Below are 47,525 nucleotides of genomic sequence, written 5' to 3' on the forward strand. Positions count from 1 at the left end.
TCGGTGGCGCGGTTCTCGTCGCCACTGCTGCTGCCGCTCATCAGCTGCAGGTAGTCGACCACGATCAGGCCGAGCTGGCCGTACTGGCGCGCCAGGCGCCGCGCGTTGGCGCGCAGCTCGGCCGGCGTCAGGCCCGGCGTCTCGTCGATGTGCAGGCTGATGCCGCGCAGGCGCTCGATTGCCTCGGTCAGGCGCGGCCACTCCTCGTCGGTCAGCTTGCCGGTGCGCAGATGCCCCTGGTCGATGCGGCCGATCGAGCCGACGATCCGCACCGCCAGTTGCGCCGCGCCCATTTCCATCGAGAACACCGCCACCGGCAGCTGTTCGGCCAGCGCCACGTGCTCGGCGATGTTGATGGCCAGCGCCGTCTTGCCCATCGAGGGGCGCGCCGCCAGCACCACCAGGTCGCCCTTCTGCAGGCCGGCGGTCATGCGGTCGAGGTCGTGGAAGCCGGTCGGCACCCCGGTGATGTCGTTCGGGTTGTCGGCCATCTCCTGCACGCGATCGAGCAGCTGCACGACCAGGCCGTCCATGGCCTGGAAGCCCTGCTTCATGCGCGAGCTCTGCTCGCCGATCTTGAAGATCTTGCCCTCGGCATCGTCCAGGATGCGCGCCACCGGCTTGCCCTGGGGATTGAAGGCGCTGGTCGCGATCTCGTCGCTGGCGCTGACGAGCTGGCGCAGGATCGAGCGCTCGCGCACGATCTCGGCGTAGCGCCGGATGTTGCTGGCGCTCGGCACGTACTGCGCCAGCGCGTTCAGGTAGGCCAGGCCGCCCACCTCCTCGTCCTTGCCCTGGCGCCGGAGTTCCTCGTGCACCGTGATCACGTCGGCCGGCTTGCTCTCGCCCACCAGCTTGCCGAGGGCGGCATACACCAGCCGGTGCTCGTAGCGATAGAAGTCGACCTCGGTCAGCACGTCGCCGACCCGGTCCCAGGCGCTGTTGTCCAGCAGCAAGCCGCCCAGCACGCTGGATTCCGCCTCGATCGAGTGCGGCGGGATGCGCAGCTGGTCGACCTGGTGGTCGCGGGGCAGTTCGGCGTCGTAGCCGGCGTAGTCGGGATCAAGAACAGTGGACATGGGCAATCGGTCAGGCAACAGCGGAATGCTACGACGCCCGCGCTCCCCTGTCACCGGACAAGCCTGTGGACAAGCTGTCTGCAAGCGGTGCAGGGCCGAGGCGAGACTGTGGACAGCCGAGCATGGTCACGCCCCGGGCCCTGCGCGCCGGTCGCGTGCTGCCCGGGCGTGCGCTCGCTGGTGCGCAGCAAAAGGCAAGCCGCCCGCAGGCGGCTTGCCAAGAGACGCGTGAAAGCCCTTCAGGCCGTCTCGCCGTACACCGAAACCGAGATCTCGGCCATGACATCGGTGTGCAGCGACACCGTAACCGTGGAATCGCCGACGGTCTTGATCGGACCGCCCGGCATGCGCACCTGTCCCTTGTGCACGTCGAAGCCCTGCTTCCTGAGCTCGTCGGCTATGTCGTGGTTGGTGACCGAGCCGAACAGGCGACCGTCGACGCCGGCCTTCTGCGTCAGCTTGATGGCGTGGCCGCTGAGCTGCTCGCCCAGCGCCTGCGCGGCCGCCAGCTTGTCGGCGGCGTGCTTCTCCAGCTCGGCGCGGCGCGCCTCGAACTCGGCCTTGGCGGCGGCGGTGGCGCGGCGCGCCTGCCCGGTGGGGATCAGGAAGTTGCGCGCGTAGCCGTCTTTGACCTTGACCACGTCGCCCAGGCTGCCCAGGTTGACGACCTTGTCCAGAAGAATGACTTGCATGGTGTCGACCTCCTCAGACCTTGTGCTGGTCGGTGTAGGGCAACAGCGCCAGGAAGCGCGCGCGCTTGATGGCGGTGTTGAGCTGGCGCTGGTAGATCGCGCGCGTGCCCGTCAGGCGCGCCGGCACGATCTTGCCGTTCTCGCCGATGAAGTCGCGCAGGGTGTCGATGTCCTTGTAGTCGATCTCCTCGACGCCCGCGACGGTGAAGCGGCAGAAGCGCTTGCGCTTGAACAGCAGCGACTGGCTGCTGCGCTTGGGGCGCCGATCCTTGCTGAATTTCTTGAACGTGGCCATTGAAAAGCCTCCTTGCTACTGATCCTGTTGAAAGTCCTGGATGTGGAGCACCACCTGCCGACCGCGGCGCGGCGCTGCCAGAAAACCGCTGTAACACCCGTTCGAGCCGATCGCCTGCGTCGCCAGCCGCTCGGCCAGCGTGCCCAGCGCGAGCGCCCTGAGCACCAGCCGCACCTGCCGCGCCTGGCCCAGTTGCTCGATCGTGGACTCGTGCTCCAGCTCGAGGTCGAGGGCCGGCAGACCGGCCGGGGTATGGCGCAGGGTGCCGGCTTGCGCGATGCGGGCACTCAGGCGAACCTGGTTCACCGCGCGCGCGCCCGGCCCGAACCCGGCGTCAGTTGGCGGCCTCCGCCTGCTGCGCCTTGCGCGCCTCCTCGCGCTCGACGCTCTTCATCATGAGCGACGGCGCGGTGTCGGCCTTCTTGCGCTGCACCGTGAGGTGGCGCAGCACGGCGTCGTTGAAGCGGAACGCATGCTCCAGCTCGCCCAGCACGGCCTGGTCGGCCTCGATGTTCAGGCACAGGTAGTGCGCCTTGGCCAGCTTGTTGATCTGGTAGGCCAGCTGACGGCGGCCCCAGTCCTCGACGCGGTGCACCTTGCCGTTGCCGGCGGTCACCATGCCCTTGTAGCGCTCGAGCATGGCGGGTACCTGCTCGCTCTGATCCGGGTGGATCAGCAAGATGATCTCGTAGTGACGCATGCAGACTCCTTGTGGATCGCGGCCCCCCGCTCGATGCGCGCGGCCGCCGGGTTGAAGCCGCCCCCGGCGTCGAACGGGGTGCGGCAAGGAAACCGAGAATTATAACGAATCCCAGCGCGTGGGCCAGCGCCACGAGCGATCGTCCGTCGCAGCCCGACCCGGTCCGGCCCGACGTGCACGCCGGCAGCCGCGAAGCGGGCCAGGCGCGGGCACCCGTGGCCTGGGTCTTCCGGGCCACTGGGTGCGTCCCTCAAGAGGGAAGCCACGCAGCGGCACAGGGGGGATCACTTCAGCTTCGCCAGCCGCTCGCGTCCGGCCTGGGCCGCCTCGGACTGCGGGTAGGTCTTGGCCAGCGATTCGAGCGTGGCGCGCGCCGCGTTCGTCTCCTTCAGCTCGATCTGGCAATTGGCGATCGACAGCAGGGCCTCGGGCGCCTTCGCGTGGTTGGGGGCCGCCGCGAGCAGGGAGCGGAAGTTGGTGATCGCTTCCTTGTAGTTGCGGGTCGCATACTGCGCGTTGCCGAGCCAGAACAGCGCTGCCGGAGCCAGGCTGCTGCTGGGATAGCGCTTGACGTAGTCGGCGAACTTGACCTGCGCCGCCGCATAGTCGCCGCTGCGAAACACCGCCAGCGCCGCCTCGTAATCGCGCTTTTCGTCGGGGCTCGACGCCGCGCCACCGGCCTCGCCCGCCGCGGGCGCGCCGCCGGTCTCCAGCCGCTGGAGGCGCTCGTCGAGCGAATCCAGCGCCTCGACGCGGTTGCGCAGCTCGGAGACGTCGCGCGTGAGCTGTTCGTCCTGGCCGCGTGCCTGTGCCAGCTCGCCGCGCAGCAGTTCGAGCTGCTGCTGCAACTCGAGCATGCTGCGGCGCAGCTGCGTGTTCTCCTCGACCAGCCGGTTTTGCGCCGTCACGGCCTGGTCGAAGCGCTGGCGCAGGTCGAGGATGGCCTGGCGCGCCTGGTCATCGCCACCGAAGATCTGGGCCTGGGCCGCTCCCGCCAGCACCAGGGCCAGGGCACCCAGCCCGCTGCGTGCGAGCATCGCGCCGCCCGTCATCGGTAGCGCAGCTCAACGCGCCGGTTCTGCGCGTAAGCCTCTTCGTCGCTGCCCTGCACAGCCGGCTTTTCCTCGCCGAAGCTGACGGCCTCGATCTGGTTGTCGCTGGCACCGACCAGGGTCAGCGCGCGACGCACCGCCTCGGCGCGCTTTTGCCCCAGCGCCAGGTTGTACTCGCGGCTGCCACGCTCGTCGGTATGCCCTTCGAGCACCACGTTGCGGCTGCGATTCGCCTGCAGGAAGCGCGCGTGCTGGTCGACCAGCGGCTGATAGTCCGGCTTGACGACGAAGCTGTCGAAGTCGAAATAGATGATGCGGCCGACCCCGACCGGACCCGCGACGTCACCCTGTGCGCTGCCGGCCTCGACCTGGGCGACCGAGCTCTGGCCGGCCGCGCCGTTGGCACCGCCGGTCGCGCTGGCGCCGCCCGCGATCTCCGGATCGAGCTTGACGTTGGAGCCGCAGCCGGCCAACGCCAGGGCCAGGATGGCCAGCATGATGGGACGTTTGATCATTCAAGTTTCTCCTGCAATGGAAGGGTTCGGGAAATTCGGCGGTGGCAGGCGTCAGCGCTGGAACGGCCCCCAGGACGGTTCGCGGATTTCGCCGCCCTGGCCGGCCAGACGCGCCTTGATCTTGCCGTCCAGCGTGGTGGTCATGAGCGCTTCGCGTCCGCCGTCGCGCGTCGCGTAGACGATCAGGCGGCTGTTGGGCGCGAAGCTCGGGTTCTCATCCTGCGCGGTGTCGGTGAGCGCGGTGACGTTGCCGCTGGCCAGTTCCATCAGGTGCAGGCGGAAGGCACCCCCCTGGCGCGAGACGTAGGCCATCCAGCGGCCGTCGGGGCTGATCGTCGGCGAGACGTTGTAGCTGCCGTTGAAGGTGACGCGCTGCGGCGCGCCGCCACTGACCGCCATGCGGTAGATCTGGGGCGCGCCGCCGCGGTCGCTGACGAAATACAGGGTGCGCCCGTCCGGCGCGAAGGCCGGCTCGGTGTCGATGCTTTGCGACTGCGTGAGCCGCCGGGGCTCGCCGCCGGCGGCATTGATCAGGTAGAGCTGCGAGCCGCCATCGCGCGACAGCGTGACGGCCAGGCTGCTGCCGTCGGGCGACCAGGCCGGCGCGCTGTTGGAGCCCTTGAAGTTGGCCAGCAAGCGACGTCGCCCGCTCGCCACCTCGTGCACATAGATGACCGGCTTGCGCGCCTCGAACGACACGTAGGCCAGTTGCCGACCGTCAGGCGACCAGGTCGGCGAGATGATGGATTCGGGGCTGGACAGCGCGGCCTGTGCGTTCTCGCCGTCGGCATCGGCGACCCACAGGGTGTAGCGGCCGCGGCCCCGCGTGACATAGGCCAGCCGGGTCGAGAACACGCCCTTCTCGCCGGTCAGCTTCTCGTAGATGTAGTCGGCGATCTTGTGCGCCGCGAGGCGCAGGTCGGCCTGCGGCACGACATAGCCGAGGCCGCCCAGGTCGCGGTCGCCGACCACGTCCCAGAGCCGGAAGCGCGTATCCCAGCGGCCGTCCGGCAGGCGCGCGACACTGCCGCCGGCCAGCGCGTCGGCGCCGCGCTGGCGCCAGGCCGACATGTCCGGGCGGGTGGTCTCGTCCATCGCCTCGCCGCCGGTGTCGACGCCGCGGAACTGGCCGCTGCGCTCGAGGTCGGCGCGCACGATGGCGCTGATCTTCTGCGGTGACGCCGCCTCGCCGCGAAACGGCACCAGCGCGATCGGCATCTGGGTCAGGCCGATGCCCGAGACCTCGACCCGAAACTGTGCCAGCGCCGGCAGCGTCGGCGTGGCGAGCAGCGCCGCCAGCAGCAGGTGGCGCCGGGTGGCGTCGGGGAGTTCGGAACAGGTGTGTTGAATCAGGCTCATGCTTGGGATCGTGAAACCGCTGCGGCGGCCCCTTGCGGCCACCGATGTTACCTATTTGGAACCGGGGCACGTCACAAACTGTAGCGCCGCGCCCCGGCACCCGTCTGTGAGGCGGCGCCCGGGAAATGGTTCCGGCACCGCGGCGACCCCCCACGCCGCCTAGAATCGAACGTTTGCCCGCCCGCGCGCCCATGCCCCCCAGAGCCGATCCAGCCGACCAACGCTCGTTGCTGCAACGCATGCGGCGCCTGTTGCCCTACTTTCGCCAGTACCGCGTCGGCTGGGTGATGGCGGTGATCTCGACCCTGATCGGCGCGCTCACGGAACCGGCCATCCCGGCACTGCTCAAGCCGCTGCTGGACGACGGCTTCAACCAGGGCCGGCTGCAGCTGTGGATGGTGCCCACGGCGATCATCGGCCTGTTCGCGATCCGCGGCGTGGCGCAGTTCGCTGGGCGCTACGCGCTCTCGCGCATTGCCGCCGACGGCATGGTGGTGCTGCGGCGCCAGCTGTTCGACCGCCTGCTGCACGCCGACCTGGCGCTGTTCGCCCGCCAGTCGGCCAGCCAGCTCGCCAACACCATCGTGTACGAGGTGCAGACCGGCTCCACCCTGCTGGTGCAGGCACTGCTCAACCTGGCACGCGACGGCTTCACCGTGGTCGCCCTGCTGGGCTACCTGATCTACCTGAACTGGCAGCTCACGCTGATCGTGCTGGTGCTGGTGCCCTGCGTCGCCTTCATCCTCAAGACCCTGTCGCGGCGCCTGTACAAGGTCACGCGCCAGAGCCAGAGCGCCACCGACGAACTGGCCTACGTGGTGGAGGAAAACGTGCTGGCGCACCGCATGGTGCGGCTGCACCAGGCACAGGACGGCCAGGCGCGCCGCTTCGACGCGCTCAGCCACCACCTGCGCAACCTGGCACTGAAGGCCACGCGCGCCTCGGCCGCCAGCATGCCGCTGGCGCAGCTGGTGTCGGCAATCGCCCTGTCCAGCGTGATCGCGATCGCGCTGTCGCAGGGCCAGTCCGGCGATGGGCCCGGGGTGACCGTCGGCGGCTTCGTGGCCTTCATCGGTGCCATGCTGATGCTGGTTGCGCCGACGCGCCGGCTGGCCGACATCATCAACCCGATCACGCGCGGCCTGGCCGCGCTCGAGCGCGGCCTGGAACTGATGGACTCGGTGCAGGCGGAGCTGGATTCGCCGCGGGCGAGCGCCGGGCAGGTGCCGCCGCGCGCACGCGGCGAGATCGAGCTGCTCGGGGCCAGCGTGCGCTACCGCGACGACGCCGAGCCGGCGCTCGACGGCGTCAGCCTGTGCATCCCGGCCGGGCAGACCGTTGCCCTGGTCGGCCCCTCGGGCGCCGGCAAGACCACGCTCGTGAACCTGCTGCCGCGCTTCGTCGAGCCGACGGCCGGGCAGGTGCGCCTGGACGGCATCGACCTGGCCCACTGGCCGCTGGCGGCGCTGCGCGCGCAGTTCGCGCTGGTGAGCCAGGACGTCACCATGCTCAACGACAGCATCGCCGCCAACGTCGCGCTCGGCGCCGGCACCATCGATCGCGCCCGGGTGGAACGCTGCCTCGCGCAGGCCAACCTCGCCGAGCACGTCGCCAGCCTGCCGCAGGGCATCGACACCGTGGTCGGCCACAACGCCACCGAACTGTCGGGCGGCCAGCGCCAACGCCTGGCGATCGCGCGCGCCCTGTACAAGGACGCGCCGGTGCTGCTGCTGGACGAGGCCACCTCGGCGCTGGACACGCAAAGCGAACGCCTGGTGCAGCAGGCGCTGGCCACCGCCATGCGGGGCCGCACCACGCTGGTGATCGCGCACCGGCTGTCCACCATCGAGCACGCCGACCGCATCGTGGTGATGGAGCGCGGCACCATCATGGAGCAGGGCACGCACGCCGAGCTGATCGCCGCGGGCAACCTGTACGCGCGCCTGCACGGCCTGGCTGCCGAGTCCGCGCCCGGCTGATGCAGGACCACGGGGTGTCGCGCTCCCGGCACGCCCGAATCACCTTGCCGCGCACGGGACTTTGCGCGACACTGGCCACGGCGCTGCCGCTGCACTAAGATTCGCGCCTGCGTCTTGACGCAATGGGGGACGGTCAGCCACAAGCTGGCCGGCCGTCCAGTGCTTGACCATGCCGCGCGACAAAATCGGGCGGACGGAGACCATGGATGACATCGCATCAGCCGTTGCGGCTGCACGTGCCCGAGCCGACCGGCCGCCCGGGCGGAAAAACCGATTTTTCCTATCTGGTGGTGACGCCGGCAGGCGCTGTGCGCCGACCATCACCCGACACCACGGCGGCCAACACCGCGGACCTGGCCACCAGCCTGATCCGGGTCCTCGATGACGATGGCCAGGCGGTCGGTCCCTGGGCCCCGAGCATCCACCCCGAGCGCCTGCGCCGCGGTCTGCGCGCGATGCTGAAGACGCGCATCTTCGACGCCCGCATGCTGACGGCGCAGCGCCAGAAGAAGCTGTCCTTCTACATGCAGTGCCTGGGCGAGGAAGCCATCGCCGTGGCGCACGCACAAGCGCTCGAAGAGGGCGACATGTGCTTCCCCACCTATCGCCAGCAGGGCCTGCTGCTCTCGCGCGACGACATCTCGATGGTCGAGATGATCTGCCAGCTCATGAGCAACGAACGCGACCCGATCAAGGGACGCCAGCTGCCCGTGATGTATTCGTACAAGCGCGCCGGCTTCTTCTCGATTTCGGGCAACCTGGCGACGCAGGTGCCGCAGGCCGTGGGCTGGGCCATGGCCTCGGCGATCAAGGGCGACACCAAGATCGCCTCGGCCTGGATCGGCGACGGCTCCACCGCCGAGGCCGACTTCCACACCGCGCTCACCTTTGCCCACGTCTACCAGGCGCCGGTGATCATCAACGTGGTGAACAACCAGTGGGCGATCTCGACCTTCCAGGCCATCGCCGGTGGCGAGGGCACGACCTTCGCGCAGCGCGGCGTCGGCGTGGGCATCGCCTCGCTGCGCGTCGACGGCAATGACTTCCTGGCGGTGTACGCCGCCTCCAGGTGGGCCGCCGAGCGCGCGCGCACCAACCACGGGCCGACCCTGATCGAATGGGAAACCTACCGGGCCGGCCCGCACTCGACCTCGGACGACCCGTCCAAGTACCGCCCCGCCGACGACTGGAAGCGCTTCCCGCTGGGCGACCCGATCGAGCGCCTGAAGCAGCACCTGATCGCCATCGGCGAATGGAGCGAGGCGCAGCATGCGCAGGCGCAGAAGGACCTGGAGGCCGAGGTGATCGCGGCGCAGAAGGAGGCCGAAAGCTACGGCACCCTGCTCGACGGCCGCGTGCCCAGCGCCGCCACGATCTTCGAGGACGTGTACAAGGACATGCCGGAGCACCTGCGCCGGCAACGCCAGCAGATGGGAGTGTGAGCGATGGCCGAATCAGCACAGGACACAGCGCTCGCCGGCGAGCCCGTGCCCATGACCATGATCCAGGCGCTGCGCTCGGCGCTGGACATCACCATGGGGCGCGACGACAACGTCATCGTCTACGGCGAGGACGTGGGTTTCTTTGGCGGCGTGTTCCGCGTCACGGAAGGCCTGCAGGCCAAGTATGGCAAGACCCGTTGCTTCGACGCACCGATCTCCGAATCCGGCATCGTCGGCACGGCCATCGGCATGGCGGCCTATGGGCTGCGCCCCGCGGTGGAGATCCAGTTCGCCGACTACGTCTACCCGGCCTATGACCAGATCGTCTCCGAGCTGGCGCGCCTGCGGCACCGCTCGGCGGGCGACTTCTTCGCTCCCATCACCATCCGCATGCCCTGCGGCGGCGGCATCTACGGCGGCCAGACGCACAGCCAGAGCCCGGAGGCGGTGTTCACCCACGTCAGCGGTCTGCGCACCGTGATGCCGAGCAATCCGGTGGATGCCAAGGGCCTGCTGATCGCGTCACTGGAATGTGACGACCCGGTCATCTTCCTGGAGCCCAAGCGCCTCTACAACGGCCCGTTCGACGGCCACCACGACAAGCCGGTCGTGCCCTGGTCCAAGCACGAGCTGGGCAAGGTGCCACCCGGCTACTACACGGTGCCGCTCGACAGCGCAGCCATCTTCCGTCCGGGCAAGGCCGTCACCGTGCTGACCTACGGCACCATGGTGTGGGTGAGCGAATGCGCTGCGCGCGAGACCGGCATCGACGCCGAGATCATCGACCTGCGCTCGATCTGGCCGCTCGACCTGGAGACCATCGTGAATTCGGTGCGCAAGACCGGGCGCTGCGTGGTGGTGCACGAGGCCACGCGCACCAGCGGCTTTGGCGCCGAACTGGTGGCGCTGGTGCAGGAACACTGCTTCTACGAACTGGAGGCGCCGATCGAGCGCGTGACGGGCTTCGACACGCCCTATCCGCACGCACAGGAATGGGCCTACTTCCCGGGGCCGGCGCGCGTGGGCGCGGCCCTCAAGCGCGCGGTGGAGGGCAACTGACATGGGTATCTACGTCATCCGCGTGCCCGACATCGGCGAGGGCATTGCCGAGGTCGAGCTGGTGGCCTGGCACGTGCAGCCGGGCAGCGCCGTGACCGAGGACCAGCTCGTCGCCGACGTCATGACCGACAAGGCCACGGTCGAGGTACCCTCGCCCGTGCATGGCAAGGTGCTGGCGCTGGGCGGTGCCGTGGGCGAGGTGCTGGCCGTCGGCGCCGAGCTGATCCGCCTGGAAGTCGAGGGGCCGGGCAACCTGAAGGGCGACGAGACGGCAGCGCCGGCTCCGGCTCCGGCGCCAGCGGCGGCGCCGGCACCCACCGCCCCGGCCCAGGCAGCACCCGCCGCAGCACCGGCGGCGGCCGCGGCACCGGGCAAGGGCGTCTACGTGATCCGCGTGCCGGACATCGGCGAAGGCATTGCCGAGGTCGAGCTGGTGGCCTGGCACGTGCAGCCCGGCGAGAGCATCACCGAGGACCAGCTCGTCGCCGACGTGATGACCGACAAGGCCACGGTCGAGGTGCCCTCGCCCGTGCACGGCAAGGTGCTGTCGCAGGGCGGCGCCGTGGGTGCCGTGCTGGCGGTCGGCTCCGAGCTGGTGCGGCTGGAGGTCGACGGCCCGGGCAACCTCAAGGACGACGAGGCCGCGGCACCGGCACCGGCACCGGCGCCCGCTGCGGCCGCTCCGGCGCCGGCACCGGCCGCACCGAAGCCGGCACCGGCACCCGCCGCCGCTGCGAAGCCGGCCGCGGCAAGGCCGGCCGTGCGCGCGCCCGTCACGCCACGCAAGGAAGGCGAACGCCCGCTGGCCTCGCCCGCGGTGCGCCGGCGCGCACTCGACATGGGCATCGACCTGCGCCTGGTGCACGGCAGCGGGCCGGCCGGCCGCATCCAGCACGAGGACCTCGACGCCTGGGCCGCCGGCGGCGGCCAGATGGCGGCGGTCGGCGCCTCGCCCTACGTCGAGCGCCACGGCGAGGAGGCGATCCCGGTGATCGGCCTGCGCCGCCGCATCGCGCAGAAGATGCAGGACTCCAAGCGGCGCATCCCCCACTTCAGCTACGTCGAGGAGATCGACGTGACCGAGCTGGAGGCCCTGCGCACGCGACTGAACGCGCGTCACGGCGCCACGCGCGGCAAGCTCACCGTGCTGCCCTTCCTGGTGCGTGCGATGGTGGTGGCCCTGCGCGACTTTCCGCAGGTCAACGCGCGCTACGACGACGACGCCGGCGTCGTCACGCGTTACGAGCCGGTGCACCTGGGGGTGGCGACGCAGACGCCGGGCGGCCTGATGGTGCCGGTGCTGCGCCACGCCGAGAGCCTGGACCTGTGGCAGTGCGCCGCGGGCATCGCACGCGTGGCCGAGGGCGCGCGCAGCGGCAAGGCGCCGCGCGAGGAGCTGTCGGGCTCGACCATCACCCTGACCAGCCTCGGGGCGCTGGGCGGCATCGTCTCGACGCCCGTCATCAACCACCCGGAGGTCGCCATCGTCGGCGTCAACCGCATGATCGAACGGCCGATGCTGCGGGAGGGCCAGGTGGTGGCGCGCCTGCTGATGAACCTCTCGTCCTCGTTCGACCACCGCGTGGTCGACGGCATGGACGCGGCCTTGTTCATCCAGGCCATGCGCGCCCTGCTCGAAGCGCCCGCCCTGCTGTTCGTCGAGTGAAGCGGGAGGACCCAACATGAAAGAAATCACCACCAAGCTCCTCGTCATCGGCGGCGGCCCGGGCGGCTACGTCGCCGCCATCCGCGCCGGCCAGCTGGGCGTGTCCACGGTGCTGGTCGAGGGCGCGCGCCTGGGCGGCACCTGCCTGACCATCGGCTGCATCCCGTCCAAGGCGCTGATCCACGCGGCGCAGGCCTTCGAGCACGCGCGCCACCAGGCCGGCGGCAGCTCGGCCCTCGGCATCCACGTCAAGGAACCGGCGATCGACATCGCGCAGACGGTGAAGTGGAAGGACGGCATCGTGCAGCGCCTGTCCGGCGGCGTCGGCGGCCTGCTGCGCAAGGCCGGCGTGCAGGTGCTGGCCGGCTGGGCACACATCGAGGACGGCAAGACCGTCACCGTCAAGCCGGCCGAGGGCGAACCGGTGCGCGTGCGCTGCGAGCACCTGCTGCTGGCGACCGGCTCGGAGCCGGTCGAGTTGCCGTCGATGCCCTTTGGCGGCGCCATCTGGTCATCCACCGACGCGCTCTCGCCGGGCGCCCTGCCCAGGCGGCTGGTGGTGGTCGGCGCCGGCTACATCGGGCTCGAACTCGGCATTGCCTACCGCAAGCTGGGGGTCGAGGTCACCGTGGTCGAAGCGCTGCAGCGCGTCCTGCCGACCTACGACGAGGAGCTGACCAAGCCGGTGCTGGACGCGCTCAGGAAGAGCGGCGTGGTGCTGCACCTGGGCTGCAGCGTGCTGGGCCACGACGACAAGCAGGGCGTGCACGTGCGCAACGCCCAGGCCGACGAATTCGCCCTGCCGGCCGATCGCGTGCTGGTGGCGGTCGGGCGGCGGCCGCGCACCCAGGGCTTCGGCCTGGAGTCGCTGCAACTCGACATGGCGGGGCGCCACGTCGCGATCGATGCGCACTGCCGCACGTCGATGCGGGGTGTCTGGGCCATCGGCGACGTGACCGGCGAACCCATGCTGGCGCACCGCGCCATGGCGCAGGGCGAATGCGTGGCCGAGCAGATCGCGGGCCGCAACCGGCGCTTCGAGCCGATGGCGATTCCGGCCGTGTGCTTCACCGACCCCGAAGTGGTCGTCGCCGGTCGCACGCCAGCCGAAGCGCGTGCCGCCGGCATCGATTGCCTCGAGGCCGCCTTCCCGTTTTCCGCCAACGGCCGTGCCATGACACTGGAGGCCAGCGCCGGCTTCGTGCGGGTGGTCGCGCGCAAGGACAACCACCTGATCCTGGGCTGGCAGGCGGTCGGCCAGGGCGTGGCCGAACTGGCCGCTGCCTTCACCCAGTCGATCGAGATGGGTGCACGCCTCGAGGACATCGCCGGCACCATCCACGCGCACCCGACACTGGGCGAAGCGGTGCAGGAAGCAGCGCTGCGCGCGCTGGGGCACGCGCTGCACATCTGACGCGCAGCGGTCGACTACAGGCCGTCCAGCACGCTGCGGCCTGTGCTCCCCAGCACGGACTCGCGCAACGCCCGCGGCGAACAGCCAACGCGGGCGCGAAACGCACGGCTGAAATGGGCTGAGTCGTTGAAGCCGCTGCCAAAGGCGATCCCGCTCACGCTGCGTGCGCGCAGCGCCGGATCGCACAGGTCACGACGCGCCCCATCCAGGCGGCGCGCCCAGATGCAGTCTGCAATCGATGTGGCCTCGCCGCGCCAGGCGCGATGCAGGGTGCTTGGCGACACGCGCAGCCGCTGGGCGATCGTCGCCACGCCAAAGCCCGGGTCGCGCCAATGCTCATCAATCAGGGCCCGGATGGCAGCCCGATGGTACGCCGCCAGCTGCGATACCGGCTCGCGCTGCGCAGCGGGCAGCGTCGACAAGCCCGCCACCAGGATTTGCGTCACGCTGTCGGCAACCGCCACCGCCGATTCTGGCGCCAGCGAACCGATCTCGGCGGCCAGCGTGCGAATCATGCCAATCATCAGATGCCCCGCGCCGCGATCGCCACGCACGGTGCTCGCCGTGAGCCGTTCGGTGTCCCGCAAGGCGCTGCGCAGCGTAGCCCCCGGCAACATCAGCACATACTGTTGAAAGGCGCCATCAAAGCGCAGCTCGTAGGGCCGAGTACTGTCGTAGAGTGCGAAATCACCGGGGACGAGACGCGCCGTCCGCCCATCCTGGATCACGAAACCCTCTCCCGCGGACTGGATGCTGACCAGGAAGTAGTCCTCGCTGGCCCGAGCGATCTTGACGGGCGTGCGGCACACCCGCTGCGCGGTTGCACTGACCCGCGTGAAATCCAGCGTGGCCAGGCGTCGCGCCGAAATCTCGCCTTCGATCGCGCGAGCATCGCCCAGCGGGACGCATTCCAGCTGGACATAGGTATCGCAGACCATGTCGGTCCAGTACGCCAGACGATGGCGCGGCTCGACGTCAGCCGTGGACGCGTTGCGGGACATGCGCGCAGGATAAGCAGCAGCGCCCGTTTCGACAAGCAGTGCAACACCCGATCAAGACATGCGCGCTCCAGAATCAAGCGCCAGCGGCAGGCCTTGCCTACGATGAAGCGCGTCACAACCACCACCCACACAGGAGACCAGCCATGGCAACCACCCACCCCAAGTTCCGCGCAGCAGCCGTCCAGGCCGCACCGGTGTTCCTGAACCTCGACGCCTCGATCGACAAGGCGATCGGACTGATCGAGGAAGCCGCCAAGCATGATGCGCAGCTGATCGCCTTTCCGGAAACCTGGCTGCCGGGTTACCCGTGGGTCATCTGGCTGGATTCGCCGGCCTGGGGCATGCAGTTCATCCAGCGTTACCACGACAACTCGCTCGTCTATGGCAGCCCCGAAGCGGCACGTCTGACCGCCGCAGCACGCAAGAACAAGATCACGGTTGTCATGGGCCATGCCGAGAAGGCCGGCGGCAGCCTGTACATGGGCCAGTGGATCATCGGCCCCGACGGCGAGACGATCGCCCGGCGCCGCAAGCTCAAGCCCACCCATGTGGAGCGCACGGTGTTCGGCGAAGGCGACGGCAGCGACCTTGCGGTGTGGAACACCCCGCAAGGCCGCATGGGTGCACTGTGCTGCTGGGAACACCTGCAACCCCTGTCCAAGTACGCGATGTACGCCCAGAACGAGCAGATCCACATCGCGGCGTGGCCCAGTTTCTCGGTCTATCGCGGCGGTGCCCACGCGCTGGGCGCCGAGGTGAACAACGCCGCCAGCCAGATCTACGCCGTCGAAGGGCAGTGCTTCGTCATCGCACCGTGTGCCACGGTGTCCAAGGAAATGGTCGAGATGCTGTGCACCGACGACACGAAGAAGCAGTTGCTGCTGGAAGGCGGTGGCTTTGCCCGCATCTACGCGCCGGACGGGCAGCTGATGCACACCCCGCTGGCCGAAACCGAGGAAGGCCTCGTCTACGCGGACATCGACCTGGGCATGATCTCCCTGGCCAAGGCGGCAGCCGACCCGGCCGGGCACTATTCGCGCCCCGACGTCACCCGCCTGCTGCTCAACAAGACGCCCCGCGACCGCGTGGTCGTGGTGCAGCCCGACGCCCCCCAGGACATGGCGCGTCACGGCGACGATGAAGCCCAGTTGGTGTCCGCCCGCACCGACATGCTGACCGCGGTGGCAGCCAGCACGCGCGCCGACTGACGCTTTCACAGCCACTTCGCGAAAGCGGTCCGCGCAATCCATGCGAGCCGCCTTGCCATCGCCCCTTACCCGCAGCCCGGTCCCGGGCCCGAGGCTCGGTCAGGGCAATCGGGTGGACGCCTCGGTCGAGGCGGGCCACCCGACCCCATGCTCCGGCCGAGCCGCGCGCCAATCCTGGGGCGTGCAGCCGGTCCAGCGCCTGAAGGCCCGCCAGAACACCGCCGGTTCCGCATAGCCCAGCGCCAGACCGATGTCGGCCAGCGGGCGCGTGGTGTGCGCCACGGCCTGCAGCGCGGTGTCGCGCCGCACGCCGTCCAGCAGTTCGGTGAAGCTCAGGCCTTGCGCCTGCATGCGCCGCGCCAGCGTGCGCTCGCTCACGCCCAGGGCGCGCGCTGCCTCGGCGCGGGTGGGCACCCGGCTGGCCAGCGTGGCGACCATCCAGGCACGCAGCTCCTGCGCCAGCGCCCCGCCCTGCGTCAGGTCGGCCAGCCGTTCGGCCGCCGCGCGCTGGTGCTCGCGCGCGCGCCGCTGGTCGGCCCGCAGCAGCGGCGCATCCAGCAGCGCGTTGTCCAGCAGCAGGCCGCTGAAGGCCTGCTCGAACGCCACCGGGCAGGCAAATACCTCACGGTAGCCCGCCGCCAGGCCGATGCGCGGCTGACTGAACTGCACCTGCTGCGGCCGTACCGTGCCGCCGCCGCTGCTGCGCACCGCACCGCGAATGAAGGTCAGCGTCGCCGCCAGCACCGCTTCGACCTGGTGCGGGCTGAAAGCCAGCGCGCCCTGGCGCGGGTGGTAGATCAGCCAGCTGGCGCGCGCGCCCACCACCATCTGGAAGCGCCCGCCATCGCTGATCAGGCGCTGGTACTTCTGCACCGCCGCGATCGCCTCGCGCAGCGTGGCGCTGGTCTGCAGCAGCCCGCCCACCACGTTGAAGTTGGCCGGCCCGACCTGGCTGCCGGCCTTCAGGCCAAAGCTCGCGTCCTGCGTCAGCTGCACCGCCGCGCGCCACAGCCGGGTGATGTGGTCGATCGGCCAGCGCTCCTGCCGCAGCTCCTCGGACGCTATGCCAGCCTGCGCCAGCAGCGCCTCTCGCGCCACGCCCTGGCGCGCGGCGGCATCCAGCACGGTGTTCACCCAGCTCATGGAGACGGTGGCCTGCAGCGTCATGGCGGCTTCCTCAGCGCGGCGGAGCGACGTCGTCCCCACGGATGCGCCGGGCCAGCCAGGTCAGGGCCGGCCCGATCGGCGCCACTCCGCCCACCGACTGCGCCACCGGCAGCGCCTGGAAGGGCGAGCCCCGCCGGGCCACGGCAAAGGCGAAGCTGTAGTGCGGCTCCTGCCCCATGCGCAGGTCGGTGATCACCAGTCGGCCGGCTGCGCTTTCGTGCAGCTTGTAGAAACCGTGGCTGAAGCGGCGAATGCGCTGGGCGCCGTCGATGTTCGCCACTGCCGCCTCGTGGCGCGCGCCGCGGTCGTGACGGACGAAGTGCATGGGGCCCGGTGCATCCAGCAGGCCATGAAATCCCTCGTGGTAAGCGTCGCCCTGCACCGCCACCACGCGCCACAGCAGCATCGACAGCGGCGCCGGGGTCACCAGCACACGCTCGGGCACCACGCCCTGCTGCGCCAGGCTGGTGCGCGCCAGCCCATCCACCCGCGCCTGCAGGCCCACGCCCACCAGCAGCACCGCCGTGCCCACGGCCAGCCCCCACAGGTTGGCACGCTGCCCGCGCGCGTCTCCCCGGCACACCAGCGCCACCGCAAGGCCGACCAGCCACGGCAGCGTCACTGCCGGGTCGATGATGAACACGCTGCCCAGCGCCACCGGATGGTTCGAAAACGGCAGCAGCAACTGCGTGCCGTAGACCGTGAACGCATCCAGCAGCGGATGCGTGATGAGCGCCAGCCACATCGCCAGCCACCACCAGCGCAGCAGAGCCATCTGACCCTGCACCCGCGCCACCAGCCAGCCAAAAGGCACGGAAAACAGGGTCAGCCAGAACAGCGCATGGCTCTCCGCCCGGTGCAGCACCATGTTCAGGATGGGATCGCCGTGCGACACCAGCACGTCCAGATCCGGCAGTGTGCCCGCCACCCCGCCCCACAGCGCCGCCTTCCACACGGCGGTGCGCCGGCGCATCACCGCCACGCTGACGGCCGCGCCCAGCACCAGCTGCGTCAAGGAATCCATGCGGTCGATTGTGCCGCCAGTGCCGGTGAATGGCCCGATCGATCAATCTTGCTGTCCTCTAAAGTCAATCACTATCGGCTGCAAGCAGCTATCTTCATGCTCCAGGAGGCGAACGGCATGACTGCGAAGGCAAGCGACACCCTGGTGATCGGCGGCGGATTGGCGGGCATCGTCACCGCGCTCGAACTGCTGCGTGCGGGCCAGAGCGTCACGCTGGTGGACCGCGACACGCCGGAGCGCTTCGGCGGGCTGGCGCTGTGGGCCTTTGGCGGCATGGCGCTGGTGGGCACGCCGCTGCAGGCGAAGATGAAAATCGCCGACACGCCGGAGCGCGCGCTGGCGGACTGGATCCGCTTCGGCGAACTGGCGCCCGATGACCACTGGCCGCTGGCCTGGGCGCGTCATTACGTCGAGCAGTCGCGCCCGCTGGTCCATGACTGGCTGGTGAACGAGGGCATCCGGTTCATGCCGGCCGTGAACCTGGTCGAGCGCGGCATGAATGGCGACGGCAACAGCGTGGCGCGCTACCACATCGTCTGGGGCACGTCCCGCTTCATGGCGCTGCGGCTGATCGAGCAGCTGCGCGCCGCCGATTCGGGCGGTCGCCTCACCGTGCTGCACCGGCATCGCGTCACGGCGCTGGAGCACACAGGCGGCAGGCTCGCCGGCGCCGTGGCAATCGACGAGGCCAGCGGACGCGAGGTGCGGCTCGCCGCGCCCACCGTGGTGCTGGCCATGGGCGGCATCAATGGCAGTCACGAGGAAGCGCGCCGCAACTGGCCGAGCGATCGGCCCCTGCCCGCCACCATGCTCAACGGCGCGCATCCCTTTGCCGACGGCCGCATGCACCACTGGGCCGCCGAACACCTGGACGCACAGATCACCCACGCCGGCGAGATGTGGAACTACGCCGCCGGCATTCCGCACCCGTTGCCGCACTTCCCCGGCCACGGCCTGTCGCTGATTCCGTGCAAGTCGGCGCTGTGGCTGAACCACCGCGGCGAGCGCATCGGCCCCGAGCCGCTGGTGACGGGCTTCGACACCCACTGGCTGTGCCAGCAGGTGGCGGCGCAGGAAAAGCCCTGGACCTGGCAGGTGATGAACCGCCGCATCGCGCTGAAGGAATTCGCCATCTCCGGCGCCGAGCACAACCCGCGCATCCGCGACCGGCAGTTCCTGCTCTTTCTCAAGGACACGCTGCTGGGCAACCAGCGACTGGTCGACCAGATGGCGCGGCAGAGCCCGCACTTCATCGTCGCCGACACGCTGGCCGAGCTGGCCCGGAAAATGAACGCCCTCACCGCCTCGCTCGACATCCGGCCCGAGGTGCTGCAGACGACCGTGAACGCCTGGGACGCGCTGTTCGCCCCGGACGGCCGGCCCGAGGACGACATCCAGGTGCGCCGCATCCTGACCGCCCGCGAATGGAAGCCGGATCGCCTGCGCACCTGCAAGCCCGCGCCGCTGCAGCAGTCCGGGGCCGGCCCCTTCATCGCCATCCAGACCCAGCTCATCACGCGCAAGAGCCTGGGCGGGCTGCAGACCGATCTGCACAGCCGCGTGCTCGACGGCGGGGGCGAGCCGGTGGACGGCCTTTACTGCGTCGGCGAGGCGGCGGGCTTCGGCGGCGGCGGCGCGAGTGGCAAGCGCTCGCTGGAGGGCACCTTCCTGCCCGGCTGCATCCTCACCGCCAAGGCCGCGGCGCGCCACATCGCTGCAGGCGCCTGACCCCGATGCCGGCCGAGCACGACTTCATCGTCATCGGCGCCGGCCCGGCCGGCTGTGCCGTGGCCTCGCGCCTGTCGGAGGACGCGCGCCACGACGTGCTGCTGCTCGAAGCCGGACCCGGCCAGCGCAAAGGCCTCCTGGCGACCAACGCGGCGCTGGCCTCGCTCGTCTACGGGCTCAGGCGCAGCGCCTGCAACTGGGGCCTCACCAGCGGCCCCGAGCAGGGCCTGCACGGCAAGCGCGCCTACCACCCGCTGGGCCGCGGCCTGGGCGGCGGCACCCGCATCAACATGCTGATGTACATGCGCGGCAACCCGCTGGACTACGACGGCTGGGCAGCGGCCGGCAACCCCGGCTGGGGCTGGAGCGACGTGCTGCCCTACTTCCGCAAGAGCGAGAACAACCAGACCTTCAACGCCGACGACGATCCCTGGCACGGCAACAAGGGACCGGTCTGGGTCGAGGAACTGCGCACCGACAACCCCTGGCACGAAACGCTGAACCAGGCCTTCCGCGAGCTGGGCTGGCCGCTCAACCCGGACCTGAACGGCGTCACGCAGGACGGCTTTCGCCCCACGCAGGTGATGATGAAGGGCGGCGAGCGCCACCACGCCGGGCAGGCCTGGATCCTGCCGCACCTGGGCAAGCGTCCCAACCTGCACCTGCAATGCGACAGCCCGGTCACGCGCGTGCTGTTCGAGGGCACGCGCGCCGTCGGCGTGGAGGTGGTGCAGGACGGCCAGCAGCGCCAGATCCGCGCGCGCAAGGAAGTCATCGTCAGCAGCGGCGGCATCCTGTCGGCCAAGCTGCTGCAGCTCTCGGGGGTGGGCGACGGTGCGCTGCTGCAGCGCTTCGGGCTCCCCGTGGTCGCGCACCTGCCGGCGGTGGGCCAGAACCTGCAGGACCATCTGGACGTGATCCTGGGCCACCACATCCCGGGCGACCCGGATCTCGTGGGCATCTCGCCCACCGGCACGCGCAGCTTCTGGCGCGCCATGCAGCGCTGGCGCCGGGAGCGCCGCGGCATGTGCACCACCAACTTCGCCGAGGTCACGGGCTTCATGCGGCTTGCGCCGGATTCACCCATGCCGGAGGTGCAGTACGAGTTCGTCGTCGTGCTGGCGATGGACCATGGCCGCAAGATGTATGCACGCCACGGCATGTCGACCCACGTGCTGTTGCTGCGCCCCAAAAGCCGCGGCACGGTACAGCTCGCCAGCCCGCGCTGGCAGGACGACCCGGCGATCGACTTCCGCTACTTCTCGCACCCCGATGACATCGCCACCATGGTCAAGGGCGTGCGCCAGGTGCTCAAGGTCTACGACACGCCCACCATGAAGGCGCGCGTGAAGGCCGACCTGCGCACCGCGCACTGCCGCACCGATGACGACTACGCCGACTACTGCCGCCGCGTCGCCGGCACCAACTACCACCCCACCAACACCTGCCGCATGGGGCCGGATGCGGCGGACAGCGTGGTCGACGCGCGCCTGCGCGTGCACGGCGTGCAGGGCCTGCGCGTGATCGACAGCTCGATCTTCCCGACGATCCCCGGCGGCAACACCACCGCGCCCAGCTACATGGTGGGCGAAAAGGGCGCTGCCATGCTGCGCGAGGACTGGCGATGAGCTCCTATCCCTGGAAGCACGGCGCGCCGCGCACGGTGTTCATCACCGGCGCCAGCAGCGGCATCGGCCGCGACATGGCGCGGCGCCTGGCGGCCGAGGGGGCCAGCATCGCCCTCTTCAACCGCTCGGCCGCCGAAGACGTGCTGGCCGAGCTGCGCGCAGCGGCAAAAGGCCCGGAGCAGCGCTTTGCCTGCTACCCATCCGACGTGTCGCAGGCCGAAGCCATCGAAGCTGCCGTGGCGCAGGCGGTGCGGGAGCTGGGCGCGCCCGATCTGGCCATCAACAGCGCCGGCGTGCTGCACAACGGGCCGTTGGTGGACACGCCCGCGGCCGAGTTCGAGCGCGTGGTCGACGTCAACCTGAAGGGCTCGCGCCACTTCGCCGCCGCCGTGCTGCCGCACATGCAGGTCGGCAGCCAGATCGCCTTCATCGCCTCGCTCGCGGCGCTGACCGGCAACTTCGGCTACACCGCCTACTGCGCCTCCAAGTTCGGCGTGCGCGGCCTGGCCGAGGCGCTGCGCTACGAACTCAGGCTGCGGGGCATGGACGTCAGCCTGTGCTGCCCGGGCGAGATCATGACGCCCATGGTCGAGCAGGAGCGGCGCGCCATGCACCCGGTCTCGGCCGCCATGAAGGACTTTGCCGGCAGCAGCACGCTGGACGTGTCCGTGCCCAGGCTGCTGCGCGGCATCGCGCGGCGCGAGTTCGAGATCACCGACACGCCCAAAGCCGCATTGACCGCCTTCCTCTCCCGCCACTTGCCGCGCCTGGCGCGCGCCGTGGGCGACGGCATCGCCCGCCATGCCCAGGCCCGTTCGTCGAAAGGATCGCCATGACGACCAACCCACCCCGCGCGGCCTGGCAGGCCGTGCACATCCCCCCGCACCTGCCCGCCATCCTGCGCGACTGCTTCGCGCAGCAGCAGGCCGCCTTCGCCCGCAACCGCTACCCCAGCCTGGAAGAGCGCCGCGCCGACCTGCGCGCGCTGCACCGCCTGCTGGTGGAAAACCGCGACGCACTGGTCGAGGCCGTGAACCGGGACTTCGGCTGCCGCAGCCGCTTCGAGACCCTGGCCACCGAGCTGCTGCAGGGACAGGAAGGCGCGCTCGACGCCATCCGCCAGCTGCCACGCTGGATGGAGCGCCAGCGCCGCCCGCTCGACATCACGCAGCACCCGCTGGCCAGCGCCTTCGTGCAGCCGCAGCCGGTGGGGGTGGTCGGCATCGTGGCACCCTGGAACTTCCCCATCGCCATGGTGGTGCAGCCGCTGATCGGCGCGCTCGCCGCCGGCAACCGCGCGATGGTGAAGATGTCGGAGAACTCCGCCCACACCGCGCGCCTGCTGCAGAAGCTCCTGCCCGGCTACTTCGCGGCCGACAAGGTGAGCCTGTTTGCCGACGACGACGCCGGGCCGGACCAGCCGCTCGGGCCGCTGTTCACCCAGTTGCCGTTCAACCACCTGTTCTTCACCGGCTCGCCGCAAACGGGCCGCGCTGTGATGGCCAATGCCGCGGCGAATCTGACGCCGGTGACGCTGGAGCTGGGCGGCAAGTCGCCTGCCGTCGTCGCCGCCGACTACCCGCTGCAAAAGGCCGCCGAGCGCATCCTGTGGGTGAAGATGCTCAACGCCGGCCAGATCTGCACCAACGTCGACTACCTGTTCCTGCCCGCGGGCCAGGAGCAGGCCTTCATCGAGCACGCGCAGCAGATCCTGGCGCAACGCTACCCCGACCTGCTCAGCGGCGACTACACCGCCATCATCGACAAGCACCAGCACGAGCGCCTGCAGGCCATGCTGCAGGACGCCGTTCAACAGGGCGCGCAGGCCGTGCCCCTGTTGCCGGGCCAGCCCGGCGACGCGGCACGGCGCATCATGCCGCCGGTGGCCCTGCTGAACGTGCACGACGGCATGCAGGTCATGCAGCGCGAGATCTTCGGCCCGCTGCTGCCCATCCTGCCCTACCGGCGCCGCGAGGATGTGGTCCAGTACATCAACGAGCGCCCGCACCCGCTGGCGCTCTACCTGTTCAGCAACGACTGCCAGGAGCAGGACTTCTACCTGCAGCAGACGCTGTCGGGCGGCGTCACGCTGAACGACACCCTGCTGCACGCCGGGCAGCATGCCCTGCCCTTCGGCGGCGTCGGCAACAGCGGCATGGGCCACTACCACGGGCGCGAGGGCTTCCTGACCTTCTCCAAGCTGCGCCCGGTGTTCCGCCAGGGGCCGCTGCGCACGGTGGACTTCCTGATGCCGCCGTATCGCGGCCTGGCGCGCCGGATGCTGGACTTCATGCTCTGGCGCAACCGCTGAACGCAATCCGATGATTCGAGGAGCCTGCCCATGAACGGCGCCCAAGCCCTGCTCAAGACCCTGGCCGATGCCGGCGTCGAGGTCTGCTTTTCCAACCCCGGCACCAGCGAGATGCACTTCGTCGCCGCGCTCGATGGGGAAACTCGGATGCGCGCCGTGCTCTGCCTGTTCGAGGGCGTCGCCACCGGCGCCGCCGACGGCTACGCGCGCATGGCCGGCAAGCCCGCCGCCGTGCTGCTGCACCTGGGCTGCGGCCTGGGCAATGGCCTGGCCAACCTGCACAACGCGCGCAAGGGCAAGGTGCCGGTGCTCAACATCGTGGGCGACCATGCGACCTGGCACGTCCAGTACGACGCCCAGCTCCAGTCCGACATCGAGACCGTGGCGCGCAACGTCTCGCCCGGCTTCGTGCGCACCTCGCAGAGCACCGCCGCCCTGTGCCAGGACGCGGTCGACGCGCTCGTCGCCGCGCGCGGCCTGCCCGGCCAGGTGGCCACGCTGATCCTGCCGGCCGACGTCTCCTGGGGCGAAGGCGGCCAGCCCTGCCCGCCGCCGCCCGCGCCCACGCCGCCGCCGGCTCATGAGGCGACCGTGCAGGCCATTGCCCAGGCCATCCGGGGCAGCGAAAAGACCGTGCTGCTGCTGGGCGGCCAGGCGCTGCGCGAGGCGGCGCTGCTCGATGCCGCCCGCATCGCCGCCCATGCCCCGCAAGGAAGCGTGCAGCTGCTGGCCGAGGTCTTCCCCACGCGCATGGAGCGCGGCGCCGGCCTGCCCTTCGTCGAGCGCGTGGCCTATCTGGCCGAGATGGCCGGCGTGCAGCTCGCCGGCGTGCGCCACCTCGTGCTGGTGGACAGCAAGTCGCCCGTGTCCTTCTTTGCCTACCCCGGCAAGGCGAGCGACCTCGTGCCCGCAGGCTGCACCGTGCACACCCTGGCCGCGCCCGAGCAGGACGCCGCCGCCAGCCTCGCGCGGCTGGCCCAAGCGCTGGGCGCCAGCGGCGTGCAGCCACCGCTGCAGCCGGCGCAGCGGCCCGATCGTCCGCGCGGGCTTCTGACCGCCCCCAAGGTCTGCAAGGCCGTGGGCCACCTGTTGCCCGAGAACGCCATCCTCATCGACGAGGCCATCACCAGCGGCCTGATGCTGAACGTGATGACCGCGGGCTGCCCGCGTCACGACCTGCTGACGCTGACCGGCGGCGCCATCGGCCAGGGCCTGCCCAATGCCGTGGGCGCGGCCATCGCCTGCCCGGATCGGCCCGTGATCGCCCTGATCGGCGACGGCACCGCGATGTACACCATCCAGGCCCTGTGGAGCATGGCGCGCGAGCAGCTCAACGTCACCGCCATCGTCTTCAACAACGCCAGCTACTCGGTGCTGAACGTCGAGCTGGATCGCGTCGGCGCCGAGGAAGGCGGCGCCAAGGCGCGCGCCCAGCTCGACCTGCACGGCCCCGTGCTGAACTTCGCCCAGCTCGCCCAGGGCATGGGCGTGCACGCCGTGCGCGCCAGTACCGCCGAAGACTTCTGCACCGCGCTGGAATACGCCCTGGCCCAGCCCGGGCCGCACCTGATCGAGGCCCTGGTGCCCGAATCCCTCTCCGGCGCCAAGCGCAAGGTCCTGCCCTGGCTGCTCAGGTCCCTGCCCAGCCTGCCACCGGCCGTGGCGCGCGCGCTGAAGAAGAAGGTCGCGCCCTGAGGCGCGGGCCAGGCCCGGGCAGCCGCCAGCGCCGGCGCCTTACCATCGGCGCCAGCGGCCCGCACGCCCGGGCCGGGGAGAACACGCTTGCAATGGATTGCCCCTGCTGAAAAAGACGACGGCGCCGCCTCGCTGGAAAAAAGCCTCTGGGACGCCGCCGACCAGTTCCGCGCCAACTCCGGTCTCAAGGCGCAAGAATACTCCGGCCCCATCCTGGGCCTGATCTTCCTGCGCTTTGCCGAGGCGCGCTTTGCCGCGCTGCGCCAAAGACTGCAGGCCGCCGGCGCCACCTCGCGCCGCGGCCCGCGCGTGGACGAGCCCGCCGCCTACCACGCCGAGGGCGTGCTCTATCTCGCGCCCGAGGCGCGCTTCGAGCACCTGCTCACCCTGCCCGAGGCCGCCGACGTCGGCGGCCAGGTCAACGCCGCCATGCGCGCCGTGGAGCGCGACAACCCCCAGCTTGCCGGCGTGCTGCCGCGCAGCTACAACCTCTTCACCGCCACGCTGCTCAAGGCGCTGCTGAAGAAGATCTCCGAAATCCCCGTCACGCTTGACTTCGACGCCTTCGGCCGCATCTACGAATACTTCCTCGGCAAGTTCGCCATGAGCGAAGGCCAGGGCGGCGGCGAGTTCTACACTCCGGCCAGCATCGTGCAGCTGCTGGTGCAGGTCATCGAGCCGTACCACGGCCGCATCCTCGACCCGGCCTGCGGGTCGGGCGGCATGTTCGTGCAGTCGGCGCGCTTCGTCGCCGAGCACCAGCGCAACCCCGCCGCGGAGCTGGCCCTGTACGGCATCGAGAAGACCGACGAGACCGGGCGCCTGTGCCGCCTCAACCTCGCCGTGCACGGGCTGGAGGGCGACATCCGCCACGGCGGCAACGTCAACAGCTACTACGACGACCCGCACGACGCCGTCGGCGCCTTCGATTTCGTGCTCGCCAATCCCCCCTTCAACGTCAACGCCGTGGACAAGGAACGGCTCGCCGACCAGGTCGGCCCCGGCCGGCGCTTCCCCTTCGGCCTGCCCCGGCCCGACAACGCCAACTACCTCTGGATCCAGCTCTTCTACTCCAGCCTCTACAGCCACGGCCGCGCCGGCTTCGTCATGGCCAACTCGGCCTCCGACGCGCGCGCCAGCGAGCAGGAGCTGCGCCAGAAGCTGATCCAGGCCCGCACCGTCGACGTGATGTTCGCCGTCGGCCCCAACATGTTCTACACGGTGACGCTGCCCTGCACCCTGTGGTTTCTGGACCGCGGCAAGGCCGGCACGCCGCGCGCGGACACCGTGCTGTTCATCGACGCGCGCCACATCTACCGCCAGATCGACCGCGCCCACCGCGACTGGACGCCGGCGCAGATCGGCTTCCTCGCCAACATTGTGCGGCTGTACCGCGGTGAGCAGCCCGATTTCACGCTGGGTGGTGAAGAGGCAAAGGCCAAGCTGTTTGAAGTTTTTGCCGCACAACCCTCAACCCGGTCTGACGACCACCCTTCTCCCAGAGGGAGAAGGGAAGAAAACCCCAACCTGACCCTCCCCTCTCCCCCTGGGAGAGGGGCTGGGGATGAGGGCGCGCAGCATGAGGGGACCCGGAATATCACGTATCGTGATATTCCGGGTCTGTGCAAGGTGGCGACCCTGGCCGAAATCGAGGCCCAGGGCTGGTCGCTCAACCCGGGCCGCTACGTGGGCGTGGCGCCGGGCGAGGAAGTGAGCGACGAGGACTTCCGCGAGCAGTTGCAGGCACTGAATGAGGAGCTGGAGACGCTGAACGCGCAGGCGCGGGCGCTGGAGCAGACGATTGCTGGGAATGTGGCTGGGATTTTGGGGGTGTGATGGATTCTTCGAGTTTTAATGAAATTCCAATCGAGCGCCTGTGCAAGTGGGTGTCATCTGGCTCGACGCCGTTGAGAAGCCGATCAGATTTTTATGATGGCGGCGTAATCGATTGGTACAAAACGGGCGAGTTGAAGGATTGGTACCTGGATCCTGCAGAAGAACGCATTACTGAAAAAGCCCTGAAAGAAACATCGGCCAAGTTATTTCCGTCGAATACCGTTTTGATGGCCATGTATGGCGATGGCAAAACTATTACGAGCATGGGAATTCTTCGAGCCCCAGCAGCCACCAATCAGGCGTGTTTAGCGATGTTGGTGGATGAAGAAGTGTGCGATCAACGCTACTTCTTTTATGCACTTAAAGGCCGTCGCGATTTGTTACTTAAAGTCGCTTCCGGCGGCGCCCAAAGAAATCTCAGTGGCAAACTCATAAAAGAATTTCTTCTGCCTGCCCCCTCCTTGCCCCTCCAACGCCTCATCGCCGGCATCCTGTCGGCCTACGACGAGCTGATCGAAAACAGCCAGCGGCGCATCCGGATTCTGGAGACGATGGCCCGCGCCCTCTACCGCGAGTGGTTCGTCCACTTCCGCTTCCCCGGCCACGAGCACCTGCCCCGCGTCCCGTCCCCCCTCGGCGAAATTCCGCAGGGATGGGAGGTGCAGCCGTTCACCGAAGTCGCCGATGTGTTGAGTGGCGGGACGCCCAAGACGTCTACCGCAGATTTTTGGGGTGGAGACATCCCCTTCTTCACGCCGCGTGATGCCCCTTCCTGCTTTTACGTGCACGACACGGAAAAACACATCACGGAGCTTGGCCTTGCGAAGTGCGCGAGTGCGCTCTACGCCCCTGATACGGTATTCATCACGGCGCGCGGTACGGTCGGGAAGGTCGCCATGCCAGCGATCCCGATGGCGATGAACCAGTCTTGCTACGCACTGCGCGGCAAGGCCGGAATCGCGCAGCACTACCTTTTTCTTCTGACCTTGCAGCAGGTGGACTACCTGAAAACCAACACAGGCGGGGCGACCTTCGACACGATCATCGTGGACACATTTCGACGGATGCAAGTCGTGAAGCCACCGCTCAGCCTGATCGCGAGGTTTACAAAACAGGTTCAACCGACTTTCGAGCAGGTAAACACGCTCCAGCGCCAAATCCAAACCCTCCGCCGCACCCGCGACCTGCTGCTGCCGCGCCTGCTCTCCGGCCAGATCGACGTGGAGGCCCTGCCCGCATGATGCGTACCGCCGAAGACCTGCTGCAGGAGCTTGCCGCGCTCGATGAGTCGCACCGCATCGAGGCCAAGCAGGCGCGGCGCATCGACCGCTCCGTCCTGGAGACAATCTGCGCCTTTGCCAACGAGCCCGGCCTTGGCGGTGGCTATCTGCTGCTGGGCGTGCACCGCGATGCGCAGGATCTGTTTGACCATGCCTACCGGGTGGATGGCGTCAGCGACCCGGACCAGCTGCAGTCGGACCTGGCCAGCCAGTGCGCCAGCGCTTTCAACCAGCCGATCCGCCCGCGCGTGGCAGTAGAAGAGCTGCAGGGCAGGAATGTGGTGGTGGTCCATGTGCCGGAGGCCGCGCCGACAGAAAAGCCGGTCTTCCTCAGGAAGCTGGGCTTGCCACGGGGCGCGTTCCGCCGCGTGGGCTCGACCGACCAGGAGGGCACGGAAGACGATCTGGTCGCGCTCTACGCCGGGCATCAGGTTGATACCTTCGACGCCACCGTGCTGCCCGATGCGGACTTGGCCGACATCGACCCCGCCGCCGTCACAGACTACCGGCAGCAGCGCCGCGCCATCAACCCGGACGCCGAAGAGCTGAGCTGGTCGGACGACGACCTGCTGCGCGCCCTGGGTGGTGCCAGACCTGACAACGGCCAGCTCAGACCAACGGTGGCGGGCATCGTGCTGTTCGGCACCGGCCAGGCGCTGCGGCGCTGCTTCCCGATGATGCGCATCGACTACATCCGCGTGCCCGGCCGGCAGTGGGTGGAGGACCCGGATCACCGCTTCGACACGCTGGAAATCCGCGCACCGCTGTTCACCGCGATCCGCCGCGCCACGAATGCGGTGCGCGACGAGTTGATGCAGTCCTTCTCCCTGCCCGAAGGCGCGCTGGCGCGCGAAGACGAGCCGGCGCTGCCGCTGCGGGTGATCCGCGAGGCGATCGTCAACGCCGTGATGCATCGCAGCTACCGTATCCACGGCGCCGTCCAGATCATCCGCTACGCCAACCGGCTGGAGATCCGCAATCCGGGCCACTCGATCAAGGCGGAGGAGCAGCTTGGCGAACCGGGGTCGGAGACGCGCAACCCGCGCATTGCGGCCGTGCTGCACGAGGTCAACATCGCCGAGACCAAGGGCAGTGGCATCCGCGCCATGCGCGAGCTGATGCTGGCCCATGGGCTGCTGCCGCCCACCTTCGAGTCCTCGCGCCGGCCCGACCAGTTCGTCGCCACGTTCCTGTTCCATCATTTCCTGGGCGCGGATGATCTGGCCTGGCTGCGCCAACTGACGACCGAGTCGATCAGCGATGAGGAGTCGCGCGCACTGGTCTTTGTGCGCGAGCTCGGCGCCATCGACAACGCCGCGTATCGCGCCATCAACCGCACCGACACCCTGAGCGCCTCGGTTCATCTGCGCCGCCTGCGTGATCTGGGACTGCTGGAGATGAAGGGTGGCGGCAGCCGAACCTACTACGTGCCCGGTGCGCAGTTCCATGCTCGATCGGAGGCGAGCTCGATTGCCGAGCGGCTTGTTGCTGCACACCAGCTGGAGCCAAATGGTCACCAGTCAGGTCAGGATAGTCACCACCTGCTGGCGACTATTCCCCCCCAACTGGCCGAAAGGGTACCACCGGCCGGCCGCAAACCACGCCGAGACATTCTGCGTGCATTGATCGTTGACCTTTGCCGTTGGCATGCCCTGAGCGCCCGGGAACTGGCCAGCATCCTGCACAGGCGAGACCACAAACCGCTGGTCAGGGACTATCTGACCCCTATGGTCGCCGAGGGGCTGCTCGCCTATACCATCCCGGCGATGGAGAACCATCCGGAACAGCGCTACACCGTGCCGGCAGAAGGCCTGGAAAGCGAGGAAACTGCCCCATGAGCCCCCACGCCGGGACCGAAGACCAGTGCCGTGACCTGACGCAGCGCGAACAGGAGCACAGCGCCTAATTGCAGGCCTTGCGTCAGGCTCTGATCGCGGGCGAGCGCAGCGGCGAGCCCGAGGCTCTCGACTTCGCCGCCTTCATCGAACGCAAGCGCGCCCGGAACGCGAGCTGAGGCCTTGGGCAGGAATACACACCAGCCCCACGCGAATACACATCAGTCCGGCCCGAATACACACCAGCTTGCTGCCAATGCGCGCTCACGCCTGCCCAGGCTCGGGCATGACAAACCGCGCGATATGCGGCCGCCTGGCCTTACGGGCCTGGTCCAGATCGTACTGCATCTGCATGCCGGCCCAGAGTTCGGGGCTGGTGCCCAGCGCGGCGGCGAGGCGAAACGCCATGTCGGCCGAGATGCCGGCGCGCCCGGCCAGGATGCGCGTGAGCGTGACGCGGTTGACGCCCAGCTGCCGTGCCGCGTCGGTCACGGTCATCTCGCCCAGGTATTCGCGCAACACCTCGCCGGGGTGGGGTGGGTTGTGCATCCTGCTCATGCTGCCCGCCTGTTGGACTTTCCCGTTGATGTTGCCCGATCTCGGAGTCTGACGATACTCGGCACTCCGTTTTCTTGACAAATTATTGTCACATCGGTATTTTCGTATTTCGCGAAACACGAAATTTCATATCCATGGCCCGGAAACCGAACCGCCAGCTCGTGCTCAAGCCACAGGATCTCTACCTGCTGCTGGCGCTTGTCGCCTGCGGCGATCAGGAGATGACCTACCCCGAGCTGGCAGACTTCACCGGACTGTCGATGTCCGAGGTGCACGCCGCGCTCAGGCGCGCCGAGGCGGCCCGCCTGCTGTTTTTCGAGCAGCGCAGGCCCCGCATCCTCAAGCCGGCGTTCACCGAGTTCCTGTTCCACGGCGCCCGCTACGCCTTCCCGCCAGTGCGCGGGACGCTGGTCGCGGGCGTGCCCACGGCGCACGCGGCTCCGCCCCTGAATGAACACGTGGCACCGTCGGCAGACCCGCCGCCGGTGTGGCCCGCAATCGAGGGCAGCGTGCGTGGCGTGGCGCTGGTACCGCTGTACCCGTCGGCCCCGCAGGCCGCGCTGCGCAGCCCGGCGCTTTACGAGAATCTGGCCCTGTTCGACGCCATCCGCGCCGGCAACGCGCGCGAACGCGCGCTGGCCCAACGCCTGTTCGAGGAGCGCCTGTGAACGCCGCCGACCCCAATGTGCAGCGGGTGGAGTTGGTGGCAGCGGCACTGGGCGATCTGTGTGCAGAACTGGTGCTGGTGGGCGGTTGCGCGGCCAGCCTGCTGGTCGATGCACCGACGGCGCCACCGCCGCGCGTGACCTGGGACGTGGACCTGATTGTCGAAGTCGCCACCCTGCGCGACTACCACACGATGGAAGCGCAGTTCGAAGCCCGTGGCCTGCAGCGCGACCTTTCGCCCGACGCGCCCATCTGCCGCTGGCGCCTGGGCGACGTGATGGTGGACCTGATGCCGACCGACGAGACCGTGCTGGGCTTTGCCAACCGCTGGTATCCGCTGGCGACAAGAACTGCGACACGCGAGATGCTGCCCAGCGGCCAGCAGATCCGCCTGATCGCTGCACCAGCCTTTCTGGCCACCAAGCTCGAGGCGTTTCGCGCACGCGGCGGCGCCGACCCGCTCACCAGCCACGATCTGGAGGACGTCATCAACGTGCTGGAGGGCTGCAGCCACATTGAAGCGGACGTGCAGGCGAGCGAGGCCGAGGTGCGCGGCTATCTGGCTGCGCAGTTTGCGGATTTGATCGCCAGACCGGACTTTCGCGATGTGCTGCCGGGCCTGGTCGCTTACGATGAACTGCACGCACAACGTGTGCAGGCCGTACTGCAGAAAATCCACGCCATCGCCACCCAGCCCAGCCCATGAGCCCCCACGCCTGGACCGAAGACCAGCTCGTCGAGCAGCCCGCCATCGCGCTGTTCGCCGAGCTGGGCTGGCAGACGGCGTCGGCGCGGGACGAAACCCTGGGCGCCGATGGCACGCTGGGGCGCGAGACGAAAGGCGAAGTGGTGCTGGCGGCGCGCCTGCGCTCGGCGCTGACGCGCCTGAACCCCGGCCTGCCGCCCGAGGCCATCCAGACCGCCATCGACGAGCTGGTGCGCGACCGCTCGGCCATGAGCCTGGTGGCAGCCAACCGCGAGATCCACGGGCTGCTGAAGGACGGTATTCGGGTCAGCGTAGCTGACGCCGAACCCTCATCCCCGGCCCTTCTCCCAGGGGGAGAAGGGGGCACAAGACACGCTTTGGCGAGCGTTTCCCCTCTCCCACTGGGAGAGGGCCAGGGTGAGGGTTTGCAGCGCAGCGGCGGCCAACGCATCGTACGCGTCAAGGTGGTCGATTGGGAGCAGCCCGCTGCAAATGACTTCCTGCTGGTGAGCCAGCTCACGGTGGTGGGCAGCCTCTACACCTGCCGGCCGGACCTGGTCGCCTTCGTCAACGGCCTGCCCTGGGTGGTGGTGGAGCTCAAGAAGCCCGGCGTGCCGGCGCGCGCGGCCTTCGACGAGAACCTGACGCACTACAGGCAGCAGGTGCCGCAGCTGTTCTGGTGCAACGCCCTGCTGATTGCCAGCAACGGCACCGACAGCCGCGTGGGTTCGCTCACCGCCGACTGGGAACGCTTCTTCGAGTGGAAGCGCGTGGCGCGCGAGGACGAGCAGCGCCGCGTGTCGCTGGAGGTGATGCTGCGCGGCACCTGCGCGCCCGATCGGCTGCTGGACCTGGCGGAGAACTTCACGCTGTTTTCCGAGCACAAGGCGGGGCTGGTGAAGGTGCTGGCGCAGAACCACCAGGTCCTGGGCGTGAACAACGCGATTGCCTCGATGCTGGAGGCGCGCCAGATGGGCCACGGGCGCGGCGGCGTGTTCTGGCAGACGCAGGGCAGCGGCAAGAGCTTTTCCATGGTGTTCTTCGCCCAGAAGGTGCTGCGAAAGCTGGCGGGCAACTGGACCTTCGTGGTGGTGACCGACCGCGTCGAGCTGGACGACCAGATCGCCAGGACCTTCAAGGCCGCGGGCGCGGTGAGCGAAGCCGAGAGCAAGGAATGCCACGCCGCCAGCGGCGCCCACCTGCGCGAGCTGCTGCGCGGCAACCACCGCTACATTTTTTCGCTCGTACACAAGTTCCTGCCGGAACGTGTTTCGAGCGAAAAACCCTCATCCCCGGCCCTTCTCCCAGAGGGAGAAGGGAGTCGTCACTATCGGGGCGGTTATCCGATCGCAGGCTTGACGGAGCGAGCACGCCAGTTGAGGCAGGCCGGGACAAAGGCAGAAGAACTGCTCTGGGAACTGGTGCGCAATCGGCAGTTTTGCGACCTGAAGTTCAGGCGTCAGCACCAGGTCGGTGATTACATCGTGGACTTCTACTGCGCCCAGGCTGGACTGGTGGTGGAACTGGACGGAGAGGTTCACGACGACCCGGATGTCGCTGCCAGGGACGGGCGCCGAGACGCCTGGCTGCGTGGGCAGGGCATGAAAGTCCTGCGTTTCAGCAACGACCAGGTGCTTCACGATACGGAAGTGGTCCTGTCCCGGATCGCTGAAGCTGCTCACCCCTCTCCCTCTGGGAGAGGGGCCTGGGGTGAGGGTCAACCATCACGCATGCCCGTCCTGTCTGACAAGCAAGACGTCATCGTGATGGTTGATGAGGCCCACAGGAGCCAGTACGACACGCTGGCGCTGAACATGCGCGCCAGCCTGCCGCGCGCGCTGTTCCTGGCCTTCACCGGCACGCCGCTGATCGCGAGCGAGGAGCGCACGCGCGAGGTGTTTGGCGACTACGTGTCGATCTACGACTTCCAACAGTCGGTGGAGGACGGCGCGACGGTGCCGCTGTTCTACGAGAACCGCACGCCGGCGCTGCAGCTCGTCAACCCCGACCTGAACGACGACATCTACCGCCTGATCGACGAGGCCGGGCTGGACGACGCGCAGGAGGACAAGCTGCAGCAGGTGCTGGGCCGCCAGTACCACCTGATCACGCGCGACGAGCGGCTGGAGGTGGTGGCGGCCGACATCGTGCAGCACTTCCTTGGCCGCGCCAGCCTGGGCGAAATCGCGGGCAAGGCCATGGTGGTGTCGATCGACAAGGCGACGGCGCTCAAGATGCACGACAAGGTGCGCAAGCACTGGGCGGCGGAAATGGCGCGCGTACAGCAGGAGCTTGGCCGGCTGGCCTACGCCGTCGGCGGCGAAGCCAGCGCCGAGCAGGCGCGGCGCGACGCGCGCAAGGCCGAGCTGAAGCGCCGCCTGGCGCTGCTGGAGAGCACCGACATGGCGCTCGTCGTGTCGCCGGCGCAGAACGAGATCGAGCAGATGCGCGCGCTGGGCCTGGACATCGCGCCGCACCGCCAGCGCATGAACGAGTCGCAGCCGGGGCTGGATGAAAAGTTCAAGGACGTGCACGACCCGCTGCGGCTGGTGTTCGTCTGCGCCATGTGGCTGACGGGCTTCGACGCCCCGAGCTGCGCCACGATCTACCTCGACAAGCCCATGCGCAACCACACGCTGATGCAGACCATCGCGCGCGCCAACCGGGTGTTTCCGGGCAAGCACAGCGGCGTGATCGTGGACTACGCCAACGTGTTCGCCTCGCTCGAAAAGGCGCTCGCCATCTACGGCGCGGGGCGGGGCGGCGAGCGACCCGTGCGCGACAAGGCCGAGCTGGTCGCCGCGCTGCGCGAAGCCGTGGCGGCGGCCACGGCCTTTTGCGCCAGCCACGGCGTGGACCTGACGGCTCTGGAGGAGTTGCCTTCGGGCAGCCTGGAGCGGCTGGCGGCGGTGGAGGACGCGATCAACGCGCTGATCGCGCCCGACAGCCTGCGGCGCGACTTCCTCGGCCACGAGCGGCTGGTCGGCACGCTGTATCGTGCCGTGCAGCCTGACCCGGCCGCGATCGAGTTTGCCGCGCGCACGCTCGGTCTGAACCAGCTCGCGGCAGCGATCCGCGCGCGCCTGAACCCGGACCAGCCGGACATCAGCGCCATCCTGGGCCAGATCGGCGGCCTGCTGGATGAATCCATCACCGGCCACGCGATCCGTGAAGGCGAGCCACCCGCCATCGACCTGTCGAGGATCGATTTCGAGGCGCTGGCGCAGCGCTTCAAGGCGTCGAGGCACAAGAACACCGAGCTGGAGGCGCTCAAGGCGGCCATCCGCGCCCGGCTCGACCAGCTGGTGCGGCTGAACCGCACCCGCACCGACTACACCCAGAAGTTCGAAGCCCTGATCGAGAGCTACAACACCGGCAGCCGCAACATCGAGCAGCTGTTCGAGGAACTGCTCAAGCTCTCCCGCAGCCTGGACGACGAGGCGAAGCGCCACGTGCGCGAAAACCTGAGCGAGGAGGAACTGGTGATCTTCGACATCCTGACGCGACCGGCGCCGGAACTGACCGCCGCCGAACGCGACGAGGTGAAGAAGGTGGCGCGTGAGCTGCTGGCGCGGCTCAGGGGGCTGCTGGTGCTCAACTGGCGCCAGAAGTCGGCCGCGCGCTCCTCGCTGCGCCTCGCCATCGAGGAGACGCTGGACGACGGGCTGCCGCGCGCCTACGACAAGCCGCTGTACGAGCAGAAGTGCGCCCAGCTCTTCGAGCACGTCTACGAAAGCTATCCGGAACGCGACGCGGGCGTGTACGCCCAGGGCGCATGAACGCGTGCTGGCCGGCGCTGCCCATGCCTCCTGTGGCATGCTTGCGCCTTGAAGTCGCACGGCTTCGCGCGGCGGCGCGTCAGACGAGATCGAGATACCGGACCGGCACCGGCAAGAGAGCGAGGCTTGTGCGACGGAGACAAGCACCATGAACCTGCACGCTCCGATGCCCCACGCCACCAGGCGGCTGCACGGCGCGGCCGGCTGAGCGCATCGGCAGAGTCCGCATGCGCCATACCGTGGCCCGCCCTGGCATGCACGAACTGGTCGTGCGCAAGAGCCGCTTCCTCGGCTGCGTCGAGCCCGTGGCCGATCGCGCGCAGGCGCAGGCGCGCGTGGCCGAGCTGCGCGCGCTGCATCCCACGGCGAACCACGTGTGCTGGGCCCTGCCGGCGGGCGGTGATTCGGCCGCGGTCGACGACGGCGAGCCCGGCGGCACCGCCGGTCGACCGATGCTGAACGTGCTGCGCCAGCAGCAGCTCGACGGCGTGCTGGCGACGGTGGTGCGCTGGTTTGGTGGCGTCAAGCTGGGCGCCGGCGGACTGGTGCGTGCCTATACCGAGGCCGTGGCCGGCGCCCTGCAGCAGACCGAGAAGATCCCGCTGCAGCGCTGGCAGCCGCTGGCCTGCACCCTGCCCTATGCGCTCGAAGGGGTGCTGCGGCGCGAGCTCGAGCGCGCCGGCGCTCGCGCGCTGGCGGCCTCGCACGCCGCCCAGGTCCGACTGCGCTTCGAACTGCCCGAGGACCAGGCAGCGGCCGTGGTCGAACGCCTGGACGAAATCAGCCAGGGCCAGCTGCTCTGGCACGAGACCTGAAACCCCGCCCTCCGCCGCCCGAAAAGGAAAAGGATTTCGATGCCATCCGCACCATCCACCTCGTCCGCCGACAAGCCGGCCGGATCGCGGCCCAGCCGCTCGAGCAAGGACCAGCCGCTGATCCAGGACATCCGGCTGCTCGGGCGCATCCTGGGCGACGTGATCCGCGAGCACGAGGGTGCGCCCGCCTTCGAGCTGGTGGAGCGCATCCGCACGCTGTCGGTGGCGTTCCGCCGCGACGCCGACCAGGGCGCCGGCAACACGCTGCGCAAGCTGCTCAACGGCCTGAGCGGCGACCAGACCGTGAGCGTGATCCGCGCCTTCACGCACTTCAGCCTGCTGGCCAACCTGGCCGAGGACCGCCACCACATCCGCCGCCGCGCCGTGCACGAGCGCGCCGGCAACGCGCAGGAGGGCAGCATCGAGGTCGCGCTGCAGCGCCTGCACGCCGCCGGCATCGGCGCCCCGAAGATCGCCGACACGCTGGCGGCGAGCTACGTCGCGCCGGTGCTGACTGCGCACCCGACCGAGGTGCAGCGCAAGACCATCCTCGATACCGAGCGCGAGATCGCCCAGTTGCTGGCCGAGCGCGACGAGCTGCGCGAGCGCGCCCAGTGCCATGCCGGCAGCCGCGACGTGCTCTCGGCACGCGAGCTGGCCGCGAACGAGGCGCGCCTGCACGCGCGCGTGACCCAGCTCTGGCAGACCCGGCTGCTGCGCTTCGACCGGCTCACCGTGGCCGACGAGATCGAGAACGCGCTGTCCTACTACGAATCGACCTTCCTGCGCGAGATCCCGCGCATCTACGGCGAGCTCGAGCACGCGCTGGGCGGCGGCCGGCCGATCGCCAGCTTCCTGCGCATGGGGCAGTGGATCGGCGGCGACCGCGACGGCAATCCCAACGTCAGCGCCGCGACCCTGGCGCTGGCGCTGCGCCGCCAGGCCGAGGTGGCGCTGCTGCACTACCTGGAGGAGGTGCACCAGCTCGGGCGCACGCTGTCGCTGTCGTCGCGCCTGGCACTCGTCACGCCGGCACTGGAGCAGCTGACCGCCGCCTCGCCCGACGCAAGCGCGCACCGCAGCGACGAGCCCTACCGGCGCGCCCTCACCGGGATCTACGCGCGACTGGCAGCGACGCTGGAGCAGCTCACCGGCAGCAGCGCGCCGCGCGCCACCACGCTGCGCCAAGCCCCCTACCCGGACGCCGCCGCGCTGCTGGCCGACCTGCGCACGGTTGCGGATTCGCTGCGCGCGCACGACTGCCAGGCCCTGGTGCCCGAACGCCTGCACCCGCTGATGCGCGCCGTCGAGGTGTTCGGCTTTCATCTGGCGACGGTGGACCTGCGCCAGAGCTCGGACCAGCACGAGCGCGTGCTCGCCGAGCTGCTGCGCGTCGCCCGCCTGGAGCCCGACTACGCCGGCCTGGACGAAGACGAGCGCTGCGAGCTGCTGCTGCGGCTGCTGCGCGACGCCCGGCCGCTGCGCGTGGTGGGCGCCGAATACAGCGAACACACGCGCGGCGAACTGGCCATTTTCGAGACCGCGCTGGCGCTGCGCCGGCGCCACGGCCACGAGGCCATCCGCCACTACATCATCAGCCACACCGAGACCGTGAGCGACCTGCTCGAGGTGCTGCTGCTGCAGAAGGAAGTCGGCCTGATGCAGGGCACGCTGGGTGAATATGGTGCCCCCACGCTCGGCACGGTCGTGTCCTCGCTGCCCCCCGAGGGGGCGCAGGCTGGCTTGGGGCGGCCCGGCGCTGCGCCTGGTGCGCACGCCGGCCTGATCGTGGTGCCGCTGTTCGAGACCATTGCCGACCTGCGCAACGCCGCGCCGATCATGCGCGCCTTCTACGCCATCGACGGCGTCGCCGCGCTGGTGCGCGCCAGCGGCAGCGAGCAGGACATCATGCTCGGCTACAGCGACAGCAACAAGGACGGCGGCATCTTCACCAGCAACTGGGAGCTCTACCGCGCCGAGATCGCGCTCGTCGCCCTGTTCGACCAGCTCAACGCGAGACAGCCCGGCGCGCCGGTGCGCCTGCGCATGTTCCACGGCCGCGGCGGCACCGTCGGCCGCGGGGGCGGCCCCAGCTACCAGGCTATCCTGGCGCAACCGCCCGGCACCGTGCGCGGCCAGATCCGGCTCACCGAGCAGGGCGAGGTCATCGCCTCCAAGTACGCCAACCCCGAGATCGGCCGGCGCAACCTCGAGACCCTGGTCGCCGCCACGCTGGAGGCCACCCTGCTGCAGCCGACCCAGGCCGCGCCGGACGAGTTCCTCCAGGCCGCCGAGCGACTCTCCGAGGCCAGCATGTCGGCCTACCGCGCGCTGGTCTACGAGACGCCCGGCTTTGCCGACTATTTCTTCACCGCCACGCCGATCCGCGAGATCGCCCAGCTCAACATCGGCTCGCGCCCGGCCAGTCGCAAGCCCAGCGGCCGCATCGAGGACCTGCGCGCCATCCCCTGGGGCTTCAGCTGGGGCCAGTGCCGCCTGACGCTGCCGGGCTGGTACGGCTTCGGCGCCGCGGTGCAGGCCTTCGTCCAGGCCCCCGGCGCCGGCCAGCGCGCGCGCGTGGCGCTGCTGCGGCGCATGGTCCGCGAGTGGCCCTTCTTCCGCGCCCTGCTGTCCAACATCGACATGGTGCTGGCCAAGAGCGACCCGGCGCTGGGCTCGCGCTACAGCGAGCTGGTGGCGGATCGCAAGCTGCGCGAGACCGTGTTCAGCGCCATCGAGGCCGAGTGGCAGCGCACCAACGACGCGCTGGCCCAGATCACCGGCAGCCGCCAGCGGCTGGCCGGCAACGCGGCGCTGGCGCGCTCCATCCGCCACCGCTTCCCCTACATCGACCCGCTGCACCACCTGCAGGTCGAGCTGCTGCGCCGCTGGCGCGCCGGCCAGGACGACGACCGCGTGCAGACCGGCATCCACCTGTGCATCAACGGCATCGCGGCGGGGCTGCGCAACACGGGGTGACCCCACTGCGTCGGTGACCCTGCTCCGACCCCGTGCTCTCACGGACTCGACCAGGTTTTCAAGCGGCCGCGGAGCAGGCCATCCGCGGCATCCGTGACCAGGGTCCCCCTGGACACAGGATGCGTCCCCCTTCCAGGGGGAAGACGCCGCAGGCGGCTCAGGGGGTGCCTATAACAGGACGATGTCGTACTGGTCCGGCCCCAAGGCGCTTTCGGCCTGCAGCGCGATCGGCTTGCCAATGAAGTCCGACAGGCCGGCCAGGTGCTGGCTTTCCTCGTCCACCAGCATCTCGACCACGGCCGGCGCGGCGACGACGCGGAACTCCTTCGGGTTGAACTGGCGCGCCTCGCGCAGGATCTCGCGCAGGATGTCGTAGGCCACGGTGCGCGCGGTGCGCACGCGGCCGCTGCCCTGGCACTGGCCGCAGGGCTCGCTCAGCAGCTGCGCCAGCGATTCGCGCGTGCGCTTGCGCGTCATCTCGACCAGGCCGAGCGGCGAGAAGCTGCCGACATGGGTCTTGACGCGGTCGCGCGCGAGCTGCTTGCGGAACTCGGCCAGCACGGCCTGCTGGTGCTCGGCCTGGGCCATGTCGATGAAGTCGATCACGATGATGCCGCCCAGGTTGCGCAGCCGCAGCTGACGCGCGATCGCCTGCGCCGCCTCGAGATTGGTCTTGAACACCGTGTCGTCGAAGTTGCGCGCACCGGTGAAGCCGCCGGTGTTGACGTCGATCGTGGTCAGCGCCTCGGTGTGATCGATGATCAGGTAACCGCCCGACTTGAGGTCGACGCGCCGGCCGAGCGCGCGCGTGATCTCCTCGTCGACGTTGTAGAGGTCGAAGATCGGGCGCTCGCCGCGATACAGCTGCAGGCGCTCGGCCGCCGCCGGCATGTACTCGCGCCCGAAGGCCAGCAGCGCCTCGCACTGCTCGCGTGAGTCGAGGCGGATCGACTGCGTCTGCTCGCCCACCAGGTCGCGCAGCACGCGCTGCAGCAGGTTGAGGTCCTGGTGCAGCAGGCTGGCCGGCGGCTGGCGACCCGCCGCCTCGCGGATGCGTGCCCAGGTCTTGCGCAGGTAGGCGATATCCTCGGCCAGTTCGGCGTCGCTGGCATCCTCGGCATTGGTGCGCAGGATGAAGCCGCCGCTCGGCTGGCCGGGCGCGAGGTCGGCACGCACCAGCGCCTGCACGCGGGTGCGCAGCGCGTCGCGCAGCGCCGGCGCGATCTTCTGCGACACGCCGACGTGGTCGTCCTGGGGCAGGAACACCAGCATGCGGCCGGCGATGCTGACCTGGGTCGACAGGCGCGCGCCCTTGGTGCCGATCGGGTCCTTGATCACTTGCACCATCAGGGTCTGGCCCTCGAACACCTGCTTCTCGATCGGCCGCGCGCCGCCGCCATGGCGGTGCGCCGGCAGGCTCTCGCCGTCCAGTGGCGGCTGCCACAGGTCGGCCACGTGCAGGAAGGCGGTGCGCTCCAGTCCGATGTCGACGAATGCCGACTGCATGCCCGGCAGCACGCGCGCCACCTTGCCCAGGTAGATGTTGCCGACCAGGCCGCGCTCGAGCGCGCGCTCGACGTGCAGCTCCTGCACCGCGCCGTGCTCGATCACCGCCACGCGCGTTTCCTGTGGCGACCAGTTGATGAGGATTTCCTGTTGCATCATGGATGGCGTGCCCTCACCCCGACCAGGCGGCCTGGCGCAGCAGGCTGGCGGTCTCGAACAGGGGCAGGCCCATGATGCCACTGTAGCTGCCGCTGATGCGCTCGATGAAGGCCGCGGCCCGGCCCTGGATGGCATAGCCGCCGGCCTTGCCGCGCCACTCGTCGCTGGCGACGTAGGCGGCCACCATGGCCTCGTCCAGCCGTGCCACGCGCACCCGTGATTCGCTCAGCGCTTCGCCGCGCCAGTCGCCATGCTGCAGCGCCACCGCCGTGATCACGCGATGCGTGCGTCCCGAAAGCCGCCGCAGCATGTCCGCTGCCTCGCGCTCGTCCTGCGGCTTGCCCAGGATGTGCGTACCGAGCGCGACCGTGGTGTCGGCGCAGAGCACTGGTGCCGGGTCCAGCCCTGCCGCCTGCAGGCGGCGCATGGCAGCCTCGAGCTTCAGTCGCGTCACGCGGCGCACGTAGGCGCGCGGCGCCTCGCGTGGCTGCACGGCCTCCAGCGCCTCGGCCGCCTCGTGGTCGTCGGGCAGCAGCAGGCGGTGCGCGACGCCGAGCTGATCGAGCAGCTGGCGCCGGCGCGGGCTTTGGGAGGCGAGGTAGATGAAGGACACGTTGAGCGTTGAGCGTTGAGCCTTGAGCCTTGAGCGGGTTCGACGGCCACCGCGTGCTGGTCGTTCACGCTGAACGCCGAACGCCTGGCGCTGAACCTGTCCTGCGGCGCGCCACTTCATTCCCGATGGTAGGGATGGCCGGCATTGATCGACCAGGCGCGATAGAGCTGCTCGATGAGCAGCACGCGCACCAGCGCATGCGGCAGGGTCAGGTCGGACAGGCGGATGCGCTCGTGCGCGGCCTTGCGCAGCGCCGGGTCGAGGCCATCGGGACCGCCGATCACGAAGGCGGCGTCGCGGCCCAGGCCCTGCCATTCGCGCAGGCGCACGGCCAGGGCCGCTGTGTCGAGCGCGCTGCCGCGCTCGTCAAGCACCACCCAATGCGCCCCACGCGGAACAGCGGCCTCGATGCGCTGGCGCTCGGCCGCCATGGCCTGCCCGGCCGTCCGGCCGCCGGCGCGCGGCTCGGTCTTGACGGCCTTGAGTTCGATCTTCAGCTCGGCGGGAAAGCGCTTCGCATAGTCATCCCAGGCCGCAGCGGCCCAGGCCGGAACGCGCTGGCCGACGGCGACCACGCACAGCTTCATCGTGCCCGGCGTGCGGCGGGACTCTTGCGCGCCGAGGGGGCGGCACGCGCCGGCTTCGTCGATTGGGCGCCCGTGGGCTTGCCCACCACCAGGACCTTGCCGGTCGTGCGGCTGCGGGACGCGACCTTCGGGGCCGCTGACTGGCGCGCCGTGCCCCGGGCGGGTCCGGCTGGCCTGGCGGAAGTCGCGCGGCCACCGGCACTGTACCCCGCGCCAGACCGGGCCGCACGCGCAGGTGCCGCCTTCGCTGGCGCCTTGGGCGATGCGACGGGCGTCGCTGCTGCCTTGCGAGCGACTGCCTTGCCGGCTGGAACCTTGCCGGCTGGAACCTTGCCGACTGGAACCTTGCCGGCTGGAGCCTTGGCGGCTGGGGTCTTGGCGGCTTGAGCCCTGGCGGGCGAAACCTTGCCCGCCGGGCCCGCACTGCGCGCGCGTGGTGCCTTGGGCACGGCCGTCGCGCCCAGTCGCATGCGCACCGGTTTGTCGCCCCAGATTTCCTCGAGGTTGTAGTACTGGCGGATCGCCGGCTGCATGACGTGGGCCACGGCCGCGCCGCAGTCGACGATGATCCACTCGCCGTTTTCCTCGCCTTCCAGGCGCGGCTTGGCGAACCCGGCATCGCGCACCTTGTCGCGCACACTGGCCGCCAGCGCCTGGGTCTGACGGTTGGAGGTACCGCTGGCGACGATCACGCGTTCGAACAGCGGTGACAGGTGCTCGGTGTTGAACACGCGGATGTCCTGGCCCTTGATGTCTTCCAGGCCATCGACGATGGCACGCTGGAGTCTCTGGATGTCTTTCTTGGCGGCGGCTTCGCTCATCAGGTCGTGGTGTAGAGGTGGTGTTCGGCAATATACCCCGCGACCGCGCTCGGTACCAGATGGCCGATCGCGAGTCCGCGGGCAGCGCGCGCGCGCACTTCGGTGGCACTGTGCGGCAGGGCAGGCAGGCGCAGCACGCGCACGCCGCGTGCCGCGCCAAGGTCCAGGCCGGGCAAGGGGTCACGCGGATCGAAGCCGGGCTCGTCCGGCGCCAGCCCGGCTCGCGTCGCCACCGCGACGAAGGCCAGCGCGACGATGTCCGGCGCGCGCCGCCAGTGGCGGAAGAACGCGGCCTGGTCGGCTCCGATCAGCAGCCACAGTTCCGCCGTCGGATGCTGGGCCTGCAGTTCGCTCAGGGTGTCGATGGTGTAGGTCGGGCCGGCGCGCTGCAGTTCACGGTCGTCGACGAGGGTGCCCGGCACGCTGGCGAATGCGAGCCGGCACATGGCGAGGCGGTCGGCGGCCGGGCTGAGCGGCCGCGACTTGTGCCAGGCGTCGCCGGTCGGCACGACGTGCAGCACGTCCAGCCCCAGTTCGTCGATGGCCGCGCGCGCCAGCGCCAGGTGCGCATCATGCGGCGGATCGAAGGCGCCGCCGAACAGGCCGATGCGCGAGGGGGTGCTGTTCATGTCCGCTCGCGCTCAGGCATGACGCATGACGAAGGGACGAGCGGCCGCGCTGCACTTCGATGACAAATGACCCACTCCGAATCGCAGGCGCCATGCAGAGGCTCGCGCCGGCGCTTTCTCATTTGTCATCGATGCCGCGCCAGCCGCGGGATCACTCCTCATTTTATCATCGCACGTCACGCCCACGCGCGCGGCACCAGGTAATGCTCGGTCAGGCGCGCCTCGGGCGAGCCCGGTTCGGCCCGGCGCTGGTGCTGCCAGGCCACCAGCGGCGGCATGGACAGCAGGATCGATTCGGTGCGCCCGCCCGACTGCAGGCCGAAATGCGTGCCGCGATCCCACACCAGGTTGAACTCGACGTAGCGGCCGCGCCGATGCAGTTGGTGCTGGCGCTCGCGCTCGCCCCAGGGTTGGCCGCGGCGCCGCTCGACGATCGGCAGGTAGGCCTGCAGGAAGGCGTCGCCCACCGCTTGCGTCAGCGCGAAGCCGTGCTCGGGCCCGCCTTCGGCGAAGTCGTCGTAGAAGATGCCGCCGATGCCGCGCGCCTCGCCGCGGTGCCTGTTGAAGAAGTATTCGTCGCACCAGGGCTTGAAGCGGGGATAGAGATCGCCGCCCAGCGGCGCCAGCGCATCGCGGCACGTGGCGTGGAAGTGCACGCAGTCCTCGTCGAAACCGTAGTAGGGCGTGAGGTCCATGCCGCCGCCGAACCAGCGCACCGGCTCCTCGCCCGGGTGCCCGGCCGAGATCATGCGCACGTTCATGTGCACCGTCGGCACGTAGGGATTCAGCGGATGGAACACCAGCGACACGCCCATGGCCTCGAATGGCGCGCCCGCCAACTCCGGTCGGTGCTGCGTGGCCGAGGGCGGAAGCCTGGGCCCGCGCACGTCGGAAAAACCGCAGCCCGCGCGCTCGAACACGGCGCCGCCCTCCAGGATCTGCGTGATGCCCTCGCCCTGCAACGGTTCGCCGGGCGCCTTGTGCCATGCGTCGCGCAGGAACCGGGCGCGGCCATCCTCGGCCTCGACGGCGTCGGTGATGCGGGCCTGCAGCCCGAGCAGGTAGTCACGCACCAGGGTGTTGAAATCGGCCATCTCAATGCCTCGACCGGATCGCGCCGTGGCCGATGTCATGGCGGTACTGCACGCCGTCGAAGTGGATCAGGCGCGCCACGTCGTAGGCCCGCGCCTGCGCCTGGCGCACCGAATCGGCGAGCGCCGTGACGCACAGCACGCGCCCGCCGGCGGTTTCGACCTGGCCGTCCCGCAGCACGGTCCCCGCATGGAACACCACGACATCATCGGCCGGCGCCGGCAGGCCCCGGATGACGTCGCCCTTGCGCGGGCTGGCCGGATAGCCGGCGGCGGCCAGCACCACGCCCAGTGCGGCGCGGCGATCCCATTCGAGCTCCACGGTGTCGAGTTCGCCCGCGCTGGCCGCCAGCAGCACCGGGACCAGGTCGGACTTCAGGCGCATCAGGATCGGCTGCGCCTCGGGGTCGCCCATGCGCGTGTTGAACTCCAGCGTGCGCGGGCGCCCGGCCGCATCGATCATCAGCCCGGCGTACAGGAATCCGGTGAAGGGCATGCCCTCCTGGTCCATGCCGTGCACGGTCGGACCGATGATCTCGCGCATCACGCGCGCGTGCACCTCGGGCGTCACCACCGGCGCGGGCGAATAGGCCCCCATGCCACCGGTGTTGGGGCCCTGGTCGCCGTCGCGCAGGCGCTTGTGGTCCTGGCTGCTGGCCAGCGGCAGCACGTTCTTGCCGTCGCACAGGACGATGAAGCTGGCCTCCTCGCCCTGCAGGAATTCCTCGATCACGACACGCGGCACGGCCACCCCGTCGGAGCCCGCGTTGTGCGCCACGCCGAGCGCATTGCCGCCCAGCATGTCGTCGATCGCCGCGTGCGCCTCGTCCAGGCTCTGCGCCACCACCACGCCCTTGCCGGCAGCCAGGCCATCGGCCTTGACGACCACCGGCGTGCCCATCCGCTCGACGTGGGCGTGCGCCGCGACGGCGTCGGTGAAGGTCTCGTAGTCGGCCGTCGGGATGCCGTGGCGCCGCATGAAGGCCTTGCTGAAGGCCTTGGAGCTCTCGAGCTGGGCGGCGGCCCGCGTCGGCCCGAAGATGCGCAGGCCGTGCGCGCGGAAGTCGTCGACCACGCCGGCGGCCAGCGGCTGCTCGGGGCCGACCACGGTGAGCGCGATCTTCTCCTGCAGCGCCCAGTCGCGCAGGGCCACCAGGTCCGTGAGCGGCACGTTCTTCAGGTTAGGCGCAGCCTGCGTGCCGCCGTTGCCGGGGGCAACGTAGACCTGCTGCACGCGCGGCGATTGCGCCAGCTTCCAGGCCAGCGCGTGCTCGCGCCCGCCGGAGCCGATGACAAGGATTTTCATGGTTGGACGTCAGGAAGTGCCGTGCGCCGCGCCGTCATGGCGTGAGCGTCTGCGGCGGATTGTCGGGCCTGGGCCGGCAGTCGTCGAAATCCGAGCCGGCCGAGACCGCGCCCGAGCCGCTGTCGAAGCACCACGACACGTCGCCGCCGCAACCCGCCAGCAGCAGGACCAGGACGGCCAGCACCCAGGGTGCGCGCCTCACCCCAGGTCCAGGTTGGCGTTGTGGAAGACGTTCTGCACGTCGTCCAGGTCCTCCAGCACGTCGAGCAGCTTCTGCATGCGCGCGGCGTCGTCGCCCGCGAGGTCGATGGTGTTGTCGGCGCGCAGGGTCACCTCGGCCAGTTCGGGCACCAGGCCCGCCGCTTCCAGCGCCTGCTTGACGGCCTCGAACTGCGCGGGGTCGGTCAGCACCTCGATCGCGCCTTCGTCGTCGGTGATCACATCGCCGGCACCGGCCTCCAGTGCCACCTCCATCACCTGCTCCTCGCTGGTGCCGGGCGCGAAGAAGAACTGGCCGACGTTGCGGAACTGGAACGCCACCGAGCCCTCGGTGCCCAGGTTGCCGCCGTGCTTGCTGAAGGCATGGCGCACGTCAGCCACGGTGCGCACGCGGTTGTCGGTCATGGTGTCGACGATGATCGCCGCGCCGCCGACGCCGTAGCCTTCATAGCGGATTTCCTCGTACGTCACGCCTTCCAGGCTGCCGGTCGCCTTGTCGACGTTGCGCTTGATGGTGTCGGCCGGCATGTTGACCGCCTTCGCCTTGTCGATCGCCAGGCGCAGGCGCGGGTTGGTGGCCGGGTCGCCGCCGCCGGCGCGCGCCGCCACCATGATCTCGCGCACCACGCGTGTCCAGATGCGCTGGCGCTTCTCGTCCTGGCGCCCCTTGCGGTGCTGGATGTTGGCCCATTTGCTGTGACCCGCCATGAACGTCAAATCCTCCGTCGGTGACTGTCGCTCGATAATCCAACTATTCATTCTAGTTTCCCCCATCCGCACGCGAGACATCGTCATGGCCCAACCCCTGCTCATTGCCCGCCACGGCGCCACCGAGGCCGCCATCCTGCCCGGCCTGGCGAACCGCCACGGCCTGATCACCGGCGCCACCGGCACCGGCAAGACCGTGACGCTGCAGAAGATGGCCGAGGCGTTCTCGGCCATCGGCGTGCCGGTGTTCATGGCCGACGTCAAGGGCGACCTGACGGGCATCAGCCAGAGCGGGCGCATCGAGGGCAAGATCGCCGACGTGCTGAAGGAGCGCGGCATCGACCTGCCCGCGCCCACGTCCTGCCCGGTCACGCTGTGGGACGTGTTCGGCCAGCAGGGCCACCCGGTGCGCGCCACC

42 protein-coding genes and 1 pseudogene are annotated in these 47,525 nt (G+C 69.6%); 22 read left to right on the plus strand and 21 right to left on the minus strand.

What is annotated here, in order from left to right; all coding sequences use genetic code 11:
- The 8 genes from PKA16_RS08720 to tolB form a co-directional block, all read right to left on the minus strand.
- The coding region (locus PKA16_RS08720) for a DnaB-like helicase C-terminal domain-containing protein (protein ID WP_324402361.1) at positions 1-1,079 on the minus strand (1,079 nt) is incomplete at its 3' end.
- A gap of 239 nt (positions 1,080-1,318) precedes the next feature.
- Positions 1,319-1,771 (minus strand): 50S ribosomal protein L9, encoded by a 453-nt coding sequence (gene rplI, locus PKA16_RS08725; RefSeq protein ID WP_324402363.1) that lies wholly within the window; start codon positions 1,769-1,771, stop codon positions 1,319-1,321.
- A 13-nt stretch (positions 1,772-1,784) separates the two neighbouring features.
- Positions 1,785-2,066, minus strand: a complete 282-nt coding sequence (gene rpsR / locus PKA16_RS08730) for a 30S ribosomal protein S18 (protein ID WP_324402365.1) — start codon at positions 2,064-2,066, stop codon at positions 1,785-1,787.
- A 15-nt stretch (positions 2,067-2,081) separates the two neighbouring features.
- Positions 2,082-2,372 (minus strand): primosomal replication protein N, encoded by a 291-nt coding sequence (priB, locus tag PKA16_RS08735; RefSeq protein WP_324402367.1) that lies wholly within the window; start codon positions 2,370-2,372, stop codon positions 2,082-2,084.
- Positions 2,373-2,400: 28 nt separating this feature from the next.
- The gene (gene rpsF / locus PKA16_RS08740) at positions 2,401-2,766 is read right to left on the minus strand and encodes a 30S ribosomal protein S6 (protein ID WP_324402369.1); all 366 of its coding nucleotides are present in this window, start codon (positions 2,764-2,766) and stop codon (positions 2,401-2,403) included.
- Positions 2,767-3,050: 284 nt separating this feature from the next.
- Positions 3,051-3,803 (minus strand): tol-pal system protein YbgF, encoded by a 753-nt coding sequence (ybgF, locus tag PKA16_RS08745; protein ID WP_324402371.1) that lies wholly within the window; start codon positions 3,801-3,803, stop codon positions 3,051-3,053.
- Between the two features lie 11 nt (positions 3,804-3,814).
- A complete protein-coding gene (gene pal, locus PKA16_RS08750; protein ID WP_324402373.1) occupies positions 3,815-4,333 on the minus strand; it encodes a peptidoglycan-associated lipoprotein Pal in 519 nt (172 codons plus the stop codon).
- 51 nt (positions 4,334-4,384) lie between these two features.
- Positions 4,385-5,692: a Tol-Pal system beta propeller repeat protein TolB gene (gene tolB, locus PKA16_RS08755; RefSeq protein ID WP_324402375.1), complete on the minus strand. Its 1,308-nt coding sequence runs from the start codon at positions 5,690-5,692 to the stop codon at positions 4,385-4,387.
- 191 nt (positions 5,693-5,883) lie between these two features.
- On the opposite strand from tolB, the gene msbA reads away from it, so the two are divergent.
- The 6 genes and pseudogenes from msbA to lpdA all read left to right on the plus strand — a co-directional run bounded on the left by msbA (position 5,884) and on the right by lpdA (position 13,252).
- The gene (gene msbA, locus PKA16_RS08760) at positions 5,884-7,671 is read left to right on the plus strand and encodes a lipid A export permease/ATP-binding protein MsbA (RefSeq protein ID WP_324402376.1); all 1,788 of its coding nucleotides are present in this window, start codon (positions 5,884-5,886) and stop codon (positions 7,669-7,671) included.
- Positions 7,672-7,877: 206 nt separating this feature from the next.
- Positions 7,878-9,113 (plus strand): 3-methyl-2-oxobutanoate dehydrogenase (2-methylpropanoyl-transferring) subunit alpha, encoded by a 1,236-nt coding sequence (locus PKA16_RS08765; RefSeq protein ID WP_324402378.1) that lies wholly within the window; start codon positions 7,878-7,880, stop codon positions 9,111-9,113.
- A gap of 3 nt (positions 9,114-9,116) precedes the next feature.
- Positions 9,117-10,172: an alpha-ketoacid dehydrogenase subunit beta gene (locus tag PKA16_RS08770; RefSeq protein WP_324402380.1), complete on the plus strand. Its 1,056-nt coding sequence runs from the start codon at positions 9,117-9,119 to the stop codon at positions 10,170-10,172.
- A gap of 1 nt (position 10,173) precedes the next feature.
- A pseudogene (locus PKA16_RS08775) lies at positions 10,174-10,392 on the plus strand (biotin/lipoyl-containing protein); the annotation flags it as partial.
- A 165-nt stretch (positions 10,393-10,557) separates the two neighbouring features.
- Complete coding sequence (locus PKA16_RS08780; RefSeq protein WP_324402440.1) at positions 10,558-11,838, plus strand: dihydrolipoamide acetyltransferase family protein; 1,281 nt, start codon at positions 10,558-10,560, stop codon at positions 11,836-11,838.
- Between the two features lie 16 nt (positions 11,839-11,854).
- Positions 11,855-13,252, plus strand: a complete 1,398-nt coding sequence (gene lpdA / locus PKA16_RS08785; RefSeq protein WP_324402382.1) for a dihydrolipoyl dehydrogenase — start codon at positions 11,855-11,857, stop codon at positions 13,250-13,252.
- Positions 13,253-13,266: 14 nt separating this feature from the next.
- On the opposite strand, the gene PKA16_RS08790 is transcribed toward lpdA, so the two are convergent.
- Complete coding sequence (locus PKA16_RS08790) at positions 13,267-14,253, minus strand: helix-turn-helix domain-containing protein (RefSeq protein WP_324402384.1); 987 nt, start codon at positions 14,251-14,253, stop codon at positions 13,267-13,269.
- A gap of 143 nt (positions 14,254-14,396) precedes the next feature.
- Here PKA16_RS08790 and PKA16_RS08795 point away from each other — a divergent pair, with 143 nt between their 5' ends.
- Positions 14,397-15,461, plus strand: coding sequence for a carbon-nitrogen hydrolase family protein (locus tag PKA16_RS08795; RefSeq protein WP_324402386.1), 1,065 nt, complete (start codon positions 14,397-14,399; stop codon positions 15,459-15,461).
- A gap of 99 nt (positions 15,462-15,560) precedes the next feature.
- On the opposite strand, the gene PKA16_RS08800 is transcribed toward PKA16_RS08795, so the two are convergent.
- Complete coding sequence (locus PKA16_RS08800) at positions 15,561-16,628, minus strand: AraC family transcriptional regulator (RefSeq protein WP_324402388.1); 1,068 nt, start codon at positions 16,626-16,628, stop codon at positions 15,561-15,563.
- Between the two features lie 10 nt (positions 16,629-16,638).
- The gene (locus tag PKA16_RS08805) at positions 16,639-17,652 is read right to left on the minus strand and encodes a metal-dependent hydrolase (RefSeq protein WP_324402390.1); all 1,014 of its coding nucleotides are present in this window, start codon (positions 17,650-17,652) and stop codon (positions 16,639-16,641) included.
- Between the two features lie 117 nt (positions 17,653-17,769).
- Here PKA16_RS08805 and PKA16_RS08810 point away from each other — a divergent pair, with 117 nt between their 5' ends.
- The 9 genes from PKA16_RS08810 (at position 17,770) to PKA16_RS08850 (ending at position 30,144) form a co-directional block, all read left to right on the plus strand.
- Positions 17,770-19,380 carry an FAD-dependent oxidoreductase gene (locus tag PKA16_RS08810; RefSeq protein ID WP_324402392.1) on the plus strand — a complete coding sequence of 537 codons (1,611 nt, stop codon included), beginning with the start codon at positions 17,770-17,772 and terminating at the stop codon, positions 19,378-19,380.
- 5 nt (positions 19,381-19,385) lie between these two features.
- Positions 19,386-21,008, plus strand: coding sequence for a GMC family oxidoreductase N-terminal domain-containing protein (locus tag PKA16_RS08815; RefSeq protein ID WP_324402394.1), 1,623 nt, complete (start codon positions 19,386-19,388; stop codon positions 21,006-21,008).
- Positions 21,005-21,844 carry an SDR family oxidoreductase gene (locus PKA16_RS08820; RefSeq protein ID WP_324402396.1) on the plus strand — a complete coding sequence of 280 codons (840 nt, stop codon included), beginning with the start codon at positions 21,005-21,007 and terminating at the stop codon, positions 21,842-21,844. The genes PKA16_RS08815 and PKA16_RS08820 overlap by 4 nt, the downstream gene beginning before the upstream one ends.
- Complete coding sequence (locus tag PKA16_RS08825) at positions 21,841-23,319, plus strand: coniferyl aldehyde dehydrogenase (protein WP_324402398.1); 1,479 nt, start codon at positions 21,841-21,843, stop codon at positions 23,317-23,319. Before PKA16_RS08820 ends, PKA16_RS08825 begins: the two co-directional genes overlap by 4 nt.
- 30 nt (positions 23,320-23,349) lie before the next feature.
- Positions 23,350-25,014, plus strand: coding sequence for an acetolactate synthase large subunit (locus PKA16_RS08830; protein WP_324402401.1), 1,665 nt, complete (start codon positions 23,350-23,352; stop codon positions 25,012-25,014).
- 87 nt (positions 25,015-25,101) lie between these two features.
- Positions 25,102-26,850, plus strand: coding sequence for an N-6 DNA methylase (locus tag PKA16_RS08835; RefSeq protein WP_324402403.1), 1,749 nt, complete (start codon positions 25,102-25,104; stop codon positions 26,848-26,850).
- Positions 26,850-28,091 carry a restriction endonuclease subunit S gene (locus PKA16_RS08840; protein ID WP_324402405.1) on the plus strand — a complete coding sequence of 414 codons (1,242 nt, stop codon included), beginning with the start codon at positions 26,850-26,852 and terminating at the stop codon, positions 28,089-28,091. The genes PKA16_RS08835 and PKA16_RS08840 overlap by 1 nt, the downstream gene beginning before the upstream one ends.
- Positions 28,088-29,968 carry an ATP-binding protein gene (locus tag PKA16_RS08845; protein ID WP_324402407.1) on the plus strand — a complete coding sequence of 627 codons (1,881 nt, stop codon included), beginning with the start codon at positions 28,088-28,090 and terminating at the stop codon, positions 29,966-29,968. Before PKA16_RS08840 ends, PKA16_RS08845 begins: the two co-directional genes overlap by 4 nt.
- 77 nt (positions 29,969-30,045) lie before the next feature.
- Complete coding sequence (locus PKA16_RS08850) at positions 30,046-30,144, plus strand: type II toxin-antitoxin system ParD family antitoxin (RefSeq protein ID WP_324402409.1); 99 nt, start codon at positions 30,046-30,048, stop codon at positions 30,142-30,144.
- 85 nt (positions 30,145-30,229) lie between these two features.
- Here PKA16_RS08850 and PKA16_RS08855 read toward each other — a convergent pair whose 3' ends face one another.
- Entirely contained in the window at positions 30,230-30,523 is a 294-nt protein-coding gene (locus PKA16_RS08855) for a HigA family addiction module antitoxin (RefSeq protein ID WP_324402411.1), read from the minus strand.
- Between the two features lie 134 nt (positions 30,524-30,657).
- Between PKA16_RS08855 and PKA16_RS08860 the strand changes: the two genes are divergently transcribed.
- The 5 genes from PKA16_RS08860 (at position 30,658) to ppc (ending at position 39,468) form a co-directional block, all read left to right on the plus strand.
- Positions 30,658-31,191 (plus strand): hypothetical protein, encoded by a 534-nt coding sequence (locus PKA16_RS08860; RefSeq protein WP_324402413.1) that lies wholly within the window; start codon positions 30,658-30,660, stop codon positions 31,189-31,191.
- Positions 31,188-31,895 carry a hypothetical protein gene (locus PKA16_RS08865; RefSeq protein WP_324402416.1) on the plus strand — a complete coding sequence of 236 codons (708 nt, stop codon included), beginning with the start codon at positions 31,188-31,190 and terminating at the stop codon, positions 31,893-31,895. The genes PKA16_RS08860 and PKA16_RS08865 overlap by 4 nt, the downstream gene beginning before the upstream one ends.
- A complete protein-coding gene (locus tag PKA16_RS08870; RefSeq protein WP_324402417.1) occupies positions 31,892-35,674 on the plus strand; it encodes a type I restriction endonuclease in 3,783 nt (1,260 codons plus the stop codon). Before PKA16_RS08865 ends, PKA16_RS08870 begins: the two co-directional genes overlap by 4 nt.
- Before the next feature lie 227 nt (positions 35,675-35,901).
- Positions 35,902-36,489 (plus strand): YigZ family protein, encoded by a 588-nt coding sequence (locus tag PKA16_RS08875; RefSeq protein WP_324402419.1) that lies wholly within the window; start codon positions 35,902-35,904, stop codon positions 36,487-36,489.
- 39 nt (positions 36,490-36,528) lie between these two features.
- Positions 36,529-39,468 carry a phosphoenolpyruvate carboxylase gene (gene ppc / locus PKA16_RS08880; RefSeq protein ID WP_324402421.1) on the plus strand — a complete coding sequence of 980 codons (2,940 nt, stop codon included), beginning with the start codon at positions 36,529-36,531 and terminating at the stop codon, positions 39,466-39,468.
- A gap of 168 nt (positions 39,469-39,636) precedes the next feature.
- Here ppc and rng read toward each other — a convergent pair whose 3' ends face one another.
- The 9 genes from rng to PKA16_RS08925 all read right to left on the minus strand — a co-directional run bounded on the left by rng (position 39,637) and on the right by PKA16_RS08925 (position 47,107).
- A complete protein-coding gene (rng, locus tag PKA16_RS08885) occupies positions 39,637-41,130 on the minus strand; it encodes a ribonuclease G (protein ID WP_324402441.1) in 1,494 nt (497 codons plus the stop codon).
- 16 nt (positions 41,131-41,146) lie between these two features.
- Complete coding sequence (locus tag PKA16_RS08890) at positions 41,147-41,746, minus strand: Maf family protein (RefSeq protein WP_324402423.1); 600 nt, start codon at positions 41,744-41,746, stop codon at positions 41,147-41,149.
- 116 nt (positions 41,747-41,862) lie between these two features.
- Positions 41,863-42,333 carry a 23S rRNA (pseudouridine(1915)-N(3))-methyltransferase RlmH gene (gene rlmH / locus PKA16_RS08895; RefSeq protein ID WP_324402424.1) on the minus strand — a complete coding sequence of 157 codons (471 nt, stop codon included), beginning with the start codon at positions 42,331-42,333 and terminating at the stop codon, positions 41,863-41,865.
- On the minus strand, positions 42,330-43,154 hold the full coding sequence (gene rsfS / locus PKA16_RS08900; RefSeq protein ID WP_324402426.1) for a ribosome silencing factor: 825 nt from the start codon (positions 43,152-43,154) through the stop codon (positions 42,330-42,332). The genes rlmH and rsfS overlap by 4 nt, the downstream gene beginning before the upstream one ends.
- The gene (gene nadD / locus PKA16_RS08905) at positions 43,154-43,783 is read right to left on the minus strand and encodes a nicotinate-nucleotide adenylyltransferase (RefSeq protein WP_324402428.1); all 630 of its coding nucleotides are present in this window, start codon (positions 43,781-43,783) and stop codon (positions 43,154-43,156) included. Before nadD ends, rsfS begins: the two co-directional genes overlap by 1 nt.
- A 176-nt stretch (positions 43,784-43,959) precedes the next feature.
- Positions 43,960-44,877, minus strand: coding sequence for an oxygen-dependent coproporphyrinogen oxidase (gene hemF / locus PKA16_RS08910; RefSeq protein WP_324402430.1), 918 nt, complete (start codon positions 44,875-44,877; stop codon positions 43,960-43,962).
- A 1-nt stretch (position 44,878) separates the two neighbouring features.
- The gene (gene purD, locus PKA16_RS08915; protein ID WP_324402432.1) at positions 44,879-46,180 is read right to left on the minus strand and encodes a phosphoribosylamine--glycine ligase; all 1,302 of its coding nucleotides are present in this window, start codon (positions 46,178-46,180) and stop codon (positions 44,879-44,881) included.
- Between the two features lie 34 nt (positions 46,181-46,214).
- Positions 46,215-46,382, minus strand: coding sequence for a hypothetical protein (locus PKA16_RS08920; protein ID WP_324402434.1), 168 nt, complete (start codon positions 46,380-46,382; stop codon positions 46,215-46,217).
- On the minus strand, positions 46,379-47,107 hold the full coding sequence (locus tag PKA16_RS08925) for a YebC/PmpR family DNA-binding transcriptional regulator (protein WP_324402436.1): 729 nt from the start codon (positions 47,105-47,107) through the stop codon (positions 46,379-46,381). The genes PKA16_RS08920 and PKA16_RS08925 overlap by 4 nt, the downstream gene beginning before the upstream one ends.
- Before the next feature lie 85 nt (positions 47,108-47,192).
- Between PKA16_RS08925 and PKA16_RS08930 the strand changes: the two genes are divergently transcribed.
- Positions 47,193-47,525, plus strand: a 333-nt coding sequence (locus PKA16_RS08930; RefSeq protein WP_324402438.1) for a helicase HerA-like domain-containing protein, incomplete at its 3' end; no start/stop codon positions are given.

Source organism: Ottowia sp. (assembly GCF_035325765.1).
GTDB lineage: Bacteria > Pseudomonadota > Gammaproteobacteria > Burkholderiales > Burkholderiaceae_C > Ottowia.

What these genes read in the sequence shown, in the direction of transcription:
- rplI (WP_324402363.1), bottom strand. Translation starts at nt 1,771, where the DNA reads ATGCAAGTCATTCTTCTGGACAAGGTCGTCAACCTGGGCAGCCTGGGC.
- rpsR (WP_324402365.1), bottom strand. Translation starts at nt 2,066, where the DNA reads ATGGCCACGTTCAAGAAATTCAGCAAGGATCGGCGCCCCAAGCGCAGC.
- rpsF (WP_324402369.1), bottom strand. Translation starts at nt 2,766, where the DNA reads ATGCGTCACTACGAGATCATCTTGCTGATCCACCCGGATCAGAGCGAG.
- ybgF (WP_324402371.1), bottom strand. Translation starts at nt 3,803, where the DNA reads ATGCTCGCACGCAGCGGGCTGGGTGCCCTGGCCCTGGTGCTGGCGGGA.
- pal (WP_324402373.1), bottom strand. Translation starts at nt 4,333, where the DNA reads ATGATCAAACGTCCCATCATGCTGGCCATCCTGGCCCTGGCGTTGGCC.
- tolB (WP_324402375.1), bottom strand. Translation starts at nt 5,692, where the DNA reads ATGAGCCTGATTCAACACACCTGTTCCGAACTCCCCGACGCCACCCGG.
- msbA (WP_324402376.1), top strand. Translation starts at nt 5,884, where the DNA reads ATGCCCCCCAGAGCCGATCCAGCCGACCAACGCTCGTTGCTGCAACGC.
- PKA16_RS08765 (WP_324402378.1), top strand. Translation starts at nt 7,878, where the DNA reads ATGACATCGCATCAGCCGTTGCGGCTGCACGTGCCCGAGCCGACCGGC.
- PKA16_RS08770 (WP_324402380.1), top strand. Translation starts at nt 9,117, where the DNA reads ATGGCCGAATCAGCACAGGACACAGCGCTCGCCGGCGAGCCCGTGCCC.
- lpdA (WP_324402382.1), top strand. Translation starts at nt 11,855, where the DNA reads ATGAAAGAAATCACCACCAAGCTCCTCGTCATCGGCGGCGGCCCGGGC.
- PKA16_RS08790 (WP_324402384.1), bottom strand. Translation starts at nt 14,253, where the DNA reads ATGTCCCGCAACGCGTCCACGGCTGACGTCGAGCCGCGCCATCGTCTG.
- PKA16_RS08795 (WP_324402386.1), top strand. Translation starts at nt 14,397, where the DNA reads ATGGCAACCACCCACCCCAAGTTCCGCGCAGCAGCCGTCCAGGCCGCA.
- PKA16_RS08800 (WP_324402388.1), bottom strand. Translation starts at nt 16,628, where the DNA reads ATGACGCTGCAGGCCACCGTCTCCATGAGCTGGGTGAACACCGTGCTG.
- PKA16_RS08805 (WP_324402390.1), bottom strand. Translation starts at nt 17,652, where the DNA reads ATGGATTCCTTGACGCAGCTGGTGCTGGGCGCGGCCGTCAGCGTGGCG.
- PKA16_RS08810 (WP_324402392.1), top strand. Translation starts at nt 17,770, where the DNA reads ATGACTGCGAAGGCAAGCGACACCCTGGTGATCGGCGGCGGATTGGCG.
- PKA16_RS08815 (WP_324402394.1), top strand. Translation starts at nt 19,386, where the DNA reads ATGCCGGCCGAGCACGACTTCATCGTCATCGGCGCCGGCCCGGCCGGC.
- PKA16_RS08820 (WP_324402396.1), top strand. Translation starts at nt 21,005, where the DNA reads ATGAGCTCCTATCCCTGGAAGCACGGCGCGCCGCGCACGGTGTTCATC.
- PKA16_RS08825 (WP_324402398.1), top strand. Translation starts at nt 21,841, where the DNA reads ATGACGACCAACCCACCCCGCGCGGCCTGGCAGGCCGTGCACATCCCC.
- PKA16_RS08830 (WP_324402401.1), top strand. Translation starts at nt 23,350, where the DNA reads ATGAACGGCGCCCAAGCCCTGCTCAAGACCCTGGCCGATGCCGGCGTC.
- PKA16_RS08840 (WP_324402405.1), top strand. Translation starts at nt 26,850, where the DNA reads ATGGATTCTTCGAGTTTTAATGAAATTCCAATCGAGCGCCTGTGCAAG.
- PKA16_RS08845 (WP_324402407.1), top strand. Translation starts at nt 28,088, where the DNA reads ATGATGCGTACCGCCGAAGACCTGCTGCAGGAGCTTGCCGCGCTCGAT.
- PKA16_RS08855 (WP_324402411.1), bottom strand. Translation starts at nt 30,523, where the DNA reads ATGAGCAGGATGCACAACCCACCCCACCCCGGCGAGGTGTTGCGCGAA.
- PKA16_RS08860 (WP_324402413.1), top strand. Translation starts at nt 30,658, where the DNA reads ATGGCCCGGAAACCGAACCGCCAGCTCGTGCTCAAGCCACAGGATCTC.
- PKA16_RS08870 (WP_324402417.1), top strand. Translation starts at nt 31,892, where the DNA reads ATGAGCCCCCACGCCTGGACCGAAGACCAGCTCGTCGAGCAGCCCGCC.
- PKA16_RS08875 (WP_324402419.1), top strand. Translation starts at nt 35,902, where the DNA reads ATGCGCCATACCGTGGCCCGCCCTGGCATGCACGAACTGGTCGTGCGC.
- ppc (WP_324402421.1), top strand. Translation starts at nt 36,529, where the DNA reads ATGCCATCCGCACCATCCACCTCGTCCGCCGACAAGCCGGCCGGATCG.
- rng (WP_324402441.1), bottom strand. Translation starts at nt 41,130, where the DNA reads ATGCAACAGGAAATCCTCATCAACTGGTCGCCACAGGAAACGCGCGTG.
- rlmH (WP_324402424.1), bottom strand. Translation starts at nt 42,333, where the DNA reads ATGAAGCTGTGCGTGGTCGCCGTCGGCCAGCGCGTTCCGGCCTGGGCC.
- rsfS (WP_324402426.1), bottom strand. Translation starts at nt 43,154, where the DNA reads ATGAGCGAAGCCGCCGCCAAGAAAGACATCCAGAGACTCCAGCGTGCC.
- nadD (WP_324402428.1), bottom strand. Translation starts at nt 43,783, where the DNA reads ATGAACAGCACCCCCTCGCGCATCGGCCTGTTCGGCGGCGCCTTCGAT.
- hemF (WP_324402430.1), bottom strand. Translation starts at nt 44,877, where the DNA reads ATGGCCGATTTCAACACCCTGGTGCGTGACTACCTGCTCGGGCTGCAG.
- purD (WP_324402432.1), bottom strand. Translation starts at nt 46,180, where the DNA reads ATGAAAATCCTTGTCATCGGCTCCGGCGGGCGCGAGCACGCGCTGGCC.
- PKA16_RS08925 (WP_324402436.1), bottom strand. Translation starts at nt 47,107, where the DNA reads ATGGCGGGTCACAGCAAATGGGCCAACATCCAGCACCGCAAGGGGCGC.